Here is a 57,671-nt window from a genome sequence, read left to right on the forward strand (position 1 = left end):
CTTGACAGATACTTGTACGGCAAGAAGATAGTATCCTAGTGCGATTCGTGATAAACTGAAAAGGTTATTGAAAGGAAGGATCGATACAATGTTGTCTCAACTGATTTTAACTTTAGTTATGATCTTAATTGCTTATCTCTTAGGTTCTATTCCCTCTGGTTTATGGATTGGTCTTTATTTTTACCATAAAGACCTGCGGCGTTATGGGAGTGGAAACATCGGTACCACGAATACCTTCCGTATCTTAGGCAATAAAGCCGGCACCATTGTTTTTATCATGGATGTTTTAAAAGGATCGTTGGCCACTTGTTTGCCTTATCTATTCCATAGTCCAATCAATCCTTTATTTATTGGTTTTTTTGCAGCAGTCGGTCACGTCTTTTCAATCTTTGACCACTTTAAAGGCGGAAAGGCAGTTGCGACGAGTTCCGGGGTCTTATTAGCTTACAACCCTTTATTATTTTTGGTTGGGGTCGTCATTTTTACGATAACTTTGCTCTTGACTAGTATGGTCAGCGTAGGTAGCTTAGTGGTAGTCCTTTCGATTACAATTATTGCCCTAATTCAACATGACTGGATATTATCTTTACTAGGAATTGTTATTACGATTGGGGTCTATTATTTACACCGGTCCAACATTCAACGAATTATCCATGGTCAAGAATCAATGGTCTCCTTTGGATTAGGTCAATATCTTAGAAAAAAACATTCTAAAAATTAAGAGGGTGGGAAGAAATGTCAATTAGCATTTCTTCTCACCCTTATTACTTTTTTGGTTCTTTTTATTTATGACTTAAAATTGGTATCATGACTTGCTTTCCAACGCTTAATATATTCAAGTCGTTGCTTAATTTTTCCTTCATTCCCCTGTTCGGTTGGTTGGTAATAAATATGATTATTAATTGATGCAGGTCGCGTTGGTATGGTCGTTAACTTGTCCGCATAGTGATGGGCCAATTGATAACCCTTCCCATATCCCATTTCACGCATTAACTTAGTGGTACCATTGCGGAGTTGCATCGGCACCGGCTCGTTGATGGTCTCTTTAATGTCTTTTTTAACGGCAACCCGCGCTTGATAGGTTGCGTTTGATTTTGGTGAAAGCGCCAAATAAATCACACACTGAGTTAAATGGACATCACATTCGGGCAAACCTAAAAATTGACAGGCTTGGAAAGTATTAATGGCTAAATTGAGGGCATTGTTGTCGGCTAAGCCAATGTCCTCACTAGCAAATCGAACTAAGCGCCGGGCGATGTATAAGGGATCTTCACCACCATCTAGCATCCGACTCAACCAATAAATGGCCGAGTCAACATCACTATTCCGCATAGATTTATGAAGTGCAGAAATAATATTGTAATGCTCTTCCCCATCTTTATCATAATATTGGGTTTTATGATCCGTTAACTCCGCTAATAAATTTTGGTCGACCGTCACTTGGTGATCATGCATATCACTATTGATCACTAACATTTCCAGGGTATTAAGGGCAGATCGGGCATCACCATTGGAGTAGATAGCGATCTCATGTAAAAGTTCATCCGTAATTGATACTTTGATCTCCCCAAAAGCCTGGGGTTCACTTAAAACTTGATGTAAAAGCTTCATCAAATCCTGATCTGACAAGGGCTTTAACATAAAGACCCGCGTCCGCGATAAGAGTGCAGAATTAATTTCAAAGGATGGATTTTCAGTCGTAGCACCAATGAGAATAATGCTACCCTTTTCAACATAAGGTAAAAAGGCATCTTGTTGCGCCTTATTGAAACGATGAATTTCATCGATGAAGACAATGGTTCTGATGCCCACTTGTCGATCATTCTCCGCCGCTTGCATGATTTTACGGATCTCTTTAATCCCATTCATCACGGCACTAAAGGTTACAAAGTGCGATTTAGTTTGGCGAGCGATAATTTCAGCTAAGGTGGTTTTGCCGACTCCGGGCGGTCCCCAGAAAATCATGCTGGATAACTGATCTTTTTCAATCATTTCTCGTAAGAATTTTCCGGGACCCACGAGATGCTCTTGACCGACAAAATGGTCTAGGTCCCTTGGGCGAACCCGACTGGCTAATGGAGCGTTTTCGTCCATTGCTTGGTCAAATAGCGAGGTTTGATCCATCTGATCATCTCCTTTCAAGCTAATAAAACGCTCCATCGGTTGGCCTGCAAAGTCACGTTAACTCGAATGGGTCAACGATCATTTCTAGGTCAACCCCATGGAGCGCCCAAACTATTTCGCGATTAAAATGGTTTAATTGAGAATGAATACGTATCAGAGTCCTGTGGTATCAACCGATGCATAGCATCCTTATCTTCCAGGCGCCCATCAGCATCAACAGCATCGGCTACTCCCCACCAAGGTTCAATACAAATAAAATTGCCCAATTTTGGATAAGCAGACCAAACCCCAACATAAGGAGTGTCAATCACTGATACTTTAACCCCATGCTGGGTTTTGGTGTCGGTTAAGTTAACCGCAAAGGGTTCCCCATGCGTTTCAAAAATAATGGCATCTTCATCAAATAAGTCATGATTAGCCATGATGGGTTGGTGCATATCCATTTTAAAGGGGTGTTGACGATCATTATAGGGACCAACTAACTTAAAGCGATCTAATTCTTCGGCCGGTTCGGTAGAAATCTCAACATCTTCAAAGTTACTAGTATCACTTAACGGCGTCCTAAAGCCTGGATGGGCACCGAGTGCATAGATCAAAGTTTGATCTTGACTAGGATTGACCACTAGGTAATTCACTAATAATTGATCATCAACTAGTCGATATGAAATATTAAGTTCAAAGGCAAATGGATAGACTTGGCGGGTCTGCTCGTTATCTTTTAATTGAAAAGTCACCGCATGGTCACTTTGTTTAGTGACTGCAAAAACCATATCGCGAGCAAAGCCGTGTTGACCTTGATGGTAGGTTTGCCCTTGATATGTGTATTGATCGTCCTTCAATTTGCCAACAAAAGGAAAAAGGACCGGTGCCTGCCGTTCCCAAGAATCAGGCGACCCTTGCCACAAATATTCAGTTTGGTCAGGAAGACGCTTAATGCTATGTAATTGGGCCCCTAATTCATTAATTGATACGCTTAAACGATTATTTTCAATTGTGATCATCTAACCTGTTCTCTCTCTCTTTAACATTACCGTTTAAAGTAACGTTGGTAATCCTCTTTCAAATGTTGAACAGTTATTGGTAAATGCCTCATCGTAGTAATGGAACTTCGATCGCCAAATTGATTCTGTAATTCCGCTAACGATGGGTGATTTTGACTGCTGGTTTGTCGAGCCGTTTCGCGTAATTGGCTCATTGTCAGCGGATGTTCCCAAACCGCTTCGATTTGTCGAATGAGGTAATAAAGACCATCAATACTTAACTGTTCACCAAATTTATTTGTGATAATTATATCATATTTTGATAAACGTTTATCATTAACTAACATTTCCACTAAATCTTTTGAAATGGGGATAATTCGTTCATTTTGGTTTGACTTAATTCGTAAGGTGTGACTATTAACATCAAAATCATCCCATTTTAAATTTAATAACTCTTGTGGTTTTAAACCTACTTCCATTAGCATCCGGATGATAATCATTTCTCGCCAGCTAAATTGATCGCTAACTAAGCGTACCAAGGACACTTGCTGATCTTTATTTAAAGCTGATCGTTGGTTGACAGTTTTCGGTTGTGCTAATTGAATCTCTATCAATGGTGACTTGCTAACTAGACCCTGTTTAATCAGGTATTTATAAAATTGCCGTAAACTAGAAAGGTGCCGCTGCATGGTTGCGGCACCTCGCTTTTGCTTTGTCAGGTGGTTAAAGTAGGCTTGGATATCAACCGGATCAAGTTCAGTTACTTGCTTGGATCCAATAAAATGAACGAATTTTTGTAAATCTAGTCGATAGTTTTTTATAGTCGATGAACTCTTACTGGTCGTGAGTGAATTTAAAAATTGCGCTAATAACTGTTGATTCGTTGCCATTGGTCTCACCACCTATTTTTGCACTTCTTCTTGGTAATCACCATTTGGACAAACCACTTGTTTGCCGCCTTTGACCTTCTTTTCGACCAAGAAGTGACCGTCTTTTGGACACTTACGATCAATCGGTCGATCCCATGATACGAAATCACAATCAGGGTAACGCGAACAACCGTAAAAGGTCCGGTTCCGTTTTGACTTACGTTCCACAACGGTTCCTTGACCACATTTAGGACAGGTAATCCCCGTATCCTTCACGATTGCTTTGGTATTGCGACAGTTAGGGAAACGAGAACAGGCATAAAACTTACCATATCGCCCCATTTTAATAACCATAGGAGCGCCACAGATGTCACAATCCTGTCCAGCTAATTCATCGCGCATCTCAATTTTAGCGACTTGATCTTCAGCTTGAACAACTTCTTTAGCAAATGGTTGATAAAAGTCATCAATTACTTTGACCCAATTCTCTTTACCTGCTTCCACCGCATCTAAATTTTGTTCAACATCAGCCGTAAACTTCACATTAACGATTTCGGGGAACTGTTCCGAAATAATCGTATCGACGATTTCGCCTAATTCAGTCGGTTCAAAATGCCGAGATACTAGGCGGACATAATAGCGACGTTGAATCGTATCTAAAGTTGGTGCATAAGTTGATGGTCGTCCGACCCCGTTTTCTTCCAAGGCTTTAACCAAGGCCGCTTCCGTATAGCGGGCCGGTGGTTGCGTAAAGTGTTGGGCCGGATCGTCTTTCACCATGGTTACCTGGTCCCCCACCGCAAGATCTGGTAACAAATTATCCTTTTCATCCCCCCGTTTATAAACCTTGGTAAAACCAGGGAACTTAACCTTTGAGCCATTAGCCCGGAAATTGACTTGACCTTGCGTAATAGTTACCGTCATGGTGTCGGTCACTTGCGCTGTCATTTGACTAGCGACAAAGCGACACCAGATTAAGTTATATAACTTATATTGGTCATTAGTTAAATACTGCTTAATTGAAGCCGGTGTTCGCAAAACTGAGGTTGGTCGGATGGCTTCGTGGGCATCTTGTGCCCCTTCCGGTAATTTCCCTTTACGAGGTTTGGTGGCCGCATATTCAGCCCCATATTGGTCATGAATAAATTCGGCTGCTTGATGTTTAGCTAATTCCGAAATCCGCGTGGAATCCGTCCGCATGTAGGTGATTAACCCCACTGCCGCACCTTGACCAATATTGATCCCTTCATATAACTGTTGGGCTGCCATCATCGTTTTCCGTGTCCGGAAATTTAACCGACGGTTGGCGTCTTGTTGTAAGGTAGAAGTCGTATAAGGAGGTTGCGGAGCGCGCCGCCGTTCTTTACGTTCCACATTTTCAATTAAAAATGGCGCCTTCCGATCTAATTGACCCAAGACCTGTTGGACCGCCTCATTATTAGGTAATTTAGTTTTCTGACCATCAATGCCATAAAAACTGGCCGCAAATTTTTCGCGACCTTTTTTAAATTCAGCATCCAAAGTCCAATATTCTTCGGGTTTAAAATTCTTAATTTCATTCTCGCGTTTAATAATCAGGTTTAAGGCCACTGACTGGACACGCCCCGCACTCAATCCTTTTTTGACCTTTTTCCAAAGGATGGGACTAATTGAATACCCAACCAACCGATCAAGAACCCGCCGTGCTTGTTGAGCATCAACCAGGTTCATATTAATTTGACGCGGTTCATTAAATGATTCTTTTACAGCGTCCTTGGTAATTTCATTAAAGGTCACGCGATTTAAATTTTCATTGGAATCTTTCAAGAGAGTGGCAATATGCCAAGCAATTGCCTCCCCCTCCCGGTCGGGATCGGATGCTAAATAAACGGCTTTAGCATTTTTGGCATCCTTTTTTAATTCCTTGATGACACTACCTTTTCCCCGAATTGAAATATATTCAGGTTGATAATCATTTTCAATATCAACCCCCATCCGACTCTTTGGCAGATCACGCACATGACCAACACTGGCCACGACCTTGTAAGTACGACCCAAGTATTTTTCAATGGTTTTCGCCTTTGAAGGTGATTCCACAATCACTAATTTCTTTTGCGGAGCCTTCCGAGTGGTTTTCTTTTTTGTTGATTTCTTCGTTGTTGTTTTAGTAGCCAATTTGAGGCACTCCTCTATAAATTTATGCATACTATTATTAACAAGTCCATTTCCATCTGTCAAATCAAATCGTAATATTAATAGTAGAAACAGCTATGTATACTCTTCCAGAATATCAAGCGCCCTAAGGATTGGTTTGGCTCCTTCGGCAATTAATTCATTACAACCGGTCGATAATTCATGATTAATCGCTCCAGGAACTGCTAGTACATTGCGATTTTCCTGTAAGGCTAAATTAGCCGTAATTAAACTTCCGCTTCGTTGCCGCCCCTCCACGACTAAACAACTCTGACAAAGGCCAGCGATGATCCGATTCCGAGCTGGGAAGTGGCTCGCCAATGGCGGCGTACCTAATGGATACTCCGTTAATACTAATTGCGATTGCATCATCTGTTGCATTAACTGTCGATGTTCCTGTGGGTAGAACCGGTCTAACCCGGTTCCAATGACGGCAATCGTCTTTCCGGCATGATCAATTGCAATATGATGGCTATAACCATCAACACCCCGAGCTAACCCGCTAACGATCGTAATTCCCGCATAAATAACTGGGGGTAGTAATTGATCCATCACCATTTGCCCGTATGAGGACATTTGACGAGCTCCCACCACTGCTAACATCTGTGTAGTTAATAGTTCTCGATTACCGCGATAATATAAGACCGTTGGTGCCCCATAACTTTCTTTTAAGGCTGCTGGATAAGCTTCATCAGTGATGAGTAAATGTGGCACCGTTTGATTAAGGCGCATTCGGCGATCAAGTTCGGGCGAAAACCATTGATTTAAAATGGCTTGGCCTTGTTGACTAGATATGCCTGCAGTCTTCAACAAAGTAGCTAATGCAGCCTCTGGACTAGCAATTTTAGCCCGAATTATTTTAAGTTGATTAACTGACCCCAGATGTTCACACAGACTAAGTCGAAAAATAAAATCATTTAATTTCATAAAAAACCTCCATACTATCAAGTACGCAGGTTTTAAAATATCAGTTTGTCTTTATAAATATTTCGGCACAGGATTAAAAGTCCGCCGATGAATGGGACTAGCACCTAATTCAGCTAGACCTGCCAAATGTTTGGCTGTCCCATAACCCATATTATCCTTAAAGTTATAGCCCGGATATAGTCGATCATAGGTGGCCATTAAGTGATCCCGATATTCTTTAGCGACAATACTGGCCGCGGCCACGGAAATACTTTTTTGATCACCTTTAATCAAGGTCGTTTGATCAATTGATGTATCTAGTGGAACGGCATCGACAATTAAATGGGTGGGTTGATGGTGTAGAGAATTAACACAACGCAACATTGCATCTTGAGTTGCCGCATAAATGTTCATTTGATCAATGACGGTCGCTGAATTAACCGCTAATCGGACTTCAACCGCTTGATCAACTATCTGTAAGTAGAGCTGCTCACGTTCATGCGGGGTTAACTGTTTAGAATCCGTTACTCCAATCAGGTTAAAGTCCTCATTTAAAATGACAGCACAGGTGACAACTGGTCCAGCAAGGGGGCCGCGACCAACTTCATCAATCCCAGCTACCCATTGATGGCCACGTGACCATAATTCACGTTCGTATTTAAAGCGGGCCTGAAAAGCTACTTTTGCCTGGGCTTGCTTCTTTAGCCGCTTTTTTAACTGTTCTAGAGCCGATTGGACTCCTTTACGCTGATCATTACTAAGGGCTAAGACAAACGGATCTTCTAAATTTGAAATCTTCTGAAGGCGTTTTTTGATATCACTTATCGTTAATTGATGATCATTCATTTAACCCCTCCGCATTAAGGTCAGCCGGTCTTTCAAGCGTAAAGGTACCTAATTTCCCCTTACGCATATCGAAAATGATCCGTTCACTTGCCCGTTCATAATCATCGCGCATTCCTAGCTTTTGGGTAATTGTTAATAATAATTCGGGAGTTGACACGGCCTCATCGACTTCTCCATCCGTTAACCGATAGCGTTTTTTTAATTCAGCCATCCGGTATTGACGTAAATAGTCTAAAGCAAAAATGGCAACATCATCTTTGGGATAAAGGCTATCTTTAATGGCTCCCGAAAGAGCTAACATCGTTCCTTGTTTGGTTGTCGCGAATTTTGGCCAAAGAACTCCGGGAGTATCTAGCAACTCTAATTCAGCTGATGAGCGTAGCCATTGCTGTCCGGTCGTTACCCCTGGTCGATTAGCAGTCGCGGCCACATTTTTGTGCACCAAATGATTGAGCAATGTGGATTTTCCGACATTTGGTACCCCCACACACATCGCTTTGATTGCCCGTTTTTGCATGCCCTTGGCTGCTTCATTAGCCATTTTATCAGCTAACACTTTTTTAGCCGCATTGGTCACTTTTTTAGCAACTTGTTGCTCCCGTGAATCCAATGCCAAAACTGGTTGACCCTGATTTTTAAAAAAGGCTAACCATTCTTTAGTGACTTCTGGATCAGCTAAATCGGTTTTAGTCATGATCAATAGACGTGGTTTATCACCAGCTGCTAAATCAACTTCAGGGTTTTGACTCGAATATGGCACTCGAGCGTCGACTAATTCAAAAACTAAATCCACTAGGGGCATTTGTTCCCGAATCTGGCGTAAGGCTTTTGCCATGTGACCGGGGAACCATTGGATTACTGCCATCTATCTTTCCTCCTAATTCATTTTCGCTAGATATAACTGCCAAGCATCATCAAAAATCGTCATCGAGTACAGATAAGTCGCGTTTTCTTCTAAATACTTAGAGATTTCGTCAAAGTCTTGCGATCGTTTAGGAAAAGCCGAATCAAAAAAGGCATCATTAGCAAACTGCTCGATCTCATTTGGTTGATTAGGATTTCGCTGGGTCATTAAAAATTGATAAAAAGATTCCCGGTACATAAAGTCCTCCTATTTTTTAGGGATGGTCAGACCAATCCGAAATTGCCCCTGATCCATATTAATTTCATTCACGTGATAATTGATGGCTTTCTTTTGACTATATTTGTTTAAATCCAGCAAGATCGTTCGCTTTTTTTGGTTTAAACTGACCCAATCTGGCAATGTATAATTTTTCTTGATATAGCTCATAATGTATGACATCGGTAATTTTAACTGACCAACCGAAAGACTTTTCGCATGTAAAATGACGTTTCCTTGACTGGTTTTTTCGGGTACAAAATTAAGGGCAAATTTAACTTGAACGCCCATAAATTTAGTCACCCCAATAACAGATGCATATTTTTTACCGACAATAAATTGATACTTTATCGTTTTGTCTTTTAAAAATTGATTGAGATAATTTGAAGATAAAGTATTTACTTGATTACGACTCAGCACCAATTCTAATGAGGAATCACTAGATTTAGGAGCTTTAGTCTCAGCGACATTGGTTAAAGGCGCGGTTCCCTGATAGATAACCGTACCAATCACGGCAAGATTAATGGTTAACAAACCGATAAACAACCATTTCCAAAGAGAAGGTTTAATCTTTTTCATTACTTTTATTCCTTTACAATTCGATATTCAAATTGATTATGTTGCTTCATTACTTTTAACAAGGCCTGCGCCATTTTCGTATAGCCACGATAATTAGGATGGTAATTATCCGACGGTGAAATATAGTTGTTTAAATTAGACGAAGTATTCATTACCTGAATGAGATCACTTTGCTTGGTAGAAGATTGATTAGCCTGTTTCGTTTGCGATCCTAAGGAGGATCGCGAACTGGCACTAGTATATTGACCATAAGACATTAACTTTTGAATGTTTACAAAATAAGTCTGTTGGTACTTTTGAACGGTTGCCTGGGTGTAATGATTCCAAATGGTAACAGAATTCTCCATAGTGGTGACATTTGGAAAATAGACATAGTAAGGATTATAGATACTAATCACAAATATTGGAGCCGTCTTATTTTCTTGGCGAATAGCGCGCATTAATTGTCGTAATTTCTTTCGATAACTAATGCCAGCTTTTTGAACCGCAGTTTCAACTTGGTTAGCAGATTTACCTGGTGCTTTAGCGTACAGGACTTGGGATAAGTCATTTCCGCCTACGGTCATCACAATGACGTCCGCCGATTTTAAATTGTGCTGAATGATTGACTGATTATGTAAGCGTTGCAAGATTTGATCAGACCGATCCCCACTCTTCCCATAATTATAAGTGATGACTTGGTTGTGATACTGGTTAGCTAATAAGTGCTTGATAATGCCTACATAACCACCTTGTTGCTTTTGATCACCAACTCCTTGGGTTAAGGAATCACCGATCGCGACTAATTTGATCTTTGATTTCAAAACCTTCTTAGGACGATTTTGGCTAGCTGCTTGTTGCCAATAGTAGTAGCCTCCTCCTCCAATCAGGAGGAGAGCAATAATTATCAAAAATACCCAAATTCTTTTTTTCATTTTTCAATCCAATAAGAAACCTCCAAAGTCCAAGTGACAACTCTGGAGGCTTAATCATTAATTATTTAGTATAGTAAATTAAACAGTTAGCCCCGAATCCTGTATTGGTAGCAATTACCGGGACCGTAGTTCTAACTAGCACTGGAATGTCAGGAAAAGCTTCATTTAATTGGGCTTTTAACCATTCCATTTCCTTGCCGGCAGCCACGTGAGAAATCCCAATCGCTACAATTTCAGGACCTTTAACCATATCCGCCACAATTTGTGACCACAATTTGTGCATTCCTTTATTTCCCCGCACCTTTGCTGGAATTTCAATTTCCCCATTGCCCACCTTTAGCATTGGCTTAATATTTAGAACGCCGGATAAAGTTCCCGCAAATTTACTTACTCGTCCACCAGCAACCAAGTTTTTAACATTATCAATTGCTAAATACAGGGTCGTCTTTTTTTCCGTTTCCCGCGCCTTAGCGACTACTTCTTCCATGGTCGCTCCGGCTTTAATGGCTTTCGCCGCTTCGATTAATTGATAAGCTAAGGCTCGATCAGTAGTTAAAGAGTCAATCACGGTGACGTCTGTCTCGGTCATCGTTGCCGCTTGTTCGGCAGCATGTACCGTCCCACTTAAACTGGCCATCATATCAATACATAAAACTTGGCTGCCATCCGCGCCTAGCCGATCAAAGACTTCCACAAATTTCCCTAATGGTGGTTGCGAAGTCTTGGGAAGGTTAGTTGATTCTGCCATTTTGGCAACGAATTCATCATTAGTAATATCTTCACGTTCGACGTATACTTGATCGTCAATCATCACGCTCAAAGGAACAATCGTAATGTCATATTCTTTAATTTCCTCATCTGTTAAACCCGCAGAAGAATCTGTTACTAATTTAATGTTTGCCATAGTCTGATTTCACTCTTTCAATCGATTTGATATATAATGAAGCTAATTTTACCTGAACGTTTAACTTCGACTCTCAATATTATAACAAAGCCGTCGCCATTTTTCATGAATCATCGCTAAAAAGGAGTTACTTATGACGATTACCAAACGACATTATAAAACCCTCTTAATTGAAATTGGTAATGCTATTACCCATGGACTGGGCGCCGCTTTAGCAATTGCTGGTTTAGTGGTCTTAATCGTTCATGCCGCCCTGCATCCGCAAGTACATAACGCCATGCGGATCACTACTTTTGCCATCTATGGCAGTATCATGGTGCTCTTTTATTTAGCATCAACCTTATTCCATTCGCTCATTTTCACGCGAGCCAAACACGTTTTTCAGGTTTTTGATCATTCGATGATTTATATGATGATCGCCGGCTCTTATACTCCCTATTGTTTAGTCGCCATTCGGGGAGCTTTGGGCTGGACGCTTTTCGGGATTATTTGGGCCATGGCGATTGCCGGAATCGTCTACAAAAGTATTTGGTTAAATAAAAAGAGCCACCTCTCAACCATGATCTACGTGATCATGGGTTGGATGTGTCTCATTGCCTTAGTACCCTTGTGGCATAGCTTAGGTCCGGCTGGCTTTGGCTTGCTCTTTGCCGGGGGAGTAGTTTACACCCTGGGAGCTTTACTATACAGTTTCCCAACTGACTACACTCATTTTATTTGGCACTTCTTTGTTATGGCTGGGTCGGCCTTAATGTACTTTTCGATTCTATTTTATGTCTAAACTTTTTCCCAGTGTTCAAAATGACAAGAAGGAGTCTTTGGATCATTACTGATGACTGATTCACGTTTGGTTAATGTCCACTGATCATAATTGATCAGTGGCATTTTTTTATCGCCTTGAAAATCTCCTTCGATGACCGTCCGCTCCAAAACATTTACCAAGGACAGGGTTTGTTGAAACAGGCCAGCACCACCGATAATGGCCACGGCTTGATCAGCTAAGCGGTCTTCTAAAACCTGTTGTAATTCATCAATTGAATGTAAGACTGTCACTCCTGGTAGCTTAAGGTCGCGATGTGTGATCACAATATTTTCACGATGCGGTAAAGGGCGACCAATCGATAAGTAAGTATTGTAGCCCATCACGATTGGTTTACCCATGGTCACCGCCTTAAAATGCTTTAAATCCGCCGGTAGATGCCACGGTAAAGCATTATCCTTGCCAATCCAGCCCGCTTCATCTTGTGCCCATACAAATGAAATCTCCGCCATCGTATCCTCCTAAACTGCTACCGGAGCCTTAATGGCTGGTTCGGCTTCGTATCCTTCAAGTTTAATATCACTCATTTCATATTCATCAACCGGTTTAGCCTCATCCGGTAAAATTAAGCGTGGGGCTTGATGCATTGGTCGACTCAGCTGTTCTTTAATTTGTTCAATATGATTACTGTAAATATGAGCATCCCCAAAGGTATGAACAAACTCGCCAACCTCTAAGCCACATTGGTTAGCAATCATATGGGTTAATAAAGCATAACTAGCAATATTAAATGGTACCCCTAAGAAAATATCGGCACTCCGTTGATATAGTTGGCAACTCAATTTACCATTGTTGACGTAGAATTGGAACATCGTATGACAAGGTGGCAAGGCCATTGAAGGCACATCGACCGGATTCCAAGCTGAGACGATTAGACGCCGTGAATTAGGATTAGTCTTAATTTGGTCAATCACATTTTGGATTTGGTCAATTGGGCCTTTTGGAGATTGCCAGGCCCGCCATTGACTACCGTATACTAATCCTAAATCACCATATTTGGCACTAAATTCATCATCATTTAAAATTCGTTCACAGAATTGTCGTTTTTGTTCTTGGTAGACCTGATTAAAATCAGCATCAACCAAAGACCGCCGCCCAAAGTCCGTCATATCTGGTCCCGTATATTCATCACTTTCTACCCAGCGTTGGAAAGCCCACTCGTCCCAAATGTGGTTCTTGTGTTGAAGTAAGAAACGAATATTCGTATCACCACGTAAAAACCATAAAAGCTCACTCTTAATTAAACCAAACGGTACCCTTTTGGTAGTTAAAATAGGGAAACCCGCCTGTAAATCAAAGCGCATTTGGTATCCAAAAACGGACCGTGTCCCCGTCCCCGTACGATCTCCTTTTTCATCGCCGTGTTCCAAAACATAGCGTGCAAAATCTAAATATTGTTGTTCATTATCGTTAATTGACATTTGAATCCTCTTTTATTCATCTACAAATTCACTTAAATATTCCCAACGAGCTGTCTTCTCGTCTAGGGTCTTAACAACTTCGTTTAATTCTTGTTGTAAGCGGGCTAATTTTTCGTAATTATCCCCATTTTCACTCATGGCTAATTCTAAGGCCTGTTGTTGATCGGTTAATTGATCAATATCTTCGTTTAATTGATCCCACTCTAACCGTTCTCCATAGGTCAATTTGGTTTTATCCTTGGTGGCCTTTGGCGTAGCTTGGGGGGCAGGATTAACCCTTGATTGCTCCGTCGGCTTAGAACTAGCTTCAGCCGACTGATTTAAATAATCGGTGAACCGCCCCACATAACGATCAATCTTCCCTTGGCCTTTAAAGATCAGTAATTGTTCAGCAACGCGATCTAAGAAATAACGATCGTGTGAAATCGTGATTACTGTCCCAGCAAAGGTATCTAAATAATCTTCCAAAACAGCAAGCGTGCCGATATCGAGGTCATTAGTTGGTTCATCTAATAACAAGACATTTGGTTGTTGCATCAAAATCTTCAACAAGAACAAGCGACGTTTCTCACCACCGGATAATTTCCGAATCAGCGTCCCATGCATAAAGCGTGGGAATAAAAAGCGCTCTAGTAAACCAGTAACCTCTATTCGTTGACCATTACGATCAACGACGGATTCTGCGACTTCGGACAAATATTCAATCACCCGCTTATCTTCAGGGATTGGCTCGGTTTGTTGGGAATAATAACCTAATTTAACAGTCTCACCAATCTTAAGCACCCCGGAATCAAGCGGTAATTGGCCCATGATTACTTTGAATAAGGTGGTTTTGCCGGCCCCATTTTCTCCGGAAATCCCGATCCGGTCATTGGCTTGGACTAACCAATTAAAATCTTGCAAAATCGTCAGTTGGTCAAAAGCGAGATTGGCATTTTTAAACTCGATGACGTCTTTACCCAATCGCTGGGAGCCTAAAGCGATTTCAAGGTCTTGATCTTCTTGTAAATGACCGATTTGGCTTTTTAATTCATTAAACCGATTAATCCGACCCTTTTGTTTCGTTGACCGGGCTTTAGCCCCCGTCCGCATCCAAGCTAATTCTTTTTGATAGAGACTTTGACGTTTCTTTTCTGTTTCTCGGGCCAATTCAATCCGGTTAGCTTTTTGTTCCACAAAGGCTTGATAATTACCATCATAATGATAAAGATCGCCAAAAGACAATTCCCAAATATGATTAGTAACCTGATCTAAGAAATAGCGATCATGCGTGACAATCAAAACCGCCCCTTTATATGCAGCTAAATAATCTTGCAGCCAAATAATTGAATCTAAATCCAAGTGATTAGTCGGTTCATCTAAGATTAAAAGATCGGGATGCTGAATTAAAACTACTGCTAAACCAACTCGTTTTAGCTGCCCCCCCGAAAGTTCGCTAATTTTTCGATTCAGATCTGTTAGATGTAATTGGGTCAAAATCGTTTTAATTTGGCTTTCGGCTTCCCAAGCATTCGCCTGATCCATTTGGGCTTGTAACTTAGTATAAGCTTCGATTGCTTGGGAATCTTCTGGATGTTGACTAAATTCATCCAAAGCTTGATGATAACGTCGAATGAGCTTAAAGACGGCCTGATCACTGGCAAAAACAGCCTCGGTTACGGTCTTTTGAGGATCAAGATTGGGTTGTTGTTGTAAGTAACCAATTGTATACTCGCTCGGTTTTGTGATTGCTCCCTGCTCAGCATTCGTCAGTCCCGCAATCACATTTAAAAGACTAGTCTTCCCGCTCCCATTTGTCCCAATTAAACCGATGCGGTCATTTTCATTAATGATAAAGGAAACATCTTTAAATAAGGTTTTCTCACCATAAGTACTAGTTAAGTTGTCGGCCCGTAAGGTCTGCATACTACTATCCTTTCAATTTGCTTGCTAACGCAATTAGATCTACTGGCTGGTTCTTGGCCTTTTGAGTCAAGACTGCAACTTGCAATTGCCTAATTATTTGACCTAACTGTGGCCCAGGTTTGATTCCTACTCCAGTAATTAGATCGCCACCTTTGATTGCCAATTCATGGGCATCGTGAATTGGTAATTGAGCATAATCACGCATGATCGTAGCTTGATCATGCTCGATATTTAGCACTTGAGCGACCTCATGAGCCCATTGGAGTCGCTTAGCATTCATTTTAAATAATAATTCTGGGGTCACTTGATGGTTTTGCAACGCATCTAAAAATTGAACCACTAGACGCGATTCTTTAATGCAGTCATTAGATAATTTCCACTGCTTTAACAACCCCGGAATAGTTTGATCATCATGTCCGCCAGCAAACATTAAGGTCGCCCATACAGATACCGGGAACGTCAAATGCCAATTATCTAAAGCTAGCAAATTCTTTAAGGTCATACTTTGATCGGCTAACGTGGGTGTATATTCATACAGGTCCGTTTCCATCATCACTTGAAGACCCTTGGTGGGATTTGTGCCCACGAATAGTTTCTCTAATTCGACTTGAATTCGTTCAACTGCAATTTTAGACAATAAGTGTGCATTATCGGTGATTCCTTGGATCGTTTCAGGATCAATTTCAAAATCTAGTTGGCTCGCAAAACGCACGGCCCGCATCATCCGTAAGGCATCTTCATGGAACCGTTCATCGGGATTACCAACCGCGCGAATGAGACGATTTGTGAGATCATGCAAACCGTCAAAAAGATCAATCACTTCCCCTGTTCGTTTTAAGGCCAAGGCATTGATGGTAAAATCTCGCCGTTGTAAATCTTCGGCCAAGGAGCGAACAAAGGTCACCTCATCAGGACGACGAAAATCTTGATAACCAGTTTCTGTCCGAAAAGTTGTCGTCTCATAACCTTTTCCATGATCTAAAATCATTACCGTCCCGTGTTCAATCCCCGTATCGACGGTCCGTGAAAAAATCGCTTTAATTTCACTCGGATAAGCACTAGTTGCAATATCAATATCATGTAGAGGTTGACCCAAGATCGTATCACGAACACAACCGCCAACAAAATAAGCCTCAAAACCAGCTGCCTCAATTTGTGCTAAGACCGGTTCTGCTTCTTTAAATTCTGTTGGTAGTTGCTCGATGATCATATTCTTACCCCTTTAACGTAAATCCAATACATATTCTAACAAAGAATTTAAATTAAAAAAAGTTTGCTAGCTCCGCAAATGGGAGCCAACAAACCATTAATACATTTGATCTTCAAATTCAGCAAGCCGTTCTGCCATTTCTGTATCAGTCGGAACTAATTCAACATATCTTTGTAGTTGATCGAACATTAAGTCCCGTTCCCCCACGGCTTGGTAATAATCAATTAATTGATGTAAAAAGTCAGGATTATCTTCAAAAGCTGGCAAAGCAGCACTGAACGCTTGCCCCGCCTGATCAAATTGTTCCAGACGCCAATACGATTGAGCCCGGTTCCATTCAACTTGGGGATCTACCACTTCATCATCTTCTACAGATGCTAATAAGTTAAGATTATCCTGATCACGCTGCTGGGATAATAAAAAATTACTGTACTGAATCGTAATCGTTAAGTTATCTGGATCTATTTCATGAGCGCGTTGTAAATATTGATCCATTAATGGATCATCACCTAAATGACTAGCATAATCAGCCGCTTGTGCATATAAATTCTCATTGTATTGATCAACACTCAACCCCTCTTGAACCGTCTTGAGCGCTTGTTGGTAATCATTTTCTTGTTCATAAACTGTTGCTAAAGCCGGATATGCACTGGCATATTGACTATCGTCATCAATTAAAGATTGTAAGCTTTGCTCCGCCGCTTTTAATTTTCCTAATTGTAATTGGGTAAAACCTGTTTGAAAGCGAATATCGCTAGATTGATACTGTGGATCAACCTGCTCTAAGTATCCTAAAGCCTGGTCAAAATGACCGCTTTGGGCATAAGCAGTCCCTAAGCGACCAGCAATATCAACCTTGGCAAATTCTAAATAGCCAGCTTGAATTAAAGCAAAATAATATTGGATCGCTTGTTCAGGCTTGCCAATCAGATTATAGAATTCCCCTAAAGCAAACAAAACTGCTGGTTCATCTGGAGCTATTTGATAAGCCTCCAGTAATTTGCTTTCCGTCACTTCAAACTGTTCTTCCGTTTGGTATAGGTCAGCTGCTACCAAAAGTGCTGGAACATAAGCGTCAGAGTCCGCAGCAATTTGGTTTAAGTAGGTCAAGGCTTCATCATTATGATCGTTATCAATCGCAATTTCCGCCAAGGCAGTCCGTAAGACATCTTCATCAGGATATTTTTCTAATAATTTCAAATAAACCCGTTGTGCCTGATTTAAAAAGCCCAGCCCATACAATTCTTCAGCTAAATTAAATAGGGTTTCGTCATCATCTTTACGAAGCGCCCAAGCAAAAGATTTTTTGGCCTCTGCCAACTGACCACGATCAAGTTGATCTAACATTTTTTCAGAATAGGACATAGTTACCTCTTTTATTATTAAAATTTGGCATGATCAATGAAGTTCAAAAAAGCGCGAACAACAATGTTGCTCGCGCCATCGGATTAGTTAAGATTACTTAACAGCATCCTTCAAGGCCTTACCTGGCTTAAATGCAGGAACCTTGCTTGCTGGAATTTGGATTTCTTCACCAGTTTGTGGGTTACGACCCTTACGAGCTGCACGTTCACGAACTTCGAAGTTACCAAAACCAATAAGTTGAACTTTTTCACCCTTAGCTAATGAAGCTTCGATTGATGAAAATACTGCATCAACAGCTGCAGTAGCATCCTTCTTGGTTAAACCAGTTGATGCTGCAACATTGTTAACTAATTCAGCTTTGTTTGCCATGTCAAATTTCACCTCCCACGGTTAGCAAATAACTTGCTATGTGATAGTTAATTTTGAGTGGTCCAAAATTAACGAAATAATAACGAACCATCGCATCATTTCAAAAACAAGATTATCATACAATGCCCGTCATGACAAGCATTATCACAATTTTATCTCAACTTATATATATCAATTCTTTTATCAGATATTAGGTATATATTGCTACATTTATTTCCGTTGACGTTTTATCAAATGAATTGGGGTTCCGGTAAAGTCAAAGGCGGCTCGAATCCGGTTTTCAAGATACCGTTCATAAGAAAAATGCATCAAGTCAGGATCATTGACAAACACCACAAATGTAGGTGGTTGAATGGCCACTTGAGTTGCGTAATATAGACGTAAGCGGCGACCATTTGACGATGGTGCCGGATTGGCAGCAACGGCGTCCATAATAACATCGTTTAATACTGACGATTGTACTCGCCGGGTATGATGTTCATACGCTTCTAAGACCATCTCTGGCAATTTAAATAGCCGTTGTTTGGTCTTAGCAGATACAAAGATAATTTGGGCATAGGATAGATATTGGAACTCTTGCCGAATTAAATTAGTAAAGTCAGTCATCGTGCGTTGGTCCCGATCAGGAATCGTGTCCCACTTATTAACCGCAATAATAATCGCCTTCCCGGCCTCATGGGCATAACCGGCAACGTGCTTATCTAATTCCCGGATCCCTTCTTCAGCGTTTAATACAAAGATTACGACATCAGAATCATCAATCGCCCGCATAGAACGCATCAAGGCATACCGCTCGGTATTCTCATAGAGCTTCCCTTTTTTCTTAATTCCAGCCGTATCAACCATGGTAAATTCATGGCCGTCGGGTGTTTTAAAGTTGGTATCAATCGAATCACGGGTGGTTCCAGCAATGTCAGAAACAATCACTCGATCTTCTCCCAACATAGCATTCACAATTGATGACTTCCCAACATTTGGACGGCCAATGAAACTGAACCGAATACGTTGATCATCTTGAGTATTAGATCTCTCAGGGAAATGTTTAATCACTTCGTCTAACAAATCCCCAATTCCGACCCCGTGAACACTCGAAACCGGATATGGTTCACCTAATCCGAGGGAATAAAAGTCAAAAATTTGACTCCGACGTTCCGGATTATCAACCTTGTTAACTGCTAAAACTACCGGCTTATGGGACCGATAGAGAATTTTAGCAACTTGCTCATCGGCATCAGTCACCCCATTTTCAACATTGACCACCATGACAATGACATCTGCCTCATCAATAGCCACCTCAGCTTGCTCACGGATTTGTGTCGTTAATGGTTGATCCGAGATTTCAATTCCTCCAGTATCGATCATACTGAATTCTTTGCCAAGCCAATCGCCGTGGGCGTAGATACGGTCACGAGTAACACCTGGAGTATCTTCAACAATTGAAATCCGTTCACCAGCAATCCGATTAAAGAGCGTGGATTTACCAACGTTTGGTCGACCGACAATTGCTACAATTGGATTTGCCATTTTTGCTCCTTTCTTTTCCAAAATAAAAGCCGGGGAAGCCCCGACTTGATATTAGTAAGTAAAAGATTACTTGCCAGCATTCTTTAATTCGTCCCCGATTAAATCACCAAGGGTGAAACCAGTTTCTTCTTCGGGAGCGTCAGCCGCAAAGTTGTTATTGTTATTGCGACGACGTGGACGACGAGCACCACCATTGTTGCTTTCAGCATCCTTTGGTGCTTCTTGTAATGCCTTGATTGATAAGCCAAGACGTTGCTTGTCAGCTTCAACATTCAAGACCTTAACTTGCACTTCTTCACCCACCTTAAGTACATCAGCAGGTGTAGCAATGTGCTTGTGTGAAATTTGTGAAATGTGAACTAAACCTTCGACACCAGGGAATACTTCAACAAAAGCACCGAAGCTAGTCAAACGCTTAACAGTACCAGTCAAGACAGTTCCTTGAGGTGCCTTGCTTTCAATATCATCCCATGGTCCTGGTAAGGTTTGCTTGATTGATAATGAAATCCGTTCGCGTTCTGGATCAACGCTCAAAACCTTAACCTTCACATCTTCACCAACTTCTAATACATCAGCTGGCTTATCAACGTGATCGTATGAGATTTCAGAAACGTGAACTAAACCATCAACTCCACCAAGGTCAATGAAGGCACCAAAGTTGGTCATCCGAGCGACCTTACCTTCAACAACATCACCAGGTGCTAATTCACCGAAGATCTTAGCAGCTGCTTCAGCATGTTGTTCTTGAACAATTTCCTTGTGCGAAAGGATCAAACGATTTTCACTTGGTTCAATTTCAACAATCTTGAATTCAAGTTCTTGACCCTTAAATTGGTTTAAGTCATCAACATAGTGATCAGTAATCATTGATGCTGGTACGAAACCACGTACCCCAGCGTCAACAACCAAACCACCACGGACAGCTTGAGTAACCGTAGCAGTTAAAGTTTCACCATTATCAAACTTAGCTTGGATTTCATCCCAAACCTTCATGGCTTCTAAGCGCCGATGAGAAAGAAGGTAGCTACCGTTTTCCTTATCGCTGCCGATCTTTGAGATCACGACTAAATCCAATACATCACCAACTTTAACGACTTCATTGATGTCGTTAACTGGCTTCGTTGACAATTGGTTAGCAGGAACAATTCCCTCTACACCTGAGCCTTCAATCCCAACGACTGCTTGGCGATCGTCATCGATTTGCAATACCTTTCCCTTAACAACATCACCAACGTTAACTGGTTTAATGCTGTCAAGTGCTTCTAACATAGCGTTATTGTTTTCATTTTCAGCCATCTAAAATAATCCTCCTAGCAACAATTAACTCTGAACACCATTTTACAGTAAAAAAAATGATTTGACCAGCATTTACTTTAATTGTCTTTTACTTTTTTAATAATTTCACTAATTTCATTAACGACTTCATCAATGGTCAATGCAGTGGTATCTAGCCGAATTGCATCCGCCGCTTGAACCAATGGTGATACTTTACGAGTTGAATCCTTTTGATCCCGCAGCTCGATCGCTTTTTGTAATTCTTCAATCGATTGCGTTGCAATTCCCCGTGCCTGGTTATCTAAATACCGCCGGCGGGCTCGTTCGTGAGCAGAAGCAACCATAAAAATCTTTACTGGTGCCTGTGGTAGCACGGTTGTGCCAATATCACGACCATCCATGACAATATCATTCTGACTCGCAATCTCACGTTGCATCTTAACCATTGCTTGGCGTACTGCTGGAATTGCTGCCACCGTTGATACATTTTGCGCGACCTCATTCGTTCGTATTAACTGGGTAACGTTTTGATCACCAAGCCAAACCTGTTGTGGATCACCCGCTTCAAAACGTAATGGTAAATTTTCAGCAATTGCTGCAACCTTAACTTGATCATTCAAATCAATCTTTTGTTGGAGTGCTGCTAGCGTAACTGCGCGGTACATTGCTCCTGTATCACAATAGATATAGCCAAATTTTTGTGCTACTAGCTTAGCGACCGTACTCTTTCCGGCTGAGGCTGGTCCATCAATTGCTACTTGAAATCCTTTTGTCATGCTGTCCCCTAATTATTTAACCCGAATCTTTTGTCCCGGTTGTAAGCCCGTCGTACTACTGAAACCATTTAACTCCATAATCTTATCGACGGTCGTCCCATTATTAACGGCCACCCGATAAAGTCCTTGCCCAGACTCTAAAGTAACATACTTTTCACCACTGGAAGAACTGGAACTTGAGCTACTAGTTTTCGTGCTGGAACTAGACGTTGACTTTTGACTAGCACTTGATGTCTTGCTAGTTTTGGTCGTCTTCGAACTTGATTTGGAACTAGTCTTCTTGCTAGATGACTTTTGACTACTAGACGACTTCTTTGAACTAGTGGAAGAAGATGCTTCAGTCTGTGGATGACTAAAACTATTTTGATGGTTAACCCAATAAACTACCGGAGTCGCTGCTAATAAGACTACTAAGATGACAAGAACCGTTAGCAACTGATTGCTGAAGGTCCGCCGCCGCCGATTGGAACGCCGACTCTGTACCCGTTTGGGCGCTGATTGCTTTTTTTGGTCCGCCCGTTCGTCCGTAAAGGTTTTATTCCATAATTGAGATTGGTTATTGGATTGATCTTTTTGAGGTTCTTGTTTTTCGCTCATAATACCCCTCCGTATCTTATTTCTTTATTATCTTATCTTATTTCAAATGATGGGTCTAGGAATTAAAGATTAAAAAATGAATTTAGTCGTCTTCGCCAATCTAATTGACTATTTGGTAAGGAACGATTAACTTCTGCTGGTAAATCTAGCTTTGATACCGTCCAATGTGGCAGGTCAATATCACAACAAATTTGGCTTTGATTAATTTTTGATTCACCAAAATAATTAAGAATGATCTGGCGACGACAAGTCTGTGTCTGCAAATAATCCATCATTTTATCCAATCGTGCCTGAACCTTTTGTTCCTGCTCCTGGAACAATTGCTTAATTACTTGCGGACTGGTTTGATGACTAAGGTAAAAAGCGATCACTTCAGCTTGCGGTCCCAATGCTTCTAGTGGTACGCCGCCATTATTAAATTGTTCCATTACACTAATCGGTGGCACTTCTACTGAGGTTAGTAATCGAGGAATTTGAATATCTCCTGGCGCATAGAGCAAGATTGCAAGCGCATGTTGTCCATTGCGACCAGCACGGCCGATTTCTTGGACATAATTTTCTAAACTATTGGGTAAATGATAATGAATAACATATCTGATGTTATCCTTATCAATCCCCATCCCGAAGGCACTAGTTGCACATACTATTTGTAGTTCGTCATGCATAAACTGTTGTTGAATTCGGTAACGATCTACATCCGAGATCCCAGCATGATAAGCCGCGACTTGATAATCAGTTACCGCCGATAAGTAGGCCGTCATTTCATTAGCTAAAGCCCGACTAGAAAAGTAAATAATCCCTTGGCCACCGAGTTGCTGTAATAAGTCAACCAATCGTTGTCGTTTTTCATCTGGGTTAGGTACTTTTTCGACAGCTAAAAAAATGTTTTCCCGATTGACCGATTGAATGATCTGGTGCACCTGCTGACTTGTTAATCCTAATCGATCAATGATGTCTTGGCGGGTGTTCGGGGTAGCCGTGGCCGTTAACATTAATAATTTTGCGGGTTGTAAACTTTTAATAACTTCTTTGAGCAAAAGGTACTCTGGTCGAAAATCTGGTCCCCATTGTGAAACACAGTGGGCTTCATCAATAACCATCATGGCTACCCCCTGCCGTTTAAAAGCCGCTAGGTTAGTTTCCTTAGCTAACATTTCTGGAGAGGTAAAGATAAATTGATATTCACTTAAATGATTAAGAATTAACTGCCGATCTTGATAACTGATAGTAGAGTTCAACATTGCCGCCCTTTTTAACCCTTGTTGGCGGAGCCGATTTAATTGATCTTGCATTAAGGAAATTAAGGGCGAAACAATTAAAATTGGTCCCTTCATTAAATAAGCTGGCAACTGATATAAAAGGGTTTTGCCTGCCCCAGTTGGTAACACTGCCAAGGTTGGTTGACCAGTTAAAAGAGCTTCCAAAGTCTCTAATTGACCTGGACGGAAGTGATCAAAGCCAAATTTATCATGCAAAATCTGTTTAAGTTGTGCTTGGATAGTCGCCATTTTCTCGATGACACCTCATGATTTGATATAACCGAAATTCAAAAAAAGCACTGGCTTCATCGGAATCTTCTTGAAATTGCCAGTTGAAGGCCGAGACTTGATAAGTAGCTTTTAATTTTGCTAAGTTCGATGTTGGAATTAACGCTGATATTGAAATTAATTCCGGCCTTAAAATCGCAATCTCTAAAATGTGTTCCCGCACCGTACTAATCTTTAAATGCCGCCGTTGACTGACTTCATCAATTGATATCCCACTTTGAAAAGTCTGGATGGTTTTCATGGCACTTTGACTAGCGGGACTTAGACTAATTAAATCTTGTGTTAAGGATGTTAACGGTCCGGATTGGCTAGCTATAGTAGCCGCCATCCTTAACCATAGATCGCGCCACATCACCGGGATTTCATCGATTGTTACCGCCAAATGTTGCGCCGCTTGCTGATTAGTCCAGCCACTCGTTTGATAACCAATTAAACGATAGGTCAAGAGAATGGCTAAGCGTTCGTCAACTGATGCAAGCTCCTCGGTAACTTCTTGTAAACAATTAGTAATCAACTTTACATCACTCGGGTTTAAAGCTCGTAACCATTGGCGAACCCGATTCATTTCATATTCTGATAATGATAAAGGTAAATATTGGTGGTCTTGATGTTGATATTGGGAAATCACTTGCAAGGCCAGCAAAACCCGATTGGCAAAAATCTGATAGTTGGTCACCCAAGCCCACTGAATAAAATGAGGTTGGTAATGCTGATCCCAAAAGGTCTTCACTTGCTCAAGCCCAGCTTCCGTTAAACTAGCTTGCTGATCGTCTATTTTCAGCAAGCCATCTTTAACCCACTGAGCTAGTTGTTGATCATAATCTTGCCGCTTTAATTGCCGTTCAGCACCAAGCGCGCCGAGAATTTGATAGTTATAACCCCAAAACAAATTGGCTTCCGAACGGCGGTTCTTCAAAATATTTTCAATCACTCGAATTCGCCGTGGTTGACGATTAAACAGTGTCAGTATATATGGATTCATCAGAACCTCCCCGGATACCAAATAAAAAACTGGGTTCAAACCCAATCATTAAGCTAATTATAGATTATAGTGTTTTAACACTGATTGCAACGGTTTAGCAATAATTGCAAAAATCACGGCAATTAATATTCCTTTAAGGATATTAAATGGAACAACCCCTAAAGCAACTAATTGGGGTACCGGAACCGATGGGTGCCACCCCCACAAACTCATGTAAACTGGGACTAAAACTAACCAGTTCAAGGCCGACATGACAACAGTCAAAGATACTGTAGAAACCGCGCCCCCTATGTATAACTGTTTAGCAAATTTCCATTTAACTTTTTTAAAGACCCAAGCAAATGGTAAGAGAATGCAAAGTGATGAGGCAAGACTACTTAACACCCCTAGCCAATCACTAAAACCATTCATGGAAGCATGTAAAAAGCATTTAATAAAGGCCACCATAAAGCCGCTCAATGGTCCATACATCCAGGTAGCTAAAAGCACCGGAATATCTGAAAAATCTAGTTTTAAGTATGAAGCAACCGAAAATGGATTAGGTAGTTCAAAAATCATTAAGATAAAAGCAAGACAACTTAAAACTGCGATAAAAGTGATTTGTTGAATCCGTCGATGTGATTCTGTCATGACAATAAACCTCCGAATATTCTGAGATCTATCTTCTTGGTAATAAAAAGAGGACCATATTAAATATGTCCTCAAATCATTTCTAATCTTCTCTATACCAGACTTTACTGTCGGCATCCAGAATTGCACTGGATTCCACCGCTCATGCGGGTTGCGGGCTATACCGCCGGTCGGGAATCTCACCCTGCCTTGAAGACAAATCTATTAATTTTACATGTTAACTTTATCACGATCCCGGTTAAAGTACAACTAGTGGGCTTGCTTTAATTCATGAATTTCATGTGGCTTCAAGGGACGCCATTCGCCTGCCTGTAAGTTACCTAAAGTTAGCGGGCCATAACTTTCACGGTGTAGTTTCATGACGGGATGGCCAACGGCCTGTAGCATTTTCTTAACCTGATGATAATGGCCCTCGTGAATCGTTAATTCGACAATCTGGGTATGCCGACTGTCATCCGTTGAAATCACCTTAACCTTAGCGCCGCGCGCACGATGACCGTCAAACTTAACTCCATCACGTAACTGTTTTTCTTGCTCACGGGATAGCTTCCCCTTAATCTTAGCAATATAAACTTTATCAATTTCATATTTCGGATGCATTAAGGATTGGGCTAAGCCCCCGTCATTAGTTAAAACTAGTAAACCAGTCGTATCGTAGTCTAAGCGGCCGACTGGATAAACTCGAGTCTCCACTCCATCATCATATAGAATGTCGACCACCGTCCGCCGTCCCTTATCATCATGGGCAGTACTAACGACCTGCCGCGGCTTGTTTAATATATAATACTCAGTTGGTTCCGGCTCAATTGGCACCCCATCAACACTAACTAAATCATGGACACTAACCTTCGTCCCTAATTCCGTTACTAATTGACCATTAACTTCCACGTGACCTTCTGTGATCAGCTTTTCGGATGCCCGTCGCGAGGCCACGCCCGCTTGGGCCATAACTTTTTGTAAACGTTCCATTAGTCTTCACTTTCTTCATTCATCGCTTGTCTGGATTGAAGCGCCCGCAAGAAGATATCTCCATCTAAACTCGCTTCATCTAGCTCATCATCCAGTGGTGGTAACTGTTCTAATGAATCTAAACCGAAATAATCAAGGAAAGCAGCTGTAGTGGCATATTGATATGGCCGTCCGGGGACTTCCAGCCGTCCTTTGGCTTCAATTAATCCTCGCATAATTAATTTTTGAATCGAACCAGAACTCTGTACCCCGCGAATTTCATCAATTTCAATCCGGGTAATCGGCTGTTTATAAGCAATAATTGCTAGTACTTCTAATATTGCCGGAGTTAGTGGCACCGTTAGCGGTGTCTCAAAATATCGCTTCATTACCGGGGCTAAGGCAGCCTTGGTGGCCAAACGATAAGTCTCACCACTATGCAATAAAGTTAAGGCCGATTTTTCATTGCTAGCATACTGACTTGCTAACTGATTTAAGATTTCTAAAACGGCTGGTTTCATAAAACCAGTTGCACTAGCTAGCTCAGCAACACTAATGCCCTCATCGCCACTGATAAATAGCAAGCCTTCAATTTGCGCTTGATTATCCATGTTGATACTCTGCCTTTCGTTCACCTGGAAGGACAATTAATGGTCCCAGATAGGTACTTTGTTGAATCCGCACCGCCCGATGTTTAGCTAAATCTAAGATAGCCATGAAAGTTGTGATCAAATTATCACGGGAATACTCATCAGCAAACAAATCTTCAAACCGGGTCGGTTGTGTAACCTTTTCCATGACAAAGTCAATCCGTTGGGCAACCGTGATTGGTTCTGAACTGACGGTTTGCCGAGCGGGTTCAATTAAATGATGGCGCTTAACAACCTTGGCAAAAGCTGCTTGTAATTGTTCCAGCGAGACACCGGGCGCAAAAGTCGCCTGGATAAAGTTCTCAGGAACGGCCATCGCTTCGCGGGTAAATTCTTGTTGTCGATATTCTTCACGATCCTTCAGCTTTTCGGCCGCTTGTTTATAGCGCTGGTACTCTAATAATTGTTGAACCAATTCGTCCCGGGGATCGACGATTTCTTCATCAACTTCATCATCAATCACTGGCGGCTTCGGTAATAGCATCTCGCTTTTAATCGCCATTAAAGTTGCCGCCATAACAAAATATTCCCCTGCAATATCCAACTGCCGCGCCTGCTGTTGCCGTAAAAATTCCATATATTGAGCCGTGATGGAACTGATCTCAATATCGTAAATATCCATTTCGGCCTGTTTAATTAGTTGTAATAAGACTTCTAACGGTCCTTCAAATTCGTTAAGCCGCAGGGTTGGTTGGTCCGAATATTCTGGTAAATTTACTTGGGCCATGCACTACTCCTTCGCTTTAAACTGCTGTCGCTGATAATACAGTTCTTTTTCCCAATTACTAATTAAGGGTTGAATCGCTAAAGTCCCCATTAAACGACAATCGCTAAATTGCTGGTGTAAATCATTAAAGACATCATAAACATTACGTCCCGACCGATCACTCGGTGAAAAAGATAAATGCCGGACCAAAATATAATGTTCACCTTGTTCAAAAATGATAATCCCAGTTAATTGATTGGTAAATGGATTCTCCCATAACATTACCTGACGATTACCTGATGTTGCCCAATCTAGTTCATGATTTAGGCGTTCATAATCATTTTTCCATTCGGGTATAAATGACATTAACCCCAAAGCAATCTTACGGTTTTCTTTCCGATAGGCTTTTAACATCTTACATCTCCTACACGTGTCGACCTAATAAAGTCTGAATCAGAGTCAACGGAGCACCGTTTTCAGTTAAACGAGCAACGAAACTTTGTCGAATTCGCCGGGGTGAAACATTGTCAATGCCAGCTTCCATGCCAGCTTGCCGGATTAATTGCCAAATCAATTGGCGACTAAATGGTTGCTTAGGCGTTCGTTCAAACAAATATTGATCCGCCTGGGGCTGCAAATCCATTAGATACCATCTTAAGACCATCGCCGTTTGATCATCATAAAGAACGACGCGATCACTTAGTTGAATCGTCTGTAAATCAAATTGAAAAGCACTAACTTTCAAATCACAAAGTTCACTCACCCGCATCCCTGTAGAATATAACAATTCGATCATTAAGCGAGTACGGACCTGCGAAAATTCCGTTAATTTAATCCGCCCTAACAACCTTTCCATTTCCGCTTTGGTCAATGGTTGATCGGAGTTAGTCACATCATTTACTGGTAGCTCCACTAAGCCCACCGGATTCTCGTCTAATACTGAGCGACTTTGCCAATAACGGAAAAATCTTTGCAAACTTAACAAGTGACGACGAATGGTGGCCTTGGCTTGAGTTTGTTCATCAAGCCATGCTAATAAAGTACCTTGATCAACCTGATGCCAATCATTAATATCTTGGCTTTCTAACCAATTAACAAACACAGCCAAGTCATGACGATAACTTTGGATTGTCGCAGCATTTAAGTTTTTAGCATCAGCTAAGTTGACTAAATATTCATTTGTTAAGGTCCTGAGTTCCGTTGTCATCGCTAATTAATTTAGTAACTCCATCCGTTTGTCTTACTAAGCCGGCCTTCATTAAATGGCCAATTGCTCGTTTAAATTGTCCCTTCGAAATCCCTAAAATCGTTTTAATCGTCTCAGGATCGCTCTTATCCGTTAAAGCCAGTTCATGATTCGGATCATGCTCTAAAATCATCATAATTTGCTGAGCATCTTCCCCAATTGCTTCGTATGATCGTGGTTTTAAGGATAAATTCAAAACGCCATGGCTAGATAAACCAATCACCCGGGCGGACACTTTCGACCCTAAGCGTGGCTCCTGATCTCGTTCGCTGGGGTGAATAAATCCTAAACAATAATCATCCGTCAAAACGTATGATCCCGCCATCTTTAATCGATAAACGGTCCCTTCCACATTCCAATTTTTCATCTTGGCTTGGGGACGTCTGGCGATGGCTTGAAAAATTGCTTCATCAGCCAACTTTCCCCAAATCCGGTCATGTTTATCAACAGTCAAGGCGATTAACAAACGATCACCGGGTTGCGGCCATAAATGCTTTAAAGTTGGCAAATCATCCAGTGAGACTACGACATCCTTATTGGGTAATCCAATATCGACAAAGACACCGAGATCACGACGGACATTAACCACCGTTCCAAAATCATAGTGATCAATTTGAACGGTTGGAATATGATCACAGGTCATTTGCAACTGATGATGGTCGTTTTCGTAAACGAAACCCTGAACTTGACCACCAACATGTAGGACTTGTGGCGCCTCATCTTTAGGCAGGCGATAAGTTTGTCCATTCCGCGCTGGTTGGACAAAATAATCGGTCTCATTTTCATCAATCATGACTGCGGTCACAATTTTTCCTAGATCAGTGTTCATATGGCACTCCTTTTCTTAACCACCTTATTTTAACGGTATTTAGCCCAAAAGAAAAGGGATCACAATCCGCAATTGTGAAACCCTTGCACTTTGATAATAATTATTTAACAGTTTGAATCCGCATTAAGTTGGTAGTTCCGGCACCACCGTGAAGCAAACCAGATACCACGATAATTTGGTCACCAGCTTGAGCAAAGCCTAATTCCTTAGCTTTTTGCGAAGCCATTTCAAACATTTCATCTGAAGTTTCTGGATGGTCAATGACGTATGGTTGAACCCCCCAGTTAAGCATCAAGCTCATTTGAGTCCGTTCATCATAAGTTAAAGCCACGATATCAGCATTGGGACGATACTTGGAAATCATCCGAGCAGTATAACCACTAGTGGTCGTTGCTACAATGGTCTTGATTCCCATATCACGAGCAGCCCGTGAAACCGCTGAACCAATCGTTTCCGTAACGTCTGAAGTATCAAAGTTAAATTCTTCAGTACCGTATTGGAGCAAGTTATTTTCAGCCTTAATGTCAATCCGGTTCATTGTTGCCACAGATTCTACTGGGTAGTCCCCATTGGCACTTTCCCCAGAAAGCATCGTCGCATCCGTCCCGTCAAAGACAGAGTTGGCAACGTCAGAAACTTCAGCCCGCGTAGGACGTGGGTTTTCTTGCATTGAATCTAACATTTGAGTTGCCGTGATAACTGGCTTCCCTAATTCGTTACAACGACGAATCATCATCTTTTGAATCAATGGCACGTTTTCGGCTGGAATTTCAACCCCCATGTCACCACGAGGAACCATCAATCCATCAGAAACTTCCATAATTGCTTCGAAATTATCGATCCCTTCTTGAGATTCGATCTTTGGTAAGACTAACACATCTTCCATGTTCTTTTGCTTCAAGAGCACCCGAATGTCTTCGATATCTTGAGGCTTCCGCACAAATGATGCCGCAATGTAGCTAATGCCATTGTCTAAACCAAAGAGGATGTCAGAAGTATCTTTTTCCGTAATCCCTGGTAAATTAATGGAAACACCTGGAGCGTTAACCCCTTTCCGTGATCCCAATACACCTGCGTTAAGCACCCGACAAACTAATTCCTTGTTAGCTTCATCTTTTTCTTCCACTAACATGTCTAAAAGACCATCATCAAATAAAACATGACCGCCTTCTTTAACATCGTCATATAGACCTGGGTAGGTCACAGCAATCTTATCATGAGTACCTTCGATTGAATCGTCCATCGAAATCCGTACTTTATCACCAGTTTCAAAAGCAATTTTACCTTCTTTTTGAACGGTAGTCCGAATTTCAGCACCCTTGGTATCAAGCATGATCGCAACTTTCTTCCCCGTCCGCTTTTCAGCTTCGTGGACATTATTCATCCGTCCTAAATGTTCCTCATGGTCACCATGGGAAAAATTAAAACGGAAAATGTTGGCTCCTGATTCGATCAATTTAGTAATCGTTTCAACATCAGTACTTGCTGGCCCTAAGGTACTAACAATCTTTGTTTTCTTCATAAGAAATCAAATACTCCTTTTTTCTCTATATCGAATTCAACTGTAACTTCCAGTCGACCAATGGTAATCATATCACAATCAAGTCAAAATGGTAGTCATCTTAATCAGATTTATCCCATTTCTTGTAAGATAACGTTTTCATTTCCTAATAATTCTTTCAGATGGTCAATAACCTTGTTTTCGCCATCCAGATGATAGCGACTTTGTTGGGCTTGGTTAGTTACTGCATCATAAAAAATTACCGGATAATTTCCGCTCGCTTCCCGCTGTAATTGGTTTAACAAATTGATAATTTGTTGCTCAGAAACCCCCGGCGTTATCCGTAATACCCACCGTTTCGGCGTTGTCTCTGCTTGGACCTGCTGAGCTAAGGCAATTCGGTTAGCAATTAGTTGTAATTCTTGATTGCGTTGTTCGACTTTTCCGTTAATAACTACGATCTGATTATTCTGCAAGTTCGTTTTAAATTGTAGATATTGGCTAGGAAAGACGGTGACATCTAAATTGCCGGTTTCATCACTAACCGTTAAAAAAGCCATCTCACGACGATCTCGTTTGGTTTTCACCACCCGGACTCGATTAATTTGAACGATTAAAGTGACTATCTGATCAGCTTTGAGGTGGCTAATCACTTGGCTTTGGAGGCGTGCTTGTAACTTAGCATACTGATTTACCGGATGACCAGAAATATATAAACCGAGATATTCGCTTTCCTTAGCTAACCGCTCATTAATATTCAATTCTGGTCGTCGTTCAATCACCGGTGCTAATTCATCCGATAGCGACAATGTTTGGAATTTAGAGGCTCCTTCAATCAATCCTGGTAAGGCCTGTACCATCTCGGCACGGTTATAGCCTAAGCGATCAAAAGCGCCGACGTATATCAAGGGCAAAATCTGCTTTTCATTTTGCCAGCGTTCATCTAGCCGATTGATAAAATCATTCAGGTTCTCAAAAGGTCCCCGGGCCTGGCGTTCAGTTAAAATGGCTTTCACAAAGTCGCCTCGAATTCCTTTGATAAAGCCTAGTCCAATTCGCAACCGATTATTTTCAACCGTAAAATCACTATCACTCTGGTTGATGGAAGGATTCTTAATCGCAACCTGCATCCGTTTAGCGGATTGGAAATGCTCAATTTCTTTTTCGGGATTGGGTTCAATTGATAATAGGGCCGCATAAAAAGCTAAGGGATAATGAGCCTTTAGATAAGCCATCTCAAAAGCCATCTTGGAATAGGCGACCGCATGAGAACGGTTAAAGCCATAATTAGCAAATTGGTCCATATAATCAAAAACTTGCTGGGCGACTGATTCTTCATATCCCTTTTGAAGGGCACCTTGGACAAAGCTATGCCGCATCCGCTCCATTTCTTGAGCTTTCTTTTTACTCATCGCCCGTCGTAAACTATCGGCTTGCCCTAGACTAAAACCTGCCATGGCTACCGCCACTTGCATCACCTGTTCTTGATAAACCAAAATACCATAAGTATTTTTCAAAATCGGTTCTAAGGCTGGGGTAATATAATTCGTTGCTTCTTGACCATGCTTTCGTGCAATAAAATGGTCAATATTGTTCATAGGGCCAGGACGATACAAAGCGTTAACAGCCACAATATCTTCGAAGGAGTCTGGTTGTAACTGTTGCAAAACTCGTCGAATACCATTGGATTCGAACTGGAAAACCCCGTCCGTTTCACCAGTTTGAAAAAGTTTCATCGTCAATGGATCCGTTAAATTAACTTGGTTTAAGGAAAAGTCCGGATTGGTTTGGTGAATTAAGCGCATTGCCTCATCCATTATTGATAAATTACGTAGGCCCAAAAAGTCCATTTTTAATAAACCCAGGGTTTCAACTGGATCTTTTGGATACTGAGTCATCAATAACCCAGCTTCACTACTACCATTTTGGAGTGGAACAGTATCGATTAACGGGTCTTCTGACAAGACCAATCCGGCAGCGTGTGTCGATACATTCCGTGGTAACCCTTCTAGATCTTCTGCAACTTCAATTAAGAGTTTGATCAAGGGATCATCTTGCATCATATTTTGGAGAGCTTGCGATGCTTGCACCACTTGCTTGAGAGTATATTTTTGATTTGTTGGGGTCTGTCGCCGAACGACCTGTTGGACTTCTGCCAATTGATATTTAGGGACTCCTAATACCTGACCAACACTATTTACCGCTTGCCGGGCCGCCAAAGTGCCCAAAGTGATGATCTGAGCAACTCGTTGGTGACCATACTTTTGGTGAACGTATGTCAACACTTCTTCTCGTCGATTATCAGGTAGGTCTAAATCAATATCAGGCATTTGTTGCCGTTCCGGATTTAAAAATCGTTCAAATAATAATTGATACTGAATCGGATCAACATCGGTAATTGCTAAGGCATAGGCCACAAGTGAACCCGCGGCTGATCCTCTTCCGGGACCCGTCGTAATTTGATGTTGGTGAGCAAAAGCCATTACATCCCAAATAATTAAGAAGTAATTATCAAAACCCATGTCATGAATCACCGATAATTCATGATCGAGTCGGGCTTGATATTCACTAACCGCATGACCTTTAGCAATTGGACGATTTTGCAAGCCTTGTTGACATAAAGTTTTCAAATAAGTATAGGCATCTTCTTGATTAGGCGTTGGAAATTGTGGCAAAATCGGAGCTTGAAAATTTAACTCTAATTGACATCGTCGAGCAACTCGTTCAGTTTTCCTCGCGGCATCTGCTAAGCCCGCGGCTTGATATGCTTGCTCGACATCGACCATTGGCTTTAGCTCATGAGTTCCCAGATGTTGAACGCCATTTAAAGGGTCTTCAATTACGTGCTTGGTGCCGATAGATCGTAAAACCTGACTCGCGAAATATTGGTTAGATTCTAGATATTCAACTGCTTCGCAAGCAACTACCGGAGTCCTAATTTGTTGGGCCAAATCAATAATTACTTGCCGCCGGATGGGATCAAGATTGAGGTTGATTCCCATATAGAGACGATCAGTAACCACTTGTCGAATCGACTGTAAGAGAGCAATCTGCACAGCATCAATTGCCATTAATTGTGGTGCTACAATCACGATTACATCCGTCAAATGTGTCTGAACATCTTGCCAAGTTAGGTCATTTTGCTTCGTCATCCGTAATGTCGATAGTTGCATTAAGGATTGATAGCCTTGATAGGATTGGGCATAGAATAATAATTTGACTTGTTGGGTCGCTAACTGACCAAACAAAACCGTCATTTCTAAACCAATTAGGGGTTTAATGCCGTACTGTTGAGCCGCCTGATAAAATTCGATCACGCCATACATGACCTGTTCATCCGTAATGGCAATTGCCTGGTAACCTCGTTCTTTAGCAGTTTTTACCAGCTCCCGTGGTTGAATCGTACTTTGTAATAGACTATATGAACTTTTAATTTGTAAAGGTACAAACACGGAACTAGCCTCCTAAAGTTTTTCTGCTAACAGTATAGCAAAGCTTTCAATAATTAGGAATGTCTTGCTTTCTCTTCAACCCCATCCTAAATTATGTTATAATTATTGAGATTTAATTGAGAGGTGATTAATATGCGATTCTTCTGGAAAAATGTCATGGCCCTATTCTGGGGTTGCATTTACGGATTAGTATTTGGTTACATTGCAAGCCAACTAGAACAAACCACGGTTAATTACACCACAGTTGCTGTTTTGGGAGCAATCTTAGCAGTTATCTTCGTGAATGTAATTACTGCGATTACTTCTCATGCTAACCCTTCACGTAAAGAAAACTAATTATTGGAGCCGTTTCTGAATTCGAAAACGGTTTTTTATTATGACTTATTCAATTACTGAAATTTCAAATCAACCTGCTCAACCACTGCGTCAACTCCTCCAAACTAGTTGGCAATTACCAAAACGTTATGTTCATTTTTTGCGAATCAATCAATACGTGTTAGTTAATGGTCAATACGTGCCGATGAATACCATTATTTATCCTGGTGATCAACTTCAGATGCAGTTTTCGGAAAATGAATTTCGGACTCGGCAAAGCTATTTGCCAAATAATCACCAAACCCTCCCAATCCTATTTGAAAATCGTGATTTGGTAGTCATTAATAAGCCCGCTGGCCTCAAAAGCCATCCCAATCAACCCAATGAGTTAGATACCGTCATGAATTATATGGCTGCTCAAATTGCGCATCCCCAAATGATTCATCGACTTGATCAATCAACTTCGGGCGCAATGATTATTGGTAAGCATCCCATTGTGGTTCCGATCATTAATCGGCTTTTAAGCACCCATCAGATCAACCGTGAATATTTAGCAGTTGTCAGTGGGAAGTGGGAAGAAAATGCAGGCATGATTAATTTACTAATTGGCCACGATCCCAATGACAAACGGAAGCGCCAAGTTAATGGAATCGATGCTCTTCCCGCCCAAACTAATTTTAAATTAATCCAAGCTCATCAAACTCATTCTTTAATCAAATTACAATTAGCCACTGGCCGGACCCATCAGATTCGGGTTCATCTAAAGGCTAAGCACCACCCCATTATAAGTGATCCCTTATACGGAATGGAGACGGGACCGCGAATGATGCTCCATGCCTTTCAGCTTCATTTAATCTTACCCTTTAGTGGTGAAAAATTAACGATTAATGCTCCTTTACCTGCTGAATTTGAGCAATATATTTAAAAAGATGTGATCATAGAATCACATCTTATTTTGTAAATTATCGATCATGGCAATAAATAGCGTAGCGCTTAGTAAATCAGCACTGCCGCCCATACTTAACCGTCGACGAGCAAACTCTACTGACATCTCATTAAGTTTTTGGCGACCAAGGTCTGTCGTGATTCCACCTGCAGCGTCAATCTCATCAATCCAATGATCACGTTCTTGTAAAATATCCATATTACCAGCACGTTTAATCAGATTAGAATCCATCGTGTGGCGAGCAATGGCTAAGAGCGTCGTCACTCCCCGATCATTGCTAGATTGATCAGCGGCTGCTTGGTAAGCTGGCAGACCATAATTAAACACCGTCGGATAGCCTAAAGCAGCCTCTTCCCGCACACCACCCAAGCCATACTGATGATATTGCTGTTGGCCCGCCGTTGCTTCCGTCGGTTCCTTTTGGCTTTGTAGATCATCATGCATAAGTTTTGCTAACATTTGCTGAATCGTGAGCTTCAATTGATCAAATGACCATTGATCGCGATTAATTATGATTCCAGCAGCCGTTGCAATAATGCCTAAAGTAAAAATCGCCCCTTTGTGGGTATTAACTCCAGCCGTTGCCAGATTCATTTCTCGCTCTGCCACCAGTCCAAACTGGCGAATTTCATCAAAAACCAATTGATAATTATCTTCATGAGTGGTTAGCCCGACAAGAGCGCATTTGGTGAAATAATCCTGCAGACTTAAAGCACTTTTAATAAAGGTGAAATGGTCCATATCGGGATGGGATAAATGTTCAAGGGGATCAACCAAACCCGGCTTTGGCCAAATAGCCACCTCCTCTAGCAATGCTTGTGTAGCCAATTTTCCAAATTGTTGTGCCATTTGACCTTGACGATCTGCTTCTAATTGTAATTGAATTAGCCGATCCACTTGCGTTTGGAGTTCTTCTATCGAATGCCTTTGTTGGGCCTGACAAAATTTTGCCGGTTTATCACAAATTAAACAGCGCCGAGCCGGGGCTTTGACTGCTTCCCGAGGTAGGGTCCGGATTTCCCCATTAAGCACGGCCAGCACATCCAGATTAAATAAGTTGGCGGATGGGTTGGCCTCTTCAAAATGGCTGGTGTGACTCTTAATTAAGAGTGGATTTCCTTTAATAAGATAGCCGCGTTCGGGACCAGTTGGCGACAAATCATCCTGCAACTGACATTTGAAAGTAAGCCCCCGAGCAATCAGACTATTTTCAAACCTTTTAACCCCATTTTGAAAAAAATTCTGGATTAACTGATTGGTTTTAATCGAACCAGGGATATTTAAAGCAACACTGACGACGGTCCAGTCTGGATTACTGGAAACGAGCATCGATAACTCCTGAAAGCGAGCTTGAGCGTGTTCTCGGATCGTTTGGGTATCTACTTCCTGACCTGTAGCGAAAATTTCTGGAATTTTCATTGGCAACTCCTTAGTTGTCCGCAATATTTAAATCACTGATCTTCAATAAAACGTTCACTACCTGTTCCATTGTTTGTACGGACACGAATTCAAAGCGTGAATGCATGTTTTCGCCGCCAGCAAAAAGATTGGGGGTTGGTAGTCCCATGTATGAGATCTTTGAACCATCAGTACCACCTCGAACTGGGTAAATGATAGGTTTAATTGACAGAGCTTCCATCGCTTGCTTAGCCATTTCCACTGATTCTAAATGACCATTTAAGGCATCTTTTAAATTATAGTATTGGTCACTAATTTTAACTTGAACCCGGTCTTGATCAAAGCGCGCATTCATATCACGGGCAATGGCCTCCAAAGCAGTTTTACGGAACTCAAATAACTGCCGATCGTGATCTCGAATCAAATAGGTCGCTTGCGCGGCATCCACCGTTCCGCCTAATTGATACAAGTGGAAAAATCCTTCCCGATCCGCGGTCAATTCCGCCCGATCATGCGTCGGTAACTGATTATGAAAATCAATCGCCAATTGTAAGGCATTGATCATCGTATCTTTAGCCACGCCAGTATGGACATTTTTACCCGTAAAGTTAATCGTTGCTTGCGCCGCATTAAAAGTTTCGTATTCGAGTTCACCTAACGGTCCTCCATCAACGGTATAAGCAAAGTCAGCGCCAAAATCGTCGACGTCAAAATGATCAGCTCCGGTTCCAATTTCTTCATCGGGCCCAAACCCAAGACGAATCTTACCATGCTTAATTTCTGGGTGTTGAAATAAATATTCAGCAAAAGTAACAATTGCACTAACCCCGGCTTTATCATCCGCTCCTAACAAGGTTGTCCCATCCGTCGTGACCAAGGTTTCGCCAGCATAATTTTTCAAAGCCGGAAATTCCTGTGGTGATAAGACATATGGGGAATCACCTAAGTGAATATCACTAACCCCGTCGTAATTTTCAATTACTTGGGGTTGAATGTTTTCGGCATTAAAATCAGCCGTATCAATATGTGCAATTAACCCCATCACGGGAACTTCTTGATCAAGATTACTTGGAATCGTCCCCGTCAAATAGGAATTCTCGGGGTTGATCTTCGCATCAGTAATGCCAATTGAAGTTAATTCAGTTTGCAACTCCTTTAAGAAGGCAGTTTGCCGCGGTGTGGATGGGATCGTCGATGACTCCGCATCTGATCGCGTATTTTGCTTAGCATACTTTAAAAACCGTTCTAATAGCCCAGGATATCTACTTTCCATTTGTTAATTCTCCTTACAAATAAATTCAAAAGGATCAGTATTAATTTGATTCTCAATAATCTTAAATTTCCAATGATGATTTAACTGCCATTGCTTAAATAACTTTGCCAAACGATGAGTTGCCACAGCTTCAATATGATGACCAGGGTCCAGCGCTACTAAACCATTGGCGATTATGTCATGCCCAGTATGATAAGAAATATCTCCGGTCACGTAAGCATCCGCTCCGGCTTGAAGGGCCTGTTGATAAAAAGATCCCCCAGCGCCACCTAACACCGCAACTCTTTCAATCGCTGAATTGAATGATGCCGGCTTAACTAAACGCAATCCAGACACCCCAAACACGCTTTGACAATGCCTAGTAAACTCATCAATGGTCATCGCATTAGGCAGCTGGCCAACGCGCCCCATTCCTACTGGTTGCTTAGTAACAGGGTCCTGGCCAGCCGCTACTAAGGGTTCACAATTCGTTAACTCAAGTTGATCCGCTAACCAGTCATTCATCCCCCCGTTGGCTGTATCTAAATTAGTATGAGCAGCGTAAACGGTAATCTGATGGCTCAGTAAATCCGCATACATTTGATTCTGAGGATTACGGACATCAAGGTCAGTAGCTGGTTTAAACATAATGGGATGATGAGCAAAAATAAAATCAACCTGTTGATCAATTGCTTCTCGAACAATCTCTGGACGCACATCAAGGGTCGTCATCAACTTTTGAATTGGTCGGTCAGGATTACCAATTTGCAATCCTACATGATCCCAGGATTCGGCTAATTGAGGACTAGCGAATTGTTCAAAACGATTAATTAATTCGGTTCCGGTTGTCATCAGTTAATACCTCCTGAATCAATTGTAGCTGCGCTTGGAATTCTTTAATCTTACGAAGTGGTGGTTGTTTGGCTTCTTGCATCTGGACAATTACTTGAGATAAACGTTCAATTTCTCCTTGCCATTTAGCTTGAAAGACTGGACCCTGATGCATAATTAATTCAGGCCCAAAGGTTAATTCACGGTGATTATAGGCAACTGGCAGGATAGTTGGTTCTGCAACAATAATTTCGTAAAATTGATTGTCTTCGGTTAGTATCCGTTCGGTCATAATTTCAAAGTGGTGTTGAACTAACCAGGTTCGCAACTCACTTTCGCCAACATTAGGCTGAAGAATAAGCCGCTTAACCCCCACTAACTTTTCTGGATGAGCATCCAAAATCTGACTAATTAAACTACCACCCATCCCACAAATAGTAATTACATCAATCTGGTCAGCCACCTCAATCGCCACCAGGCCATCCGCCAAACGAGCTTCTAGGCTCCCTGTCAGATGATGTTTAAGGACTTCTTGTTGGGCATTTTCAAACGGTCCTTTCACCACTTCCCCAGCAATCGCAAATTCGATTCGCTGATTTAACAGTAAATAAGCTGGTAAATACGCATGATCTGACCCAATATCCGCCAAGCGCGCCCCTTGTGGAACGAAGTCGGCGACTAGCTTTAAACGTTGGGATAAATGTAATGCATCCATCATTGTACCTCTATCGATCTACTTCATCACTTAATTGCTCAATGGCTGCTTGCGATCCAATAACCGTTAACTTATCGTGATCGTGAATCGTATCAGTCGCCATCGGCATTTCATTTAATTGATCTTGATGATCTACAATCGCAATCACATTAACATTGAACCGACGCCGAATCTCTAGTTCACCCAAAGAACGGTTAAAAAACTTTGGATTACGAATCGTGACTTCAGCTAACATTAAATTTTCACTGATCCGCACAAAATCGACCACATTCGGGTTTAATTTACGAAAGACTAATCGCTCCGCAATATCATGTTCTGGCCGAACCACGGTATCCGCTCCAACCCGTTCCAACACCCGCGCGTGGTGAATATTTTCTGCCCGACAGGTTACATCAGGGGCACCTAATTCCTTCACGATTAAGGTCGCCATTATACTAGCTTCAATATTATGACCAATCGAAATGTATACATGATCAAAGTTACCGACCGCTAACTCTTTTAAGGTTTCTTCTTCTTCAGCATTAGCAATAACGGCGCGGACCACTAGATGTGAAACTTCATTAACGACATCTGGATTACTATCAATCGCTAATACCTCCTGACCAGCTTGCGCTAAGGCACTACAGATAGTCATTCCAAATTTTCCCAGTCCGATGACAACATAACTTTCCTTTTTAGCCAATTAAGACACTCTCCTCTGGATAACGATAGGTTTGTTTTTCCGGTTTAGCATTGAAGATCGAAAACATCACCGTGTAAATACCGACCCGACCGACAAACATCAATAACATAATAATGATTTTTCCAATTGCATTTAATGTTGGCGTGATTCCCAATGAGATCCCAGTCGTCCCGAAAGCAGCCACCGCCTCAAATAAGACATATGATAAGGGATCCTTAACCGGTAAAGCCTGGGTTGCTACTAATAACAAGACCGCCGATAAAATCAAGACCACCGAAATAAACAAAAGCGTGAGCGCCCGAAAAATATTTTCTTGGGTGAAACGCCGATGTGCCATGACTGTATCACTTTTCCCGCGTAAGGTTGCAATACTTTGCAAAGCAATTAAACCAATGGTGGTTGTCTTGACTCCCCCAGCAGTCGATCCTGGGGCGCCACCAATAAACATCAGAATAGTGGTATAACTAATTCCGGCCGAGCTTAAATGATCATATGGAATCGTCGTCAAACCAGCCGTACGTGGTGTAATTGCCATAAAGATTGTATTAATAAAGCGATTAATTGGGGACATTTCATTGGCAAATTGGCTCAAATTTTTTTCCGTAATTAGGTAGACGAGAATGGATAAAAAGACCAGTACACCACCCGTTCGCAGTGCCAATTTAGTATGCAAGGACATCCGATGGAAGCGACGATACTCGACAATATCTTGCCAAACCAAAAAACCAAAGGAGCCGGCAATAATTAAAATGGCTGTTACGATCAGAAAATATGGATCATTTTTAAAATCGCTTAAACTATTCCCAAACAGATCAAATCCAGCGTTACAAAAGGCGGAAATAGCTTGAAAAACACTTAACCATAAGCCTCGTTTAAAACCATATTTCGGGACGAGATCAAAAGTTAAAAAAATCGCTCCGATACCTTGGATTAATAAGGATAATTTTATAATCAAATAGACGACCCGAATCTGCGAAAGATGATCTAAGTTCAATGCTTCTTGCGTTAATAACTGGGTGGATAAACGCATCCGCCGGCGGATCAGTAAGAAACCCATTACCGCAAAAGTCATGAACCCTAATCCACCAACTTCCATCAAGATGGTAATCACCAGTTGCCCAAACCAGGTCCAATGTGCTGCCGTGTCAACCAGTAATAAACCGGTGACACAAGTAGCGCTAGTCGACGTGAAAATAGCCGTCATCCAGGTGGTTTCTAAACCTGCGCGGGTGGCAATTGGTAATTTCAAGAGAAAAGTACCCACGATAATAACTACGATAAAACCGATCGTCAGGATTTCGGGAAAAGAGTACCGATGTTTATTGATTTCAATCACAAAATTGTCCTCCTCTAATATGTCTATCCTACTTGATTACCGACTTCGGCGCAAATATAGCTTTTATTAAAAAGACTCCCAAGAAACTTTCTTGAGAGTCTAGTTTAACAAACTAAAATTTTTCCATATAGGTTGCTAATCGTTCCATCGCTACTTTGATATTTTCATCCGAAGCCGCATATGATAGTCGTACATAACCATCACTTCCGGCTCCAAAGACACTTCCTGGGATTAAACCAACTTGAGCTTGCTTGGCTACGTCTAAGGCAAACTTAAAGTCGTCTTTGCCGAATTGATCCGGAATCTTCGCAAAGACATAAAAGGCTCCTTGCGGTGTGGCAATTTGAAAGCCCATTTTAGTCATCTTTTCAATGATGTAATCCCGCCGTTTCTTGTATGCCTTTTTGAAAACTAAAGGATCTTCCCGGCCATTGTTTAAGGCTTCGACGGCCGCCGCTTGGGTGGCATCATTTACACAGACAACCAAGTAAGAATGAATTTGGGCTACTGAGCGCATAATCCCAGCGGGTCCAGCCACATACCCCATCCGATATCCAGTCATGGCATGAGACTTAGAGAGACCACTAACTAATAGCGTTTGTTCTGGTAACAAGGTTGCTAAAGAATAATGATCTTGATCATAAGTTAAATCACTATAGATTTCATCCGCAATTACTAAGAGTTCATGGTTTTTTAATACCGCAGCTAAATCTTCCAGTTCCGTTTTCGTAAAGGTCCGCCCAGTTGGGTTATTCGGATAATTCAATAAGACGGCCTTAACTTGATCACCGGCAGCTTCAATTTCAGCTTCTAAGCGTTGAGCCGTCAGTTGGAAGCCATCATTAGAAGTGTCAATCATAACTGGTTCGGCCCCAGCCATTTTGACCAAGGCAAAATATAAAGAGAAAGCCGGTGTCGGAACTAATACTTTATCACCCGGATTCAAAATTCCATAGGTAATAGAAGCTAATGATTCGGTCGCTCCCACTGTTACTAGTACTTCATCAGCTGGATTATAGGTCACTCCACGAGAATCTTTTAAGTAGTCACTGATTGCTTGTCGTAATTCTGGTTTCCCTGAAGCTGGGGCATAGTGAGAATCATTCTCCTCAATACTTTTGATTGCCGCCGCCTTGACATGCTCGGGGACATTAAAGTCTGGTTCGCCCAAAGTTAGTTTGATAATGCCTGGAATCGAGGAAATTTGATTATCAAATGAGCGAATAGCTGATGGGGCGACTGTATCTAAAAGTTGGTTTCGTAAATTCGTTAAAGTTGCTAAAGTCTCTGGCATCTCATTCTCCTTTTTACAAGATCTGTTCCAACCCGACGACTAATTGATCGAGAGTATGGACTTGTTCGAGGGCTACCTTCACCCCACTCATGAACGATTTGCGATCAAATGAATCTTGACGAATCGTTAGCGCTTCACCTGCTCCCCCAAAGAGGACTTGTTCATGAGCGACATAACCAGGTAACCGCACCGCATGAAGCTTAATCCCTTCATAATCTCCACCCCGAGAACCCGCTAATGATTCTGTTTCGTCAGGAGCCGTTTGGTGAGCGGGCCGATTTTTACTGATTAACTTGGCCGTGTTTAAAGCCGTACCTGAAGGAGCATCTTTTTTATCCTCGTGATGCATTTCAATAATTTCTACGTCTGGGAAATACTTAGCGGCCTCTTGAGCAAATTTCATTAACAGCACCGCTGACATCCCAAAATTAGGCGCAATCAGACCACCCAAATGATTATCCTGAGTCAGTTTCTTTAATTCTACTTCCTGATCGTCGGTTAATCCGGTCGTTCCCACCACCGGACGATAGCCATGCGTTAACGCGTATTTAACATTCGCATAAACAGCCGTCGGTACTGTAAAATCAAGCCAAATGTCCGCAATCCCAGTTGGAATCTCATCTAATGAGGTAAATAACAGGGCCGTAGCTGGTAAACCATAACTAGTTGGATCCGAATCCGGTAGGTGATGGGCTAAACCAGCAGTGATCTCAAAGCCTTCCATGGAATTAACTAACTTAACTGCTTGTTGTCCCATAGAACCATTAAAGCCGGCAATTAAAACTGTTTTCATCTTATTCTCCTAGATCTAATGGTAATTCGTGACTAAAAGCATCTTGCCCTAGCCCTAATGCTTGGGCCAAAGTTTGCTTTTCTTCATCATTAAGCGAAACAATTGGTAATCGGCATGGACCGACTTCAAACCCTTGAGCATTCATTACCGCCTTAATTGGGGATGGTGATGGATACATGAAGCAAGCTTGCATCCGTGGTGTTAACCACCGTTGTAGCTTAGCGGCCGTTGCTACTTCTCCATTATCTAAGGCGTCATACATCGCCCGCATTTGCTTAGCATAGAGGTGGGCAGCAACTGAAATCACTCCTGCTCCCCCCAGGGCTTTGGCAATAAAGGCTTGGTTATCTTCACCACTAAAGACTGCAAAATCATCGGCACTATTTTCGACAATGTATTCAAATTCTTCCATACTTGCACATTGCTTAACCCCAGCGATATTTGGGTGTTGGGACAAGGTAACCACCGTTTCTTGGGCCATCTTTACCCCAGTTCGGCCGGGAATATTGTAAATAATAATTGGCAAGTCGACCTGATCAGCCACTGCCGTAAAGTGAGCAATCATGCCCCGTTGGTTAGGCTTATTGTATGGCGGAACCACCACTAAGGCATAATCAATGCCCTCAATTTGCGCCACCTCATTGGTGAATTCAATCGTTTCTTGAGTATTATTACTTCCCGTTCCGGCAATTACCGGGACCCGCCCGTTTATCAACTTTGCAAAATGTTCGTAAAGGGCTAATTTTTCGTCATGACTCAAAGTTGGCGTTTCCCCTGTAGTTCCACCAACAACAAAACCCTTATTCCCTAAAGATAATAAATGTTCGGTCAAGCGATCTAAACTTTGGTAGTTAATCCCGTGCTCGTCAAAAGGTGTGATAATTGCCGTCATCAGATCGGCTTGCTTTAAATTCGTGTTTGACATGACTATTCCTCCAATAAATAATTTTCTTGCATTCGATAATTAATAAATTGTGTGATCGCTTCGATTCCCTTATCGATCGCTCGTTCATCTGGAGTTAGAGTCGGTGCATGCAATTGGGCATCATCCTCTACCCCTAACCAGAACATAGTTCCTGGAAATTTAGCTAATAAGAACCCAAAATCTTCGCCGGTCATTGCTGGTGCCGTTTCGATGAAGTTTATCTTAGAATTGGCTTGCATAAAAGCTATCAAATGACTCGTTAATCTATCATTATTTTCAACCGGCCAATATCCACCCTGATTTAATTCCAACTTTACATCTACTTCAAAACTCGTGGCAATCCCATCACAAATGGTCTGTAACCGTTGACCAATTTTTTCGATCATCGGTTGGGTTAGCCCGCGAATTGTCCCTTCAATCCGCGCATGATCAGCAATCACATTCCGGATGGTCCCAGCTTCTAATTTTCCAAGAGTTAAAACCCCACTTTGAATGGGATCAATACTTCGTGAAACGATAGTTTGTGCTTGCGTGATTAATGATGCTGCCGCTACAACGGCATCTTTCGCATTCTGTGGAAAAGCGGCATGACCACCTTGACCTTGAATATCAATGTTGACCTCCGTGGTTCCCGCAAAAAGAGTGCCCATTCGGCAACCAATTGCCCCACCTGGTAATTCTGGATTATCGTGTAACCCATAGAACTCATCTGGACACCAGTCACCGGTAAATAGACCAAATTCATAGGCCAATTTCCCACCATTCTTACTTTCTTCAGCTGGTTGAAAGAAAAACAAGAGATTATCAGTAGGTTGATGTTCACTATAGTAACTCAAAAGTCCCAAGGCTACGGTCATATGAATATCATGACCACAAGCATGCATTTCCCCCGGCGTCTGAGATGCATACGGTAAGCCAGTTTGCTCAGTTACTGGCAAAGCATCAATATCGGTACGATAACCAATCGTCCGACGAGGGTTAGTTCCCGCTACCTGAACCATAATAGCAGTTGGTAATTCTTTGGGCACCCGAATGGTTAAATAAGTTTGATCAAATTGCTTAATAACTTCTAACAAATAATCATGAGTTTGATATTCTTCTAAGGCTAATTCCGGAATTTGATGGAGATGGCGACGAATTTGAATTAATTCATCATGGGTTAACTGACTCATTCGCTTTGCCTACAGCTTTCTTAAATCATCTTCTAAACCGGTTTTACTTGTCGTTTGATCGTCGACTTGTTTAATTACCCGCGCAGGAACTCCCGCCACGACTGTCTTGGGAGCGACATCTTCGGTCACAACAGCGCCAGCAGCTACCACGGCACCTTCACCAACATGGACTCCTTCAATGACCACTGCATTGGCCCCAATTAAAACATTGTCGTCGATTCGAACTGGTTCAGCTGAGGCTGGTTCAATTACTCCTGCTAAAACCGTTCCAGCACCAATGTGGCAATGCTTACCAACAATGGCCCGGCCACCAAGGATCGCTCCCATATCAATCATTGAATCCGCACCAATTTCTGCTCCGATATTAATGGTTGCCCCCATCATGATGACCGCATTGTCACCAATCACCACTTGATCACGAATGACGGCTCCTGGCTCGATCCGAGCATTAATTTCTTTTAAATCTAACAATGGAACGGCTGAATTCCGAGCACTGTTTTCAATTCGGACAGAATCAAAATTATCTTGATATCGGTCTAAAAATGGTTTTACAACTTGCCAGTCACCAAATAAGGTTCCCGTCCTCTTTTCTACAAAAGCATCCACCCCATCAGGATAAGTAAGTTGATCTAATTGTTCACCCTTAACGTAGACTTTAACGGGGGTCTTTTTAGGTGCCGTTCCGATATAGTTAATAATAGTTTGTGCATCTAGTTGTGCCATAGTAATACTCCTTTAAGCTTTTTTAGTTCAATTCGTAAGGAAGGTCTAAACGTGCCATGTCTTCCCAAGTTTCGTGCTGGATTACAAGTTGAGATTGACCATTTTCAACAAATACCACCGCCGGCCGTGGATTTCGATTGTAATTAGAAGCCATCGCAAACCCATAAGCTCCCGTATCTAACATCGCTAAGACATCACCAGGTTCTGTCTTTGGGAGGGCTTGCGAACGACTTAAAATATCTCCTGATTCACAGTATTTACCGGCAATCCGTACGGTTTCAACATTTTCTGCTGCAGGATCTTTAGCTAAGACCGTTTCATATTCTGCTTCATACAAGGCTGGTCGAATATTGTCCCCCATTCCGCCATCTACGGCTAAGAATGGCTTATATCCTGGGATATCTTTGCGCGAGCCAACCGTATATAAATTATAACCAGCTGGTCCAACAATTGAGCGCCCTGGTTCAATCCAAATCCCCGGTTCGGGAATTTTAGCAACTTTTGCCGCTTTCTTGACGGCTTTTACAATTGCATCCACAAATTCTTCAGGGGCTAAGGGATGGTCATTTTCAACATAACGAATCCCAAAACCACCGCCAACATTTAAGATTTCGGTTTGATAATTAAATTCACTTTGCCAATGCTTTGCAACTTCCACTAATTTATTGGCAACCCCTTCAAAACCGGCAACCTCAAAAATTTGTGACCCAATGTGAGCATGAATCCCCTTCATCTGAAAGCGAGGATTTGATAAGACTGCTTGTAAGGCTTGATCGGCTTGACCTGATCCTAAATCAAAGCCAAATTTACTATCAACTTGTCCCGTTTGAATGTATTCATTCGTGTGGGCGGAAATTCCTGGGGTTATCCGTAACATAACTGGCGTTTGTAAATCCAGTTCATCTAACAGTCGACTGAGTAATTCAATTTCATAGAAATTATCAATGACAATCATCCCAACCTGGTGGTGCAAGGCCAGTCGTAATTCAGCTTCTGATTTATTATTCCCGTGAAAAGTAACCCGATCCATTGGGAATCTCGCCTTGATTGCTGTCATTAATTCGCCACCGGAAACCACGTCGATATGTCCGTGTTCTTGATTGACGACCTGATAAATCGCAATCGCAGCAAAGGCTTTACTGGCATAAGAAACTTCAGATTGGACGTGGTTAGCTTCAAATACCGCTTGAAAACGATGAATCTGCTCCCGAATCTGGGCAACATCATAAACTACTAACGGGGTCCCATATTGTTCTGCCAGTGTCAGACTATCAACTCCGCCAATTTGTAGATGGCCTTGACTGTTAATTTGATCTGGACGAATCTGATCGTTCATAAAATAATTCTCAACTTTCAACATATAAAATAAAAACCCAGATTACGCTATGTAATCTGGGTTAAAAATCATCTTAACTCGTCAACGATAGCGCAACGTAAGGATTCCCTTACGACAGTCCGTGATCTCTTAAATCACGCCCCAGCAAATTGAAAGTGCCAATCTCAACGCTTCGGCAATCGCCCCTTTCCCTATTCTTCATAGTTTGGCGACTCTGAATAGGTACTCTTGTTGACTGCGCCTCTGTCTGTTTACTCAATAGTTTACCGACCGTCCTTATTAAAGTCAACCAATTCTTAAGGCAAATCTAATTTAAATGGCAATTTGCTGCTTAAACCTTTGCTGATCAAGTAAACAATGTTAAAATTTAATTAAAACTGATTTTTAAAGGTGGTAACTAATGAAAGTTATTAAGTTCGGTGGAAGCTCCCTTGCTAACGGTGATGCTTTTGCTCAGGCAATTTCAATTATTCAAGCTGATGATGAACGGCGTGTTATCGTTACTTCTGCTCCAGGGAAAAGGTTTGACGACGACATCAAAGTTACGGACTTATTAATTAATTTTGCCAAATTAACCATTAATGGTCACAATACCCAAGATGTGATCGCCTCTATTTTCGGTCGTTATCAATCAATTGGCCATCATTTCCATGTTCAAGATAACGATTTGCAGGCGATCCACGATCAACTAGTCGCTCTCCCTAAGCAGCACTATCCAAATAATGATTACCTCATGGCTGCTTTTAAAGCGCATGGGGAACGCTTAAACGCCATGTTAATGGCCATTATTTTAAACCATCAAGGCATTAAGGCTCGCTTTATTGATCCCTTAGATGCTGGTTTGCGGGTTACGGGGACCCCTAATAATGCAGTCGTTAGTCCGGAAGCCTACATTAATTTAAGTAATCTTCAATATTCAGACGATGAACGGCTAATCTTCCCTGGCTTTTATGGCTATTCCTTATCTGGCTATATTGCTACTTTCTCTCGCGGTGGGTCCGATGTAACGGGAGCGATTTTAGCACGGGCTTTTCATGCCGATATGTACGAAAACTTTACTGATGTCGATGCCATTTATTCAGCCAATCCTAAATTCGTTCAGGATCCGTTGCCAATTCAACGGATGACCTACCGAGAAATGCGGGAACTATCCTATGCGGGCTTTTCTGTTTTCCACGACGAAGCATTGATCCCAGCTATTCAAGGACAAATCCCGATTAATGTTAAGAATACTTGGCATCCTGAGAAACCGGGAACTTTCATTGTTCCGGAAAAGAATTTTAAGCCTGATCATATTATGACGGGGATTGCCAGTGGACGCCATTTCTCAGCCCTGTACTTACATAAGTATCTTTTGAATAAAGAGAATGGTTTTACCCTCCGGATTCTCCAAATCTTGGATCGCAATGGGGTTTCATACGAACATATGCCATCTGGAATTGATGATATTACCATCATTTTCGATCGGAATAAACTGAGCGACGAACAAGTTGATATCGTATGTAGCGAAATTCAAAGTGAAGTCAATCCGGATCGCTTGGAATGGATTGAGGATTACGCCATCATTATGGTGGTTGGTGAAGGGATGGCCAACCGAGTTGGGGTCATGCGGGATATTGTGGTCCCCATTGCCGAAAACAACATTTCTCTCTCAATGGTAAACCAAGGTTCATCTGAAATTTCGATTATGATTGGGACTCACCGTAAAGACGCCATCAATGCCGTCCGGGCAATTTATGACTACTTCTTTAACCAATTGGAGGATGAACAATAATGGTTACCTTACTAAAGGTTCATGGTTCCATGAATCAATTCTTCATCTTAGATCAGACTTTGTTAGATCAGCCCCTGACTGATGATGAACTGAAAAAATTAGCGCTGCAAATGACTAATTCAACCACCGGAATTCTCAACGGTGCCGATGGCATTTTAGTAGTTGATCAGTCTGATCATCCGGACGTGCTCGGTAAAATGCGGGTAATCAATGCTGATTCGAGTGAAGCTTCCATGTGTGGTAATGGCTTACGCACCGTAGCTCGTTACCTAGCAGAAAAGACCGGTCAAAATTCGTTTAAGGTTGAAACCATGTACGCTGATTTACAGGTTCGTCAAGAATCTGATTTTGCGACGGGAGTGCCCGCCTTTGCAGTCGAAATTTCCCCAGTTAAATTCGATAAGACGGCCCTACCCTTTGACAATCTCGGTCATGAACGGCTCTTAGATACTTGGGTCCCCGAACTAGCTCCGGGACTCAAGTTTAGTTCCCTTGCCGTTCCTAATCCCCACCTAATCAGCTTTATGGATCACGATCAGTTAATGGGTGATCTCTTAGGTGAATTAGGGGCACGTTTAAATGGTGAGAACCCCTACTATCCTGATGGGGTAAATGTTAACTTTGCCGAAATTTTAGGATCAAATCGGATTTTTGTGAAAACATTTGAACGGGGCGTTGGTTTCACCAATGCCTGTGGAACTGGGATGTCAGCTACCTCGCTAGCTTTTGCATTAACCCATCCAGATTTAGGGAAGTTTGAAGAACCAATTAGCGTCTTCAACCCTGGTGGTATGGTTAAAACAATCCTGCATGAAACTCAAGGTCAATATTGGATTGAACTAATCGGTAATGCGACTGAAACTCATCAGATTCAAGTTGATGAAGCCTTGCTACATCAAGCCAAGGTAACGACGGATCAAGTGACAATTAGCGAAACTAATGAACAGGCCGCTTATGATCAATTTATCTCAACCATCAAGCCATAAGAAAAGACCAAGCTGAAAAGGAAATTCCTTTCAGGCTTGGCCTTTTTAATATGATTCAATTAATCTGAAGCACCCGCATCCGTGTCCACACTGTCTGGAATACCATTAGCAGCGTCGTCTTCTTCGGAAGAAGCCCCGGCATCCGTGTCGACACTAGGTTCGACTTTAGCCACCGGACTAGCAGAAGTTGTGGTTTCCTCTTCTTCACCAGAAGCGCCCGCATTCGTATCAACTGCCGGTTCAGCAACTGGAGCACTCGTTTCTTCGCTATCGCTATCACTAGCACCAGCATCCGTATCTGTTTGGTTAGCTTCTACTGACGGGCTAGCCGGCTTGCCACTAGCACCTCCATGTGCATCAACCTTAGCATTAGGATCAGCGACTAGTTTTTGACCTGTCATTTCCAAATATTGGGCAACAATTGGCCAAATATCAAGGACCCATTCGTTAATTCCACGGAATTTGCCTTCTTCATCAGCCATCCGCTTGTAATAGTGCATGAGCCATTTTTCGTTCACTTTATTCCCAGGAACTGGCATCTTAACCAAGTCCGTCTTGTTGTAACGAAGTTGGTTAATCACTCGCTTAACACCATTCATGGCCCGCTGTGGGTGCACTTCACTCATTGGCATCCCAGTTTGCCATGGATAACGTGGCGCTAACATGTCATCGCGATCAAGGTAGTGGTTGTAGTAAATAAATTGATCGTTATCATCCATGTAGGTTAATTCCATCGGCATGGTTTTCAAGAACCAATTTAATTGATTAACGCTTAATACCCCACTGTCTAACTTAACGTAATCAGTATCCTCAGCAGCATGAGTCTTAGCAGCCGCTTGGTTAACCCAATCTTTTGACATCATATCAACGTCAATGGTCGTGTCCGTAATACCAGAAGCGGTTAAGTCTTCCTTCGTCCAGTCAGCAGCTTCTTCAGCCGAAACAGCATTAATCGTGTTTACCCATTCAGTAAACTTAACTAGGACACTATTTAAGAACTTAATCGTCCCCTCATCATTCAGATTACCTTGCTCATCAAATTTTTCTTTACAGTTACCGAGCAAGAAGTCATTCCCCGGTAAAGCAATCGCATTTACTCCTGGAGCGTCTAAGATATCACGTAAATCCATTTGAGCCCGCGAAGTCCCTTGAATGTGATAACTAGCCCCCACAATCAAGACCGGCTTGTCTTGGAAGGGATGAGTATCAGTTGAGAGCCATTCCAACATACTCTTCATTGCTACGGTCGTAGTATGATTATGTTCTGGCGTAGCCAAAATTACCCCATCGGCCAGTTTGATCTTCCGATCTAATTCCACTAATTGATCAAAGTCCTTGTAACTCAAATCACGGTCAAAGAGTGGTACTTGATCAAGAGATAGGACTTCAATATTAGCTACATCGCTGTATGCCTTCGCCATAAAATTGACTAATTTCTTGTTATATGAATCTTTCGCAATCGAGCCCGCAATCGCAACTAATTTCATTGTTCGCTCCTCCTTATTCCGCTTCGCCAACTTTAGCGGCATCTGCTTCGGCAACTTGGTTAACTTGGGCTAACTTAGCCATCAAGTCAACAAATACTTCAAATTCAGCGAATAGTTCATCAAACCGCTTGACCAAAGCAGGATCTTTTAAATTACCTTCCTCATCAAAAGCATTTAATGACCGACTAACCATGAAATCAGAACTAGCCATCGTTTGCGCGTGAATTTCTGGAGCATCTAACATCCGCCGTAAATGACCTTGAGCCCGAGAAGTTCCTAAGGCACCAAATGAAGCTCCCGTAATCATAACCGGCTTATTATCAAATGGATGGATCCCATATGAAAGCCAAGCAAAAGTATTCATAAGCGCTGCTGGAATGGTGTGATCATATTCAGGAGTTGAGATAATCACCCCGTCAGCCGCAGCAATTTTATCAGCGACGGCTTGCACTCCTTCAGGTAATTTCCCATCTGGTGTCTTCTGGAAAACTGGCCAGTTACTGGCATCAATAATTTCTACTTCCGCCCGATCGGCTAAATGATTTTTAATAAAGTGAATCAACTTGGTGTTGGTCGATCCTTTCGCATGTGTCCCTGCGATTCCGATATAATGTTTCATATTGCTTCCTTTCAATTTATATAAAATAGTAATATTTATATGTAAATAATATCACAAATTTAGGAAAAAGTAACCTATTTATAATATCTTATTTCCCCCTGTTGATCGATGGTTAGAATTGTTATCCCCGGAAATTCTTTTAGCCAATCATTCATTTGTGAAGGTTCTAACCCAAAACACATAGTAGTAAGAATTTCCCCCAGAACCGCTTGGTGGCCTAAGACGGTCAAACTCATAATTGACGTCTCAATAGGATACCCAGTTTTGGAATCTAAAATATGGTGATAGGTTCGACCACTTTTAATTAACTGGCGTTCATAGACCCCTGAAGTCGTCATGGCTTCGTCTTGAAGAGCTAAAATAGTCGCATAATCCGTTCGTTTGCCACGCGGATCTTGGAGACCGACATGCCACTGACCATCGGAATTATTGGCATTGCCACCAATCGTTACAATACTGCTACCACCGAGATTAATTAGGGCTGATTCAACTCCAGCTGCTTTCAATTTGATTGCCAGCTGATCCGCAAAATAGCCCTTGGCAACTCCACCTAGGTCAATCTCCATCCCCGCCTGTTTTAAATACACCGCATGATTTTGATCATCTAATTCAATTTGGTGGGGATCAATTAATTTCAAAGTCGTTTGGATTTGTTCTGCAGTTGGTACCTGAGCATCTTGAAACCCAATATGCCAAAGTTTTACCAAAGGACCAATCGCGACGTTAAAATAACCTCCCCGACAACTATAACGAACTGCTAACTTAATCAGGTCATATAGATCTTCATCAACTTGCATTGGACGGATACCAGCCAATTGATTTAATTGCATCAATTCTGATTGATCATTATTAGCAGAGAATCGCTCTTGATAGTCCGCTAACTGCTTAAAACAATCTGCAATTAGTTGTTCACCATCAGGGTGATCAATTTTGATGGTAATCGTTGAACCCATTAAATGAGTACTTGCTTCTGCTATCATCTTAATCCCTTTCTACTAAAAAAGAGTCCACAGGTCCGATGACCTCTGGGCTCTATTATACACAAAGATTTATTCTAAGAAATCTTTTAATTGCTTAGAGCGGGATGGATGCCGTAATTTACGTAAGGCTTTAGCTTCAATTTGCCGGATACGTTCCCGCGTAACGCCAAAGACCTTACCGACTTCTTCTAATGTCCGGGTCCGACCATCATCCAAGCCAAACCGCAACCGTAAAACGTTTTCTTCCCGATCAGTTAAGGTATCTAAAACATTTTCCAGCTGCTTTTTCATCATTTCATAAGCCGCATGTTCAGCAGGGCTAGTTGCATCTTGGTCTTCAATAAAGTCTCCTAGATGCGAATCATCCTCTTCCCCAATTGGTGTTTCTAAGGAAACTGGTTCTTGGGCAATTTTTAGAATATCCCGCACTTTTTGGGTTTCCATATCCATTTCGGCCCCAATCTCTTCCGGTAATGGTTCCCGTCCAAGATCTTGCAATAGTTGACGTTGGATTCGAATTAACTTATTAATCGTTTCCACCATGTGAACCGGAATTCGAATTGTCCGGGCTTGATCCGCAATCGCCCGAGTAATGGCTTGCCGGATCCACCAAGTAGCATAAGTTGAAAACTTAAACCCTTTCCGATAATCAAACTTTTCGACGGCTTTCATCAGCCCCATGTTACCTTCTTGAATTAAGTCCAAGAATTGCATTCCCCGACCGACATAGCGCTTGGCAATGGAAACCACCAACCGTAAGTTGGCTTCGGCTAATTCTTGCTTAGCCACTTCATCGCCTTGCTCAATCCGTAAAGCCAGTTCAACTTCTTGATCAGCCGTAAGTAAGGGCACGCGACCAATTTCTTTTAAATACATCCGCACCGGATCGTTAATTTTAACATTCGATGGAGCTGACGTATCCTTACTAGCACTATTTGATAGTTTTTCCGTGGCTTGTAGGGCGCGTGGATCTGGATCCCCATTTTCATCAACAATGCTAATTCCGGAATCTTCAACATTTTGCATCAGTTGATCAATCCCGTCCGCATTCAATTCAAATGGTTCGGCTAATTGGGTAGATAATTCACTATATTTAATTTCTTTGGCTTGCTTATGTTCACGGATTAACTTCCCAACCGCTTTATCATAAGCTGATTGATCAAATTCAACCGCGTTTGAAATAACTAGATCTTTATTTGTTTTCGCCATACTTAATTAATCTCCTTTGCCTTCGCCTGTTGTTGCTGCTGATATAAGCTAATCAATTCTGTTGTTAATTGTGCACTTAATGTTTGATCATTGAGAGCGGTGGCCTCTTTTAATTCCGCCTTGTTTTTGACTAATCAGATCTTCAATGGGAGCTTCTGACTGCAGGACATGAACACAATCATCGACCATCTCATCAGTAATTTCATCTTGAACCTCTAATTGCTCGATCTCTGCTAAAAGGGCAATTAATTCGGGTTGATCCTGCAAAAAATTAATCATATCACCCGTTAAATAATCAGCATGCGCTTGTAAATAGTCCTGTATTTGTTCAAATAGTTGCTGATAATTATCGTCTGGAAAAGTAAAATCAGTTAAACCTAACAAATGACCACGCCATTCGGGCTGATAAATAAACCAGTAAATCAGCAATTGTTCAGCTCGTTGAACCCGGTTCACAAGGGCTGGTGAGGTGCTATTTATTGTTTTCCTTCTATGATTAAAGTCGCTAGTCGACTGTTCTTGCTGCGGCTTCGTTACCTTTGGACGTGATCGTTGTGCTTGTTGCTCAACTTGGGATAATTGCGCCGCTAAAGTCGCTTGATCTAAATTAAATTCATCTGCTAACTGTTTGAGATATAGATTCTGGGCCACTGGTTGTTCAACTTGGGCAATCACCCGAATAGCCGTATCAATATATGAAAGTAATTCATTTTGATTTGCTAAATTCAATCCTCGGCGTAGATATTGCAACTGAAATGCCGTTGGTGATTCTTCAACATTGGTAAGATATTGCTGGAATTTTTCCGGTCCCCGTTGCTGAACAAACTCATCGGGATCCAAACCTGCCGGCATCTGAACAACCTTCAGCTTTAAAGTTGGGGCTTGATCAGTCAATAATTGTAAAGCCCGCATAATGGCATTTTGCCCCGCATCATCACCATCATAGCAAACCACTAACTCATTGCTAATCCGCTGAATCGCTTGAATTTGTTCCTCAGTAAAACTGGTCCCCATCGAGGCAATCCCACTTTTTACGCCTGCCCCATAAGCCGAAATAACGTCCATAAAACCTTCCATCAAGATTAAATGGCCTTCCTGTCGAACTGCACGCTTAGCTTCATCAAAATTGAACAAGGTTTGTCGTTTATTAAAAATTGGGGTTTCTGGACTGTTTAAATACTTCGGCGCTTGATCGTTGCCCTTAGCAGCCAATAACCGCCCCGAAAAAGCAATGATTTGGCCATTCGCATTCTTTATTGGGTACATGACCCGATCAACAAAGCGATCATGAAAGTGACCATCGTGATCAGTGGTTAATAACCCGGATTGACGAATAACTTGATAATCAACTTGCTTTTCATTTAAAAACTGCGCCAAAATCCCATGATCATCGGAGCTCGGGGCAAAACCGAGCTTAAATTGATCGATTAATTCTCGCGTCATCCCCCGTTGTTCCAAGTATTTAAGCGCTGGTTGCCCTGCCCTCGTATTTACCAAAATATGGTGATACAAATCTGCGGCCAAATCATACAACTGATAAAAGGGCGCATTGGGTGATGCTGTTGATTGATCCCGTTGATTTAATTCGGGAATTTCAATATTAGCCATTTCAGCGACGTGCTGAACAGCCTCCGGAAAAGTCATCTCATGCAACTGTTGTAAGAAGGAAAATACATTCCCCGTCCGGTGACAACTAAAGCAATAGAAAAATTGTTTTTCTTCATTCACCGA

The 57,671-nt window shown here is 41.8% G+C and carries 55 protein-coding genes and 2 riboswitches (1 of these 57 running past the window's edge); of the genes, 6 read left to right on the forward strand and 49 right to left on the reverse strand.

Annotated elements, in window-relative coordinates:
* Nucleotides 1-88: 88 nt before the first annotated feature.
* Nucleotides 89-721: a glycerol-3-phosphate 1-O-acyltransferase PlsY gene (gene plsY / locus PS3_RS00260; RefSeq protein WP_040467778.1), complete on the forward strand. Its 633-nt coding sequence runs from the start codon at nt 89-91 to the stop codon at nt 719-721.
* 65 nt (nt 722-786) lie between these two features.
* Here plsY and PS3_RS00265 read toward each other — a convergent pair whose 3' ends face one another.
* The 11 genes from PS3_RS00265 to PS3_RS00315 form a co-directional block, all read right to left on the reverse strand.
* The gene (locus PS3_RS00265) at nt 787-2,124 is read right to left on the reverse strand and encodes a replication-associated recombination protein A (protein ID WP_007121607.1); all 1,338 of its coding nucleotides are present in this window, start codon (nt 2,122-2,124) and stop codon (nt 787-789) included.
* A 122-nt stretch (nt 2,125-2,246) separates the two neighbouring features.
* Nucleotides 2,247-3,125, reverse strand: coding sequence for an aldose 1-epimerase family protein (locus PS3_RS00270; RefSeq protein ID WP_007121608.1), 879 nt, complete (start codon nt 3,123-3,125; stop codon nt 2,247-2,249).
* Nucleotides 3,126-3,151: 26 nt separating this feature from the next.
* A complete protein-coding gene (locus tag PS3_RS00275) occupies nt 3,152-3,994 on the reverse strand; it encodes a tyrosine-type recombinase/integrase (RefSeq protein ID WP_040467780.1) in 843 nt (280 codons plus the stop codon).
* Between the two features lie 12 nt (nt 3,995-4,006).
* Nucleotides 4,007-6,127: a type I DNA topoisomerase gene (gene topA / locus PS3_RS00280; RefSeq protein ID WP_007121609.1), complete on the reverse strand. Its 2,121-nt coding sequence runs from the start codon at nt 6,125-6,127 to the stop codon at nt 4,007-4,009.
* A gap of 93 nt (nt 6,128-6,220) precedes the next feature.
* Nucleotides 6,221-7,072, reverse strand: coding sequence for a DNA-processing protein DprA (gene dprA / locus PS3_RS00285; RefSeq protein ID WP_007121610.1), 852 nt, complete (start codon nt 7,070-7,072; stop codon nt 6,221-6,223).
* 51 nt (nt 7,073-7,123) lie between these two features.
* Nucleotides 7,124-7,897 (reverse strand): ribonuclease HII, encoded by a 774-nt coding sequence (locus tag PS3_RS00290; protein WP_007121611.1) that lies wholly within the window; start codon nt 7,895-7,897, stop codon nt 7,124-7,126.
* Entirely contained in the window at nt 7,890-8,762 is an 873-nt protein-coding gene (gene ylqF, locus PS3_RS00295; protein ID WP_007121612.1) for a ribosome biogenesis GTPase YlqF, read from the reverse strand. Before ylqF ends, PS3_RS00290 begins: the two co-directional genes overlap by 8 nt.
* Before the next feature lie 12 nt (nt 8,763-8,774).
* Nucleotides 8,775-8,999 (reverse strand): YozE family protein, encoded by a 225-nt coding sequence (locus PS3_RS00300; RefSeq protein ID WP_007121613.1) that lies wholly within the window; start codon nt 8,997-8,999, stop codon nt 8,775-8,777.
* A 9-nt stretch (nt 9,000-9,008) separates the two neighbouring features.
* Nucleotides 9,009-9,596, reverse strand: coding sequence for a YpmS family protein (locus tag PS3_RS00305; protein WP_007121614.1), 588 nt, complete (start codon nt 9,594-9,596; stop codon nt 9,009-9,011).
* A 5-nt stretch (nt 9,597-9,601) separates the two neighbouring features.
* Nucleotides 9,602-10,510 carry an SGNH/GDSL hydrolase family protein gene (locus tag PS3_RS00310; RefSeq protein WP_040467785.1) on the reverse strand — a complete coding sequence of 303 codons (909 nt, stop codon included), beginning with the start codon at nt 10,508-10,510 and terminating at the stop codon, nt 9,602-9,604.
* Nucleotides 10,511-10,571: 61 nt separating this feature from the next.
* Nucleotides 10,572-11,414, reverse strand: coding sequence for a DegV family protein (locus tag PS3_RS00315; protein ID WP_007121616.1), 843 nt, complete (start codon nt 11,412-11,414; stop codon nt 10,572-10,574).
* Between the two features lie 133 nt (nt 11,415-11,547).
* Here PS3_RS00315 and trhA point away from each other — a divergent pair, with 133 nt between their 5' ends.
* Nucleotides 11,548-12,195: a PAQR family membrane homeostasis protein TrhA gene (gene trhA / locus PS3_RS00320; protein ID WP_007121617.1), complete on the forward strand. Its 648-nt coding sequence runs from the start codon at nt 11,548-11,550 to the stop codon at nt 12,193-12,195.
* Here the strand turns inward: trhA and PS3_RS00325 are convergent.
* The 21 genes from PS3_RS00325 to dnaE all read right to left on the reverse strand — a co-directional run bounded on the left by PS3_RS00325 (nt 12,192) and on the right by dnaE (nt 35,167).
* A complete protein-coding gene (locus PS3_RS00325; RefSeq protein WP_007121618.1) occupies nt 12,192-12,686 on the reverse strand; it encodes a dihydrofolate reductase in 495 nt (164 codons plus the stop codon). The genes trhA and PS3_RS00325 overlap by 4 nt on opposite strands.
* A 9-nt stretch (nt 12,687-12,695) precedes the next feature.
* On the reverse strand, nt 12,696-13,655 hold the full coding sequence (locus PS3_RS00330) for a thymidylate synthase (protein WP_007121619.1): 960 nt from the start codon (nt 13,653-13,655) through the stop codon (nt 12,696-12,698).
* Between the two features lie 12 nt (nt 13,656-13,667).
* Nucleotides 13,668-15,560 carry an ABC-F family ATP-binding cassette domain-containing protein gene (locus PS3_RS00335; RefSeq protein WP_007121620.1) on the reverse strand — a complete coding sequence of 631 codons (1,893 nt, stop codon included), beginning with the start codon at nt 15,558-15,560 and terminating at the stop codon, nt 13,668-13,670.
* Nucleotides 15,561-15,564: 4 nt separating this feature from the next.
* The gene (locus PS3_RS00340) at nt 15,565-16,770 is read right to left on the reverse strand and encodes a CCA tRNA nucleotidyltransferase (RefSeq protein ID WP_007121621.1); all 1,206 of its coding nucleotides are present in this window, start codon (nt 16,768-16,770) and stop codon (nt 15,565-15,567) included.
* 96 nt (nt 16,771-16,866) lie between these two features.
* Nucleotides 16,867-18,135, reverse strand: a complete 1,269-nt coding sequence (locus PS3_RS00345; protein ID WP_007121622.1) for a tetratricopeptide repeat protein — start codon at nt 18,133-18,135, stop codon at nt 16,867-16,869.
* A gap of 93 nt (nt 18,136-18,228) precedes the next feature.
* Nucleotides 18,229-18,504 (reverse strand): HU family DNA-binding protein, encoded by a 276-nt coding sequence (locus tag PS3_RS00350; RefSeq protein WP_007121623.1) that lies wholly within the window; start codon nt 18,502-18,504, stop codon nt 18,229-18,231.
* 210 nt (nt 18,505-18,714) lie between these two features.
* Nucleotides 18,715-20,028, reverse strand: coding sequence for a ribosome biogenesis GTPase Der (der, locus tag PS3_RS00355; RefSeq protein WP_007121624.1), 1,314 nt, complete (start codon nt 20,026-20,028; stop codon nt 18,715-18,717).
* A gap of 66 nt (nt 20,029-20,094) precedes the next feature.
* Entirely contained in the window at nt 20,095-21,324 is a 1,230-nt protein-coding gene (gene rpsA / locus PS3_RS00360) for a 30S ribosomal protein S1 (protein WP_007121625.1), read from the reverse strand.
* A 77-nt stretch (nt 21,325-21,401) separates the two neighbouring features.
* Nucleotides 21,402-22,079: a (d)CMP kinase gene (gene cmk / locus PS3_RS00365; RefSeq protein ID WP_007121626.1), complete on the reverse strand. Its 678-nt coding sequence runs from the start codon at nt 22,077-22,079 to the stop codon at nt 21,402-21,404.
* A 12-nt stretch (nt 22,080-22,091) separates the two neighbouring features.
* The gene (locus PS3_RS00370; protein ID WP_040467787.1) at nt 22,092-22,676 is read right to left on the reverse strand and encodes an SAG1386/EF1546 family surface-associated protein; all 585 of its coding nucleotides are present in this window, start codon (nt 22,674-22,676) and stop codon (nt 22,092-22,094) included.
* Nucleotides 22,677-22,738: 62 nt separating this feature from the next.
* Complete coding sequence (locus tag PS3_RS00375) at nt 22,739-24,184, reverse strand: RecQ family ATP-dependent DNA helicase (protein ID WP_007121627.1); 1,446 nt, start codon at nt 24,182-24,184, stop codon at nt 22,739-22,741.
* On the reverse strand, nt 24,159-25,205 hold the full coding sequence (locus PS3_RS00380; protein ID WP_040467790.1) for a helix-turn-helix domain-containing protein: 1,047 nt from the start codon (nt 25,203-25,205) through the stop codon (nt 24,159-24,161). The genes PS3_RS00375 and PS3_RS00380 overlap by 26 nt, the downstream gene beginning before the upstream one ends.
* A 57-nt stretch (nt 25,206-25,262) precedes the next feature.
* Entirely contained in the window at nt 25,263-25,835 is a 573-nt protein-coding gene (locus tag PS3_RS00385; RefSeq protein ID WP_007121629.1) for an ECF transporter S component, read from the reverse strand.
* Nucleotides 25,836-25,916: 81 nt separating this feature from the next.
* Nucleotides 25,917-26,036, reverse strand: a riboswitch (FMN riboswitch).
* 48 nt (nt 26,037-26,084) lie between these two features.
* A complete protein-coding gene (locus tag PS3_RS00390) occupies nt 26,085-26,804 on the reverse strand; it encodes a pseudouridine synthase (RefSeq protein ID WP_007121630.1) in 720 nt (239 codons plus the stop codon).
* Nucleotides 26,804-27,394 (reverse strand): SMC-Scp complex subunit ScpB, encoded by a 591-nt coding sequence (gene scpB / locus PS3_RS00395; RefSeq protein WP_040467792.1) that lies wholly within the window; start codon nt 27,392-27,394, stop codon nt 26,804-26,806. Before scpB ends, PS3_RS00390 begins: the two co-directional genes overlap by 1 nt.
* A complete protein-coding gene (locus tag PS3_RS00400; RefSeq protein ID WP_040467794.1) occupies nt 27,387-28,160 on the reverse strand; it encodes a segregation and condensation protein A in 774 nt (257 codons plus the stop codon). The genes scpB and PS3_RS00400 overlap by 8 nt, the downstream gene beginning before the upstream one ends.
* A gap of 3 nt (nt 28,161-28,163) precedes the next feature.
* Entirely contained in the window at nt 28,164-28,553 is a 390-nt protein-coding gene (locus PS3_RS00405; RefSeq protein ID WP_040467795.1) for a hypothetical protein, read from the reverse strand.
* 10 nt (nt 28,554-28,563) lie between these two features.
* Complete coding sequence (locus PS3_RS00410; protein WP_040467797.1) at nt 28,564-29,346, reverse strand: tyrosine-type recombinase/integrase; 783 nt, start codon at nt 29,344-29,346, stop codon at nt 28,564-28,566.
* Entirely contained in the window at nt 29,315-30,214 is a 900-nt protein-coding gene (locus PS3_RS00415; protein ID WP_007121632.1) for a CvfB family protein, read from the reverse strand. The genes PS3_RS00410 and PS3_RS00415 overlap by 32 nt, the downstream gene beginning before the upstream one ends.
* Nucleotides 30,215-30,314: 100 nt before the next feature.
* A complete protein-coding gene (pyk, locus tag PS3_RS00420; RefSeq protein WP_007121633.1) occupies nt 30,315-31,736 on the reverse strand; it encodes a pyruvate kinase in 1,422 nt (473 codons plus the stop codon).
* A gap of 110 nt (nt 31,737-31,846) precedes the next feature.
* Entirely contained in the window at nt 31,847-35,167 is a 3,321-nt protein-coding gene (gene dnaE, locus PS3_RS00425; RefSeq protein ID WP_007121634.1) for a DNA polymerase III subunit alpha, read from the reverse strand.
* Between the two features lie 132 nt (nt 35,168-35,299).
* On the opposite strand from dnaE, the gene PS3_RS00430 reads away from it, so the two are divergent.
* Together PS3_RS00430 and PS3_RS00435 are read left to right on the forward strand one after the other, a co-directional pair.
* Nucleotides 35,300-35,503 carry a YjzD family protein gene (locus PS3_RS00430; RefSeq protein ID WP_040467799.1) on the forward strand — a complete coding sequence of 68 codons (204 nt, stop codon included), beginning with the start codon at nt 35,300-35,302 and terminating at the stop codon, nt 35,501-35,503.
* 40 nt (nt 35,504-35,543) lie between these two features.
* Nucleotides 35,544-36,407 carry an RluA family pseudouridine synthase gene (locus PS3_RS00435; RefSeq protein WP_007121635.1) on the forward strand — a complete coding sequence of 288 codons (864 nt, stop codon included), beginning with the start codon at nt 35,544-35,546 and terminating at the stop codon, nt 36,405-36,407.
* 18 nt (nt 36,408-36,425) lie between these two features.
* On the opposite strand, the gene PS3_RS00440 is transcribed toward PS3_RS00435, so the two are convergent.
* From PS3_RS00440 to lysA, 12 genes are all read right to left on the reverse strand, one after another.
* Nucleotides 36,426-37,847, reverse strand: coding sequence for a triphosphoribosyl-dephospho-CoA synthase (locus tag PS3_RS00440; protein ID WP_007121636.1), 1,422 nt, complete (start codon nt 37,845-37,847; stop codon nt 36,426-36,428).
* Nucleotides 37,848-37,857: 10 nt separating this feature from the next.
* Entirely contained in the window at nt 37,858-39,099 is a 1,242-nt protein-coding gene (gene pepT, locus PS3_RS00445) for a peptidase T (protein ID WP_007121637.1), read from the reverse strand.
* 3 nt (nt 39,100-39,102) lie between these two features.
* A complete protein-coding gene (locus tag PS3_RS00450; protein WP_007121638.1) occupies nt 39,103-39,930 on the reverse strand; it encodes a Nif3-like dinuclear metal center hexameric protein in 828 nt (275 codons plus the stop codon).
* Nucleotides 39,905-40,624, reverse strand: a complete 720-nt coding sequence (locus PS3_RS00455) for a tRNA (adenine(22)-N(1))-methyltransferase (protein ID WP_007121639.1) — start codon at nt 40,622-40,624, stop codon at nt 39,905-39,907. The genes PS3_RS00450 and PS3_RS00455 overlap by 26 nt, the downstream gene beginning before the upstream one ends.
* Nucleotides 40,625-40,634: 10 nt before the next feature.
* Entirely contained in the window at nt 40,635-41,306 is a 672-nt protein-coding gene (locus tag PS3_RS00460; RefSeq protein ID WP_007121640.1) for a potassium channel family protein, read from the reverse strand.
* Nucleotides 41,299-42,642 (reverse strand): TrkH family potassium uptake protein, encoded by a 1,344-nt coding sequence (locus PS3_RS00465; RefSeq protein ID WP_007121641.1) that lies wholly within the window; start codon nt 42,640-42,642, stop codon nt 41,299-41,301. The genes PS3_RS00460 and PS3_RS00465 overlap by 8 nt, the downstream gene beginning before the upstream one ends.
* Nucleotides 42,643-42,754: 112 nt before the next feature.
* On the reverse strand, nt 42,755-43,936 hold the full coding sequence (locus PS3_RS00470; RefSeq protein ID WP_007121642.1) for an aminotransferase class I/II-fold pyridoxal phosphate-dependent enzyme: 1,182 nt from the start codon (nt 43,934-43,936) through the stop codon (nt 42,755-42,757).
* Between the two features lie 13 nt (nt 43,937-43,949).
* Nucleotides 43,950-44,729: a 4-hydroxy-tetrahydrodipicolinate reductase gene (gene dapB, locus PS3_RS00475; protein ID WP_007121643.1), complete on the reverse strand. Its 780-nt coding sequence runs from the start codon at nt 44,727-44,729 to the stop codon at nt 43,950-43,952.
* A gap of 1 nt (nt 44,730) precedes the next feature.
* The gene (gene dapA, locus PS3_RS00480; protein WP_007121644.1) at nt 44,731-45,654 is read right to left on the reverse strand and encodes a 4-hydroxy-tetrahydrodipicolinate synthase; all 924 of its coding nucleotides are present in this window, start codon (nt 45,652-45,654) and stop codon (nt 44,731-44,733) included.
* Between the two features lie 2 nt (nt 45,655-45,656).
* Nucleotides 45,657-46,826 (reverse strand): N-acetyldiaminopimelate deacetylase, encoded by a 1,170-nt coding sequence (locus PS3_RS00485; protein ID WP_007121645.1) that lies wholly within the window; start codon nt 46,824-46,826, stop codon nt 45,657-45,659.
* A 9-nt stretch (nt 46,827-46,835) separates the two neighbouring features.
* Nucleotides 46,836-47,549 (reverse strand): 2,3,4,5-tetrahydropyridine-2,6-dicarboxylate N-acetyltransferase, encoded by a 714-nt coding sequence (dapD, locus tag PS3_RS00490; protein ID WP_007121646.1) that lies wholly within the window; start codon nt 47,547-47,549, stop codon nt 46,836-46,838.
* A gap of 22 nt (nt 47,550-47,571) precedes the next feature.
* Nucleotides 47,572-48,885 carry a diaminopimelate decarboxylase gene (gene lysA, locus PS3_RS00495; RefSeq protein WP_007121647.1) on the reverse strand — a complete coding sequence of 438 codons (1,314 nt, stop codon included), beginning with the start codon at nt 48,883-48,885 and terminating at the stop codon, nt 47,572-47,574.
* A gap of 80 nt (nt 48,886-48,965) precedes the next feature.
* Nucleotides 48,966-49,139, reverse strand: a riboswitch (Lysine riboswitch).
* Between the two features lie 146 nt (nt 49,140-49,285).
* On the opposite strand from lysA, the gene PS3_RS00500 reads away from it, so the two are divergent.
* Both PS3_RS00500 and dapF read left to right on the forward strand, forming a co-directional pair.
* The gene (locus tag PS3_RS00500) at nt 49,286-50,659 is read left to right on the forward strand and encodes an aspartate kinase (protein WP_007121648.1); all 1,374 of its coding nucleotides are present in this window, start codon (nt 49,286-49,288) and stop codon (nt 50,657-50,659) included.
* The gene (dapF, locus tag PS3_RS00505; protein WP_040467802.1) at nt 50,659-51,645 is read left to right on the forward strand and encodes a diaminopimelate epimerase; all 987 of its coding nucleotides are present in this window, start codon (nt 50,659-50,661) and stop codon (nt 51,643-51,645) included. Before PS3_RS00500 ends, dapF begins: the two co-directional genes overlap by 1 nt.
* A 59-nt stretch (nt 51,646-51,704) precedes the next feature.
* Here dapF and PS3_RS00510 read toward each other — a convergent pair whose 3' ends face one another.
* From PS3_RS00510 to dnaG, 5 genes are all read right to left on the reverse strand, one after another.
* Complete coding sequence (locus tag PS3_RS00510; protein WP_007121649.1) at nt 51,705-53,132, reverse strand: NAD(P)H-dependent oxidoreductase; 1,428 nt, start codon at nt 53,130-53,132, stop codon at nt 51,705-51,707.
* Nucleotides 53,133-53,145: 13 nt separating this feature from the next.
* Nucleotides 53,146-53,751, reverse strand: a complete 606-nt coding sequence (locus tag PS3_RS00515) for an NADPH-dependent FMN reductase (RefSeq protein WP_007121650.1) — start codon at nt 53,749-53,751, stop codon at nt 53,146-53,148.
* Nucleotides 53,752-53,825: 74 nt separating this feature from the next.
* Complete coding sequence (locus PS3_RS00520; protein WP_007121651.1) at nt 53,826-54,731, reverse strand: FAD:protein FMN transferase; 906 nt, start codon at nt 54,729-54,731, stop codon at nt 53,826-53,828.
* 69 nt (nt 54,732-54,800) lie between these two features.
* Nucleotides 54,801-55,940, reverse strand: coding sequence for an RNA polymerase sigma factor RpoD (gene rpoD, locus PS3_RS00525; RefSeq protein WP_007121652.1), 1,140 nt, complete (start codon nt 55,938-55,940; stop codon nt 54,801-54,803).
* 87 nt (nt 55,941-56,027) lie between these two features.
* Nucleotides 56,028-57,671: the 3' portion of a DNA primase gene (dnaG, locus tag PS3_RS00530; RefSeq protein ID WP_007121653.1), read on the reverse strand. Its footprint extends 147 nt past the window's final position; the window shows 1,644 of its 1,791 coding nt (coding positions 148-1,791); the start codon falls outside the window, past its right edge — the gene reads right to left on this strand; its stop codon occupies nt 56,028-56,030.

The organism is Limosilactobacillus gastricus PS3 (genome assembly GCF_000247775.1).
Lineage (GTDB): Bacteria > Bacillota > Bacilli > Lactobacillales > Lactobacillaceae > Limosilactobacillus > Limosilactobacillus gastricus_A.

Bases quoted from the DNA above. Each gene is read 5' to 3' on its own strand.
- plsY (WP_040467778.1), top strand. From the start codon at position 89: ATGTTGTCTCAACTGATTTTAACTTTAGTTATGATCTTAATTGCTTAT.
- PS3_RS00265 (WP_007121607.1), bottom strand. From the start codon at position 2,124: ATGGATCAAACCTCGCTATTTGACCAAGCAATGGACGAAAACGCTCCA.
- PS3_RS00270 (WP_007121608.1), bottom strand. From the start codon at position 3,125: ATGATCACAATTGAAAATAATCGTTTAAGCGTATCAATTAATGAATTA.
- PS3_RS00275 (WP_040467780.1), bottom strand. From the start codon at position 3,994: ATGGCAACGAATCAACAGTTATTAGCGCAATTTTTAAATTCACTCACG.
- dprA (WP_007121610.1), bottom strand. From the start codon at position 7,072: ATGAAATTAAATGATTTTATTTTTCGACTTAGTCTGTGTGAACATCTG.
- PS3_RS00290 (WP_007121611.1), bottom strand. From the start codon at position 7,897: ATGAATGATCATCAATTAACGATAAGTGATATCAAAAAACGCCTTCAG.
- ylqF (WP_007121612.1), bottom strand. From the start codon at position 8,762: ATGGCAGTAATCCAATGGTTCCCCGGTCACATGGCAAAAGCCTTACGC.
- PS3_RS00300 (WP_007121613.1), bottom strand. From the start codon at position 8,999: ATGTACCGGGAATCTTTTTATCAATTTTTAATGACCCAGCGAAATCCT.
- PS3_RS00305 (WP_007121614.1), bottom strand. From the start codon at position 9,596: ATGAAAAAGATTAAACCTTCTCTTTGGAAATGGTTGTTTATCGGTTTG.
- PS3_RS00310 (WP_040467785.1), bottom strand. From the start codon at position 10,510: ATGAAAAAAAGAATTTGGGTATTTTTGATAATTATTGCTCTCCTCCTG.
- PS3_RS00315 (WP_007121616.1), bottom strand. From the start codon at position 11,414: ATGGCAAACATTAAATTAGTAACAGATTCTTCTGCGGGTTTAACAGAT.
- trhA (WP_007121617.1), top strand. From the start codon at position 11,548: ATGACGATTACCAAACGACATTATAAAACCCTCTTAATTGAAATTGGT.
- PS3_RS00325 (WP_007121618.1), bottom strand. From the start codon at position 12,686: ATGGCGGAGATTTCATTTGTATGGGCACAAGATGAAGCGGGCTGGATT.
- PS3_RS00330 (WP_007121619.1), bottom strand. From the start codon at position 13,655: ATGTCAATTAACGATAATGAACAACAATATTTAGATTTTGCACGCTAT.
- PS3_RS00335 (WP_007121620.1), bottom strand. From the start codon at position 15,560: ATGCAGACCTTACGGGCCGACAACTTAACTAGTACTTATGGTGAGAAA.
- PS3_RS00340 (WP_007121621.1), bottom strand. From the start codon at position 16,770: ATGATCATCGAGCAACTACCAACAGAATTTAAAGAAGCAGAACCGGTC.
- PS3_RS00345 (WP_007121622.1), bottom strand. From the start codon at position 18,135: ATGTCCTATTCTGAAAAAATGTTAGATCAACTTGATCGTGGTCAGTTG.
- PS3_RS00350 (WP_007121623.1), bottom strand. From the start codon at position 18,504: ATGGCAAACAAAGCTGAATTAGTTAACAATGTTGCAGCATCAACTGGT.
- der (WP_007121624.1), bottom strand. From the start codon at position 20,028: ATGGCAAATCCAATTGTAGCAATTGTCGGTCGACCAAACGTTGGTAAA.
- rpsA (WP_007121625.1), bottom strand. From the start codon at position 21,324: ATGGCTGAAAATGAAAACAATAACGCTATGTTAGAAGCACTTGACAGC.
- cmk (WP_007121626.1), bottom strand. From the start codon at position 22,079: ATGACAAAAGGATTTCAAGTAGCAATTGATGGACCAGCCTCAGCCGGA.
- PS3_RS00370 (WP_040467787.1), bottom strand. From the start codon at position 22,676: ATGAGCGAAAAACAAGAACCTCAAAAAGATCAATCCAATAACCAATCT.
- PS3_RS00375 (WP_007121627.1), bottom strand. From the start codon at position 24,184: ATGGCGACTATCCAAGCACAACTTAAACAGATTTTGCATGATAAATTT.
- PS3_RS00380 (WP_040467790.1), bottom strand. From the start codon at position 25,205: ATGAATCCATATATACTGACACTGTTTAATCGTCAACCACGGCGAATT.
- PS3_RS00385 (WP_007121629.1), bottom strand. From the start codon at position 25,835: ATGACAGAATCACATCGACGGATTCAACAAATCACTTTTATCGCAGTT.
- PS3_RS00390 (WP_007121630.1), bottom strand. From the start codon at position 26,804: ATGGAACGTTTACAAAAAGTTATGGCCCAAGCGGGCGTGGCCTCGCGA.
- scpB (WP_040467792.1), bottom strand. From the start codon at position 27,394: ATGGATAATCAAGCGCAAATTGAAGGCTTGCTATTTATCAGTGGCGAT.
- PS3_RS00400 (WP_040467794.1), bottom strand. From the start codon at position 28,160: ATGGCCCAAGTAAATTTACCAGAATATTCGGACCAACCAACCCTGCGG.
- PS3_RS00405 (WP_040467795.1), bottom strand. From the start codon at position 28,553: ATGTTAAAAGCCTATCGGAAAGAAAACCGTAAGATTGCTTTGGGGTTA.
- PS3_RS00410 (WP_040467797.1), bottom strand. From the start codon at position 29,346: ATGACAACGGAACTCAGGACCTTAACAAATGAATATTTAGTCAACTTA.
- PS3_RS00415 (WP_007121632.1), bottom strand. From the start codon at position 30,214: ATGAACACTGATCTAGGAAAAATTGTGACCGCAGTCATGATTGATGAA.
- pyk (WP_007121633.1), bottom strand. From the start codon at position 31,736: ATGAAGAAAACAAAGATTGTTAGTACCTTAGGGCCAGCAAGTACTGAT.
- PS3_RS00430 (WP_040467799.1), top strand. From the start codon at position 35,300: ATGCGATTCTTCTGGAAAAATGTCATGGCCCTATTCTGGGGTTGCATT.
- PS3_RS00435 (WP_007121635.1), top strand. From the start codon at position 35,544: ATGACTTATTCAATTACTGAAATTTCAAATCAACCTGCTCAACCACTG.
- PS3_RS00440 (WP_007121636.1), bottom strand. From the start codon at position 37,847: ATGAAAATTCCAGAAATTTTCGCTACAGGTCAGGAAGTAGATACCCAA.
- pepT (WP_007121637.1), bottom strand. From the start codon at position 39,099: ATGGAAAGTAGATATCCTGGGCTATTAGAACGGTTTTTAAAGTATGCT.
- PS3_RS00450 (WP_007121638.1), bottom strand. From the start codon at position 39,930: ATGACAACCGGAACCGAATTAATTAATCGTTTTGAACAATTCGCTAGT.
- PS3_RS00455 (WP_007121639.1), bottom strand. From the start codon at position 40,624: ATGGATGCATTACATTTATCCCAACGTTTAAAGCTAGTCGCCGACTTC.
- PS3_RS00470 (WP_007121642.1), bottom strand. From the start codon at position 43,936: ATGCCAGAGACTTTAGCAACTTTAACGAATTTACGAAACCAACTTTTA.
- dapB (WP_007121643.1), bottom strand. From the start codon at position 44,729: ATGAAAACAGTTTTAATTGCCGGCTTTAATGGTTCTATGGGACAACAA.
- dapA (WP_007121644.1), bottom strand. From the start codon at position 45,654: ATGTCAAACACGAATTTAAAGCAAGCCGATCTGATGACGGCAATTATC.
- PS3_RS00485 (WP_007121645.1), bottom strand. From the start codon at position 46,826: ATGAGTCAGTTAACCCATGATGAATTAATTCAAATTCGTCGCCATCTC.
- dapD (WP_007121646.1), bottom strand. From the start codon at position 47,549: ATGGCACAACTAGATGCACAAACTATTATTAACTATATCGGAACGGCA.
- lysA (WP_007121647.1), bottom strand. From the start codon at position 48,885: ATGAACGATCAGATTCGTCCAGATCAAATTAACAGTCAAGGCCATCTA.
- PS3_RS00500 (WP_007121648.1), top strand. From the start codon at position 49,286: ATGAAAGTTATTAAGTTCGGTGGAAGCTCCCTTGCTAACGGTGATGCT.
- dapF (WP_040467802.1), top strand. From the start codon at position 50,659: ATGGTTACCTTACTAAAGGTTCATGGTTCCATGAATCAATTCTTCATC.
- PS3_RS00510 (WP_007121649.1), bottom strand. From the start codon at position 53,132: ATGAAATTAGTTGCGATTGCGGGCTCGATTGCGAAAGATTCATATAAC.
- PS3_RS00515 (WP_007121650.1), bottom strand. From the start codon at position 53,751: ATGAAACATTATATCGGAATCGCAGGGACACATGCGAAAGGATCGACC.
- PS3_RS00520 (WP_007121651.1), bottom strand. From the start codon at position 54,731: ATGATAGCAGAAGCAAGTACTCATTTAATGGGTTCAACGATTACCATC.
- rpoD (WP_007121652.1), bottom strand. From the start codon at position 55,940: ATGGCGAAAACAAATAAAGATCTAGTTATTTCAAACGCGGTTGAATTT.